The organism is Sterolibacterium denitrificans, from assembly GCF_900174485.1.
Classification (GTDB): domain Bacteria; phylum Pseudomonadota; class Gammaproteobacteria; order Burkholderiales; family Rhodocyclaceae; genus Sterolibacterium; species Sterolibacterium denitrificans.
The window spans coordinates 2075346-2131917 of record NZ_LT837803.1; the positions used below are offsets into that span (position 1 = coordinate 2075346).

Consider the following 56572-nt stretch of genomic DNA (forward strand, 5'->3'; position numbering starts at 1 on the left):
ACTAGGTCAATGAATGGATGGCGGCCCGGACTCGCCCAGCAACTTGCATCGGATCGTTCTCGCGGCGATTCTTGGCGGACTTTATTTCAACAAATTGCTTGGCAGCACCGGCAGCACGACGCTCGACGGCCGGCTGACGTCGTTGTAGATCGTGGTCACGCCGCCATTGGCCAGGGATTGCGACGGGTAGTTCCAGACGCCCTGCGCCTGGTTGCTGGAACTGATCGAGATGCGCAACTTGTGGCCCTGCTTGATGACGGCGGCGGCGGGGAAGATTTCGACCGGCACCTTGACGGCCTGGCCGGGCACCAGCAGTTGCTTCGAGGCGATCGTGTAAGGATGCCAGGGCTGGATCATCTCGCCGCGCAGGTAGCGCGAACGAGTGGTGTCGACGGCGCGGAAGGCGGCCGACATCAGGCCGTTGGTGATCGGCCGCGCCACGCCGTCGGCGCCGACGTCGTCGACGCGAACCGAGAGCGCCGCCTCGGTAGCGGTCGAAGACATCCAGATGTCGGCCTGGATCGGGCCGTTGATGTAGTAATCGGAAGTCATCGTGCCGGTCTCGTAGTTGAGCGCGCTCTGGGCCTTCTCGACGGTATCGCTTTCCCTGTACCAGTCGAACAGGGGCAAGACGAAACCGAGGCTCCATTGCAGCCAGCTTATGGATTTCTCGCTGCTGTCGCTGGGAATCAGCCAGCCGCGCAGCAGCGTCCCCGCGCGGTTGGCGCCGGATTTGACGACCGGCGCGGGCGGCTCGCGGAGGGTATGAACGGCCTCATTGCCCTCCGGCGCGCTCGTACTCAGGGTCATGTCGCCATGCAGATACAGACGTTGCGGCACGGCTTGCGGATGCGGCCAGTCGCTGGCGGTGAGGTAGCGCGGCAGGCCCGTCGCGCTGAGGCCGGCGACATACTGGGTGACGGTCGGCTGTTTCTCGGCCCCGCTGTCGATGTCCTTCAGGTATTTGTCGAACCATTGCAGCAGCAGGCCGGTCGCGGCCGGCGCGCCATTCTCGAGCGGGTTGTTGCTATTGAGCAGCGCCGCGAGGATCGACTCCGCGTGAGCGCCGGGCACGATCAGCATCTTGGCGGCGACGTTGCGCTTGAGCTGCTCGTAGAGCAGCGGCTCGTTGCGCTGGAAGATGTCGCTCGATGAACCGATGACGAAGGTCGGCACCTGAATGTTGCGCGCCTGTTCGATCGGCGAGCGGACGCTCCAGAAATCGCCGTCGTCGGTGGCGTAGCCGACCACGCCGCTCAGCGCATTGTCGATGAGCGGCAGGAGCACATCGTCGATGGCGGCGATATGCTCCTGCGTCGCGGCCCGGATCTGGTCGGCGTATTGCGGATACGTGGAAATCGCCAGGTCGTTGAACACGCTGAGGGCCTGCGTCAGCGGCAGCCAGTTGGAGATGAACCAGGCATTGAGCATGCCGCCGGTGCCGATGGTGTCGCGCCAGGGGTCGCCCATCGGGACGTTGACGAAAGCGGCCTTGATCGAGGGATGCTGCTGGGCCGCGGTGAACAGCGAACTGATGCCGAGATAGGAGGTGCCGGCAACGCCGATCTTGCCGTTCGACCAGGGCTGCTGGAGCACCCAATCGACGGCATCGGCGTAGGCGGCCTGTTCGAGCGGCCCGAACAGGTCCAGCTTGCCGTCGGAAACGCCCGAGCCGAGCGAATCCACCGTCACCGAAACGTAACCGCGGCGGATCATGAACTTGTCGGCGCCGCCGATACCCAGCGTGCTCGCCGGGGGCAGGAGCGAGGACAGCGCATTGCCGAGGTCGATACGATAGGCATTCTGGGTGAGGATGACCGGAAAGGTGTCGGCGATGGCATTGCCGTTTTCATCGGCCGGCAGCGCCACCAGCACCCCGAGCTTCTGGCCGGTGCGCGTGGTGATGAACTGCAGCGGCAGCTTGACGATGTTCGGATACTCGGCGGCGCGCGTGTAGTTGCGCCATTTCGCGGCGCCGTTGCTGGTGATGGCGGGGTTGTTCTGGCTGGTCAGGGCGCGGGTGCCGAGCGTCGTCGTCGCACCGCTCGAAGCGCCGGGACCCGGATAGGATGGCGCGACGACGCTGACGCTCGAACCGGCCGAGCCCGCCCCCGCGCCGCCGTCCGAATCGGAATCGCCATTACAGGCAGTCAGCAAACCAACGACTAAGCACGCCAATGCGCCGATACGCGCAACCCTGAGTTTTACACGCACGATATTCTCCTCCTGAAGGTTTTCCGTTTTTGCCTGCAGCGCGATTGCTCTGGCTCCGGCTACGGTTTATGGGTACAGGTGTGCGCCGTATGTTATCCGGGTTGCAGACAAAGTTCAAACCGATGTTTGAATCGTTTGTTTTGGCGGCACCCCCGCCAGATACGCAGGCATCGACAAGATGCTGCCGTTCGGCTTCGGAATTTGGAAGGAAAGGACGCCACCGACATGCATGGCGTCCACCTTCATTTCGTTTCACATGGGCAGCGGGAAGCCAGGCTCGACTCTCTGGCGGATTGCCTAAACCGTTCGTTCTAAGGCTGACGGATCTGGGTAGTGAATGTTCCGGCGTATCGGAAGACCTGCCCGAAAACTGGATGCGTCAGCCGAAAGTCCATGGCAAATCCGTTTCCTGGCAGGCCGCATTCAACGATGGTCGTGTGACCGAGGATCATCCATTCGGGGAGCCCGACCACAAAACGCCCCAGCTTCAATACGAAGCGCACGCCTTCGTAGCGCAGGTGGTTTCCCTCCACCCGAACCGCCATTTCCAACCCCATCACCGGATTCACGAACTCGATCAGGCGATTCCCCTCCGCAGCAATCCAATGGCTGTTGAAGGTGACTCGCTTCCCGTCCGGAAATTGCATTGTCCTCCGCCAATACTGGCAATCGGCTACGACATCCTTCTCGACTCGTGTCGGGATCTGTTTCCCGGAACGGGGAAGAAGTGCTCCGAATCGATGCAGCAGCCAGAGATACGGCTTCATCCAGACGGGGAACTCGATATCCATATGGCCAACATCGACGTTGGGGCCAAGCTGGTAATGCGCTTGCAGCGACGCAGGAAGCCGGGCCCAGCCGTCGTCGCCCAGCGCGCAGTGCATGAGACTTTTCATGATGAGACTCCCGGAATGTGCTTGAACACCATCAGCCCGATCCTCGTAGGTGCATTCGCCATCCATCAGGGCAGCCAGGCGGTCGAGCGCGGCCGGGCAATCGACGCGCGTCAGCGTCGACTGCCCGTAGGCTGCCTTCGCCGTTTCCGCGACCTCGACGGACAATTGCGGCCGCAAGCCGAGGGCCATCTGCACCAGCAGGAAAGCCAGACCGATGGCGATGGCGTAGAGGATGAAAAATAGCTTGCCTGGCAATTGCGCCTGCAGAATGCCCAGGAGCGACGGCATACCCAAGCGTATCGAACCCTATAGCTACCATATCGCCGATGCGCCGGAACGATTGGCCGATGGTTTCGACACGCTGACCCTACCCATCGTATAGGGGGGAAAGGTGGATACCCTCGACACAAGGCAAGCGGCGGACTTTCTGCGAATTCATCCGGTCACCCTGCACGGCAAGACGCGCAAGGGTGAAATACCCGGCGCGAAGATCGGCAGGCGTTGGGTCTATCTGCGGGTTGATCTGATAGCCTATGTACGCGCACAATATGCGCTGCGCGTGTCGCAGGGTGACAGACAGGAGAATTACGGATGTCACTTATCAGGCGCAAAAACTCTCCCAGTTGGTGGGTCAAATTCACCGTCATGGGAGAAACGGTATATCGCAGCAGTGGGACGGCCGACAGAGCGAAAGCGCAGGAGTATCACGACCGCCTGAAAGCCGAGATATGGGAAGTGAAGAGGCTGGGGCGCAAGCCTCGGCACAGTTGGAAGGAAGCGGCAGGCCGTTGGTTGGAAGAAACTTCCGAAAAGGCGACGCACAAAGAGGACGAGAAAAAGCTGCAATGGCTGCATCCGTTTCTCGGTAAGCTGATGCTCGATGAAATTACGCGTGACGTGATTGATCGGGTGACAGCGGCGAAGCTCAAGGAAGCGACGAAAGCCACGACCAATCGCTATTTGGCGCTGGTACGATCTATTCTGCGTCGCTCATGCGACGAATGGGAATGGCTCGAACGAGTGCCGAAGATTTCGCTCTTTAAGGAAACAGGAAGTCGCGAACGCTCGCTGACGTGGGAGCAGGCAAAACGGTTGCTGGACGAGCTGCCAGAGCATCAGCGCGAAGCTGTGCTGTTTGCGCTGGCAACGGGATTACGTCAGGGCAACGTCCTGAAGCTCGAATGGTCGCAGGTGAATCTTGAACTGCGTCATGCCTGGATTCCGGGCTGGCAGTCGAAGAACCGGCGCGCTATCTCGGTGCCGCTCAATGAAGTGGCATTGGGTGTGCTGCAACGGCAATTCGGCAAACATCCGGCGCGGGTTTTTACCTACGCTGGCAGACCACTCGAGACTGCCAACACAAAAGCTTGGCGTGCCGCACTCACGCGGGCGGGAATCGAGAATTTCCGCTGGCACGATCTGCGGCACACGTGGGCGACATGGCAGCGCCAGGCTGGAACGCCAACCCATGAATTGCAGCATCTTGGGGGCTGGCGAACCGGGGCGATGGTCGAACGCTATGCACATGTAGCGCCCGACCATTTGGCGAACGCGGCAGGACGGTTGGATGGCATGCTGGGGCAAGTTGCAAATTCGGTAGCAACCGCCACAAACAAAAACGGCCTGCATAACGCAAGCCGTTGATGTTTTTGGCTCCCCGACCTGGGCTCGAACCAGGGACCTACGGATTAACAGTCCGGCGCTCTACCGACTGAGCTATCGAGGAACAACGAAGCGCGCATTCTATTCATTGCGCTGTACTGCGTCAACATCTGCAGGCTGCATCACAGGCTCATTCAGCCTTTCACCACCGTGGCGATGGCGTCGGCGACGTAGTCGATGTTGCGCGTGTTCAGCGCGGCCAGGCAGATGCGGCCGGTGGAGACGGCGTAGATGCCGAACTCATCCTTCAGGCGCTCGACCTGGGCTGCGGTCAGGCCGGTGTAGGAAAACATGCCGCGCTGCTGGGTGATGAAGGAGAAGTCCTGCTGCACGCCGCGTTCCTGCAGCTTGGCGAGCAGGCTGGAACGCATGGCGCGGATGCGCTCGCGCATGCCGGCGAGTTCCTCGTCCCACTGCTGGCGCAGCGCCGGATCGTTGAGCACGGCGGCCACGACGGCGCCGCCGTGGGTCGGCGGATTCGAATAGTTGGTGCGGATGACGCGCTTGACCTGGCTCAGCACGCGCGCAGCCTCTTCCTTGCCGGCGGTGACGATGGACAGCGCGCCGACGCGCTCGCCATACAGCGAGAAGGATTTCGAGAACGAGCTGGAAACGAAGAAGGACAGGCCGGAATCGGCGAACAGCCGCGGCGCGACGGCATCGGCTTCGACGCCATCGGCAAAGCCCTGATACGCCATGTCGAGGAAAGGCACCAGACGGCGCGCGGCGCAGATGTCGACCAACTCACGCCACTGCGCCACGCCGAGATCGGCGCCGGTCGGGTTATGGCAGCAAGCGTGCAGGACGATGATCGCGCCAGCGGGCAACTCGCCGAGCCCGGCTTTCAGGGCGGCGAAATTCACGCCGCGCGTGGCCGCATCGTAATAGGGATAGGTTTCGACCGGGAAGCCCGCCGCTTCGAACAGGGCGCGGTGGTTTTCCCAGCTCGGATCGCTGATGTAGACCTTGCTGCCGGGCAGCAGACGCTTGAGATAGTCGGCACCGACCTTCAGCGCGCCGGTGCCGCCGAGCGCCTCGACGGTCAGCACGCGGCCGGCGGCGAGCAGTTGCGAATCCGCGCCGAACAGCAGCTTCTGCACGGCCTGGTTGTAAGCGGCCAGACCTTCGATCGGCTGATAGCCGCGCGCCGGCATGGCGGCCAGGCGCGCCTTTTCAGCCGCCTGCACCGCCCTCAGCAGCGGAATCTTGCCGTCATCATCGAAGAACACGCCCACCCCCAGATTCACCTTGTTGCTGCGGGTATCGGCGTTGTAGGCTTCGTTCAGGCCCAGGATGGGATCGCGCGGGGCCATTTCAACGGCGGCAAACAGTGCGGAAGGCGTCGGAGCAGTCATCGAGATTTTCCAGTTCTGACGCGCAGAGGCGTCTTGCGGGTTGAAAGACAAAAGGCGGCACATTTTACGCCGCCAGCGGGTTGGCTGGAATACTGGAACACGGCAAACGACAAAACCGCTGAAAATCCCGAGCCGAATCGCCCCGGTTGGGACGTATACTGGAGCGCTGGAACGCCGGACATCGGGCGCCGGGCATCGACGGATACCCTTCAGCCCCTACCGCCAACCTCGAACGCGCATGTTTGTTTCACGAAGAGAACCGTAACTTGGTACCCACCCTACTCAAAGATCTGGCAAACACGGGGTCGCCGCTCGGCATATCCTTTCTGGGATGCATCTTTTTCGTGGCAGCCACGGTGGTGGTCGTTTTGATCCGACGCGCCACACGGCGGCTCGAATCTCACCTGGTGGATATCACGGCCCTGCGTTTTGTCAGCGCCCTGGCGCAAGTCCTGACCTACCTGATGGGATTCGTGCTTTACGCCCACCTCGTTCCCGGATTGCGCTCCATCGGCACGGCCTTGCTCGCCGGCGTCAGCGTCGCCTCGGTGGTCATGGGGCTCGCCGCCCAGAGCACCCTCAGCAACCTCATCGCCGGCTTTTCGTTGGTCTTGTATCGTCCATTCAGCATTGGCGACACGATACGGCTCAACGCCCCAACGGGAGTGACCTCCGCCAGGGTCAAAAACATCTCTCTCGGATTTACCATCCTGCAGGATGACGACGGGCAGGAAATCATCGTTCCCAACAGCGTCATGATAGGAAGCACCATCGTAAGGCTGAGGCGGGCGCGCGATTGAATGCTTCGTCAAAGCGCAGAGTGAAGAGTGAAAAGTGAAGCGATGCCCCACGATGTCCAGACTTTTCCCGACAGCCCCTATCGTCTGCATCTGCCTTTCCAGCCGGCCGGCGATCAGCCGGCGGCCATTGCGCAACTGGTGGAAGGCATCAATGACGGCCTGATGTACCAGACTCTGCTCGGCGTGACCGGCTCGGGCAAGACCTTCACCATGGCCAACGTCATCGCCCGCACCGGACGGCCGGCCATCGTCATGGCGCCGAACAAGACGCTGGCCGCACAGCTCTACGCCGAGTTCCGAGAGTTCTTTCCGGAAAACGCCGTCGAGTACTTCGTCTCCTACTACGACTACTACCAGCCCGAGGCCTACGTGCCCTCGCGCGACCTGTTCATCGAGAAGGATTCGAGCATCAACGAACACATCGAGCAGATGCGCCTGTCGGCCACCAAGGCGCTGCTGGAGCGGCGCGACTGCGTGATCGTCGCCTCGGTGTCCTGCATCTACGGCATCGGCGATCCGGTCGATTATCACAGCATGATCCTGCACCTGCGCGAGGGCGAGAAGCAGTCGCAGCGCGACATCATCCGCCGCCTCACCGAGATGCAGTACGAGCGCAACGAGACGGATTTCCACCGCGGCATCTACCGCGTGCGCGGCGACGTGATCGACGTCTTCCCGGCGGAAAACGCCGAACAGGCGCTGCGCATCGAGTTGTTCGACGACGAGGTCGAATCGCTGACGCTGTTCGACCCGCTCACTGGCCATACGCGCCAGAAGCTCGGCCGCTTCACCGTCTACCCGGCCAGCCACTACGTCACGCCGCGCGCCACGGTGCTGCAGGCGATCGAACGCATCAAGGACGAACTGCGCAGCCGCATCGAATATTTCCAGCGCGAACAGAAACTCGTCGAATGCCAGCGCATCGAGACGCGCACCCGCTTCGATCTGGAAATGCTCGACCAGCTCGGCTTCTGCAAGGGCATCGAGAACTACTCGCGCCACCTCTCCGGCCGCCAGCCGGGCGAAGCGCCGCCCACGCTGATCGACTACCTGCCGCAGCAGGCGCTGATGTTCATCGACGAGAGCCACGTCACCGTGCCGCAGATCGGCGGCATGTACAAGGGCGACCGCGCGCGCAAGGAGAACCTCGTCGATTACGGCTTCCGCCTGCCCTCCGCGCTCGACAACCGGCCGCTGCGCTTCGACGAGTTCGAGCGCCTGATGCCGCAAACCATCTTCGTCTCGGCCACGCCCGCCGAATACGAGGAAAAGCACCAGGGCCAGGTCGTCGAACAGGTGGTGCGGCCGACCGGCCTGGTCGACCCGGTGCTCATCGTTCGCCCGGCGATGACCCAGGTCGACGATCTGCTCGGCGAAATCAAGCTGCGCATCGCCGCCGGCGAGCGCGTGCTGGTGACCACGCTGACCAAGCGCCTGGCCGAACAGCTCACCGAGTTCTTCGCCGACAACGGCATCAAGGCGCGCTACCTGCACTCCGACGTGGAAACGGTAGAACGGGTGGAAATCATCCGAGACCTGCGCCTCGGCGTGTTCGACGTGCTGATCGGCATCAACCTGCTGCGCGAGGGCCTCGACATCCCGGAAGTCTCGCTGGTCGCCATCCTCGACGCCGACAAGGAAGGCTTCCTGCGCTCGACCCGCTCGCTGATCCAGACCATCGGCCGCGCCGCCCGCCACATTCACGGCACCGCCATCCTCTACGCCGACCGCGTGACCGACTCGATGCGGCGCGCCATGGACGAGGCCGAGCGCCGCCGCGCCAAGCAGCTCGCTTTCAACGCCGCGCACGGCATCACGCCGCAGGGCGTGGTCAAACGCATCAAGGACATCATCGACGGCGTGTATGAGGCCGCCAACGAACCGCAGATGCTCAAGGCCGCGCAGCAGCAGGCACGCTACGAAGCGATGAACGAAAAGGAGCTGGCGCGCGAAATCAAGCGCCTGGAAAAAGCCATGCAGGAACATGCCAGAAACCTGGAATTCGAGCAAGCCGCCGCCGCCCGCGACGAGCTGTTCCGCCTGCGCCAGCTGGCGTTTGGCGCGGATGTGCACGGAGAGTAATGCCCTCATCCGGCCTTGCACCGTCATTCCCGCGCAGGCGGGAATCCGACCCAACTGGATCCCCGCCTACGCGGGGATAACTTATTCATAGCTGTCCCGCCCCGATTGTCCGCCCATGCTCGAAATCTTCGCTCCCACCCCGGAAAACCTCGGTCTCGAATCCATCGGCGCCTATGCCCAACGCGTCGAGGCGATGGGTTTCGACGGCCTGTTCGTGCCCGATGCCGTGCATGACGGCCTGCTGCTGGCCTGCCAGGCGCTGGCCGCCACGAAGCGGCTGCGCGTCGGAACCTCGGTGCTGGTGGCCCCGCCGCGCAGCCCGATGAACGTCGCGCTGGCGGCCTGGGACTTGCAGCGCATGTCGGGCGGACGCTTCGAGCTGGGGCTGGGCACGCAGATCCGCCAGAACATCGAGGAGCGCTATTCGGCGCGCTGGCTGCCGCCCGCCGCCGGCATGCGCGAATACATCGGCGCGCTGCGCGCCATCTTCCACAGCTTCCGCACGCGCGAGCCGCTGCACTTCGTCGGCGAGCATTACCGCTTCACGCGCCTGCAACCCTTCTTCAATCCCGGCCCGCTCGCGGTCGACATTGCCGATCCGCCCATCATGCTCGGTGCGGTCGGGCCGAAGATGCTGGAACTCGCCGGTGCCGCCGCCGATGGCCTGCACACCCATCCGACCAACACCTCGACGCGCTACCTGCGCGAAGCCATCGGGCCGCACCTCGCCGCCGGCCAGGCGCAGCGCAACCCGGCGCTCGGCCCATTCAAGGTCTGCGCCAACGAACTGGTCGCCAGCGGCCCCGACGACGCCGGCGTGGCGCGCGAGCGCGAACGCTTTCGCGGCATCCTGGCCTTCCTGTTCTCGACGCCGGCCTACTGGCCGAGCCTGGAGCTGTTCGGCTGGCACGAACTCGGCCCGCGATTGCAGCGCCTGACGCGCGAAAACCGCTGGCAGGAGATGGCCGACGCGCTGAGCGACACGGTGCTCGATGAATTCCTCGTCTGCGGCCGTTATGACGAGTTGCCGGAAGCCCTGCACGTGCGCTTTGCCGGTCTCGTCGACCGCATCACCCTGACGGTGACCGACGACACGACCCACGATGCGGCGCTGGCGGCGGCGCTACCGGCCATCCGGCAAGGCTGGCGGAACCGACACGGGCGGCGGCGCATCGAATAAAATGCGCGTTTCCCCGCAGCAGCCGCGATGGCCGCGCGCGGACACCGGTTTCAGGAACGCGACATGACCAAAATCCACCTGTTCGACTCCACCCTGCGCGACGGCGCGCAGGCGCAGGGAATTTCCTATTCCGTCGAAGACAAGCTGAAGATCGTCGCTGCGCTCGACAAGCTGGGCGTGAGTTACATCGAGGCCGGCAACCCCGGCTCGAATCCCAAGGACATGGAGTTCTTCAGACGCGTTGCCGAAATCGAGCTGAAACACGCCAGGATCATCGCCTTCGGCGCCACGCGCAAGGTCGGCAGCCAGGCGGCGCAGGACAAGAACCTGCAATCGCTGCTCGCTGCCGGCACCGACGCCCTGTGCATCTTCGGCAAGAGCTGGGATTACCAGGTCACCGACATCCTGCGCACCACGCTGGAAGAAAATCTGGCGATGATCGGCGACACCATCCGCCATCTCAAATCACACGGCAAGGAAGTGATTTTCGATGCCGAGCATTTCTTCGACGGCTACAAGGCCAATCCGGACTACTCGCTGCAGGTGCTGAAAGCCGCCGCCGAGGCCGGCGCGGATTGCCTGGTGCTGTGCGATACCAATGGCGGCAGCTTCCCGGGTGAAATCTATGCCATCACCCAGATGGTGCGCCAGGAAGTCAAGACGGCCATCGGCATCCATTGCCATAACGACTCGGAAATGGCCGTGGCCAATTCGATACTGGCGGTGCAGGCCGGCGCCAGCCACGTGCAGGGCACCATCAACGGCATCGGCGAGCGCTGCGGCAATGCCAACCTCTGCTCCATCCTGCCCAATCTGCAACTGAAACTGGGCTTCAGTTGCATCCCGGCCGAAAACATGGCGCAACTGACGGCGGTAGCGCGCTACGTCAGCGAGATCGCCAACGTCACTCACAACGAAAAAGCCCCTTATGTCGGCAACGACGCCTTTGCCCACAAAGGCGGCATGCACATCGACGCGGTGCACAAGAATCCGCTGTCCTACGAACACGTCCAACCCGAATCCGTCGGCAACACGCGTCATATCCTGATGTCCGAAGTCGCCGGGCGCAGCACCTTGCTGGCACGCATCAACGCCATCGATCCCACGCTGGGCAAGGACTCGCCGCAGACGCAGAAAGTGCTCGACCGCCTCAAGGAACTCGAACACGAAGGCTATCAGTTCGAGACGGCGGAAAGCTCCTTCGAACTGGTGGTGCGCAAGGAGCTGGGCAAATACCGGCCGTTCTTCGAGCGCAAGGATTTCAAGGTCATCGTGAATGAACCCTCGGCCAACGGCATCAACTCCTCGGCGATGATCAAAATTGCCGTCGGCCAGCAGGAGGAAATCACCGCTGCCGAAGGCGACGGCCCGGTCAACGCGCTCGACAAGGCCATGCGCAAGGCGCTGGAGCGCTTCTACCCGGCAATCGCCGAAATCAAGCTGACCGACTACAAGGTGCGCGTGCTCGATTCGGACAAGGCATCGGCGGCCAAGGTGCGGGTACTCATCGAAAGCTCGGACCATGAGACTTCCTGGACCACGATCGGTGTGTCCACCGACATCATCGACGCCTCATGGCGTGCATTAGTTGACGCCGTTGAATACAAACTGCTGCGCGACCAGGAAAAAGCCGTACAATGAATTCCGCTGAATCACCGTTCGTCCCGCAGCGATCCTGAGGACGCCGACACGATTCCATGGAGCATGGCTTATGCCGAACCCGCGCCGCCACTCACTTCAACTCCCGCTGCTGACGCATGCGGAAGTGGAGTTCCGCGGCATGAATTGCGGCGGCGTCCTGCGCGACGTCTCGTTGAGCGGCGCGCTGTTTGCCTTCGACCAGCCGCCTCACGACGCCACCTTCCTGCGCCCCTGCCGCCTGCACCTGCTGGGCGGCAATGGCGCGGGCACTCCCACGACGACTTTCAATGGCCTGGTCGTCCATGTTGCCGAGGACATGCTGGGCATCAAGTTCATCGCCGTCAGCGAGAAAGAGCGCCTCGCGCTGCTGCATCTGTTCGACCACCATCTCGTTGAACCCAGCCTGCTCGACCGCGATCTGCCCGCTCTGCTGAAGCATCTCGTCAGCCTCAAGGAAGGCACGGCCAAAAACGCCAGCTGAATGATGGCGACGATCGAACGGCCGGCGCCAGGCACGGCCTTGCCGTATGCGCGCGACGGTGGATTTTCGCAAGCGGTTTGCGCGGGCAATTTCCCGGAAATCATCGGCGTGCATCGTTCCGGTGCGCTCACGGCTTGCGGTTTGCGGTTAAGATAATGGCCTGTCTCCACTGCGCTCCAACGGCCGGCCAACCGCCATCCGTCCGTGCAGTCATCACCGCCGACACCCGATCATGAACGCCGAATCCTCCACCGCATCGATGAGCGCAGCGCAATCTGCCAACGCCGAGCCCGTGCAGAGCTGGATCACCGTGCTGCGTGAGCGCATGCGCGAACGCAAATTCGTTGCGCTCGGTCTCGCTCTGGCGGCCATCGGCGTCCTGCAGTTGCTGATACAGAGCATCCTTGAAATCAGCAGCGGCACTGCTCCGCCCGGTCTGAATCTGGCGCTCATCGGCGGTGCCGCCGGGTTCGCCGCCACGGCGCTGGGCGCCTTGCCGGCACTGGTACTGCGCGAACTGCCGCAGCGCGTTGAAGACAGCCTGCTGGGACTGGCCGCCGGCATGATGCTCGCCGCCAGCGCCTTTTCATTGCTGCTGCCGGGACTGGCGGCAGCCGAAAATCTCCTCGACAACAAACTGCTGGGCGCCAGCGTCGTGGTTTTCGGCATGGGCCTCGGCGTGCTGCTGATGCTGGGCCTGGACGCCTTCACGCCGCACGAGCACGACAAGACCGGCCCCTGCGGCCCCGGTTACGAGCGTTGCGGGCGCATCTGGCTGTTCGTCTTCGCCATTGCCCTGCACAACCTGCCGGAAGGCATGGCCATCGGCGTGAGCTTTTCCCAGGCAGACATGGCGGTCGGCCTGCCGCTGACCACCGCCATCGCCCTGCAGGACATTCCCGAAGGCCTGGCCGTTGCCCTGGCGATGCGCGGCGCCGGTTTCGGCGCGCCATTTGCGGTATTGATTGCCGTCCTCACCGGCCTACTCGAACCCCTGGGCGCCCTGCTCGGCATCGGCCTGTCCAGCGGCTTGCCGCTGGCCTATCCGACCGGCCTGGGCCTGGCCGCAGGCGCCATGCTGTTCGTCGTCTCGCATGAAGTCATTCCCGAAACCCATCGCAATGGCCACCAGACGCCCGCGACCCTGGGGTTGATGGCCGGCTTTGCACTGATGATGGTGCTTGACATGACGCTGGGTTAATTTCATTTTTTTTTCAACAGGAGAACCGCTATGGCAACCACGGCAAGCAAAAAGAATCCGACGAAAATCGACATCGGCATCAGCGCCGGCGATCGTGAAAAAATCGCCAAGGGCCTCTCTGCCCTGCTCGCCGACAGCTACACCTTGTATCTGATGACCCACAACTTCCACTGGAACGTCACCGGCCCCCAGTTCAACAGCCTGCACGAGATGTTCATGGCGCAATACACCGAGCAATGGAACGCGCTCGACACCATCGCCGAGCGCATCCGCGCCCTGGGTATCGCGGCACCCGGAACCTACAAGGAATTCGTCAAGCTGGCCTCGATCAAGGAAGTCGAAGGCGTGCCCAAGGCGCTGGACATGGTGCGCCATCTGGTTACCGCCCAGGAAGCCACCGCGCGTACCGCGCGCAAGCTGTTCCCAGTGCTCGAAGCCGCCAACGACCAGCCGACCGCCGATCTGCTGACGCAGCGCCTGGAAGTACACGAAAAGACGGCCTGGATGCTGCGCAGCCTGCTCGAAGACTGAGCTCTGAGTTTCCGCGCTTCCTCTCCCAAGCCCCGCCCTGCGGGGCTTGGTTTTTTCTGGCATGCCGCCGAGCGCTGTCAGATCAGCCGCACCAGTTGCTTGCCGAAGTTCTCGCCGCGCAAAAGACCGATCAGCGCGGCCGGCGCCTGCGCCAGCCCATCCACCACCGTTTCGCGATACTTGATCCGCCCTGCCGCAAAGTGTCGCGTCAGCTCCGCCAGCGCGGCCGGCCAGCGCTCCTGCAACTCGGTGACGATGAAACCCTGCATGCGGATGCGGTTGACGAGGATGGAGCTCAGATTGCGGATGGGATACGGCGCGCTGTTGTACTGGGAAATCATGCCGCACAGGGCAATGCGGGAAAACGCATTCATGCGGCCGAGCAGGATGTCGAAAACCTCGCCGCCCACATTCTCGAACAGGCAGTCGATGCGCGCCGGCGTGGCCGCCTTCAGCGCCGGCCAGAATTCGTCCGCGCCCATCCTGTAGTCGATGCAGTCATCGAAGCCCAGCGTCTCGACCACATAACGGCATTTCTCCGCGCCACCGGCGATACCCACCACCCGACAGCCATGCAGTTTCGCCAGTTGCCCGACGACGCTGCCAACGGCGCCGGCTGCCGCCGTCACCACCACCGTCTCGCCCGGTTGCGTCCGGCAGATGTCGAACAGCCCGATCCATGCCGTCACTCCCGGCATGCCCAGCACGCCGAGACTTGCCGACAGCGGTATCCCTGCATCATCCACCCGACGCAGACCGCTGCCGTCACTGAGCGCATATTCCTGCCAGCCCAGCCGCCCGACCACCTTGTCGCCGGGCCTGAAGCCGGGATGCTGCGAGACGATCACCTCGCCCGCCGTGCCGCCCAGCATCACCTCGCCCAGCGACTGCGGCGGCGCATAGGAACGCGCCTCGTTCATGCGGCCGCGCATGTAGGGATCGAGCGACAGCCAGTGATTGCGCACCAGCAGCTCGCCCTCGCCGGGTTCCGGCAGCGGCGTCTCGACGAGGCGGAAGTTTTCCTCCGACAGCCAGCCTTGCTGCGGCGGCCGGCTGACCAGGATCACCTGCCGATTCCGCCTCATGCGCCGATCACCACGCTCATGCCGCCATCGACGGCCAGGCACTGCCCGGTCACATGGCGCGACGCCGCCGAAGCCAGATACACCACCGCCCCCTGCAAATCCTCGTCGCCGCCCAAACGGCGCAACGGCGTCGCCGCAATCACCTGCGGCGCCGCGACGTCCAGCAGCCCCTGCGACATCTTCGTCGGAAAAAAGCCCGGACAAAGCGCATTCACGTTGATCCCCTGCGGCCCCCATTCGGCCGCCAGCGCGCGGGTAAAATTCACCACCGCCCCCTTGCTGGTGTTGTAGGCAATGGTCTGAATCCCGACCGGATTACCGCCGAGGCCGGCGATCGAGGCGATATTGATGATCTTTCCCGAGCGGCGCGGCAGCATCGTGCGCCGGCCGACTTCGCGCGTCAGAAAGAACAGCGCATCGACATTCAGGTTCATGACCTTGTGCCAGGCCGCGTCCGGATAGTCTTCCGCCGCGGCGCCCCAACTCGCCCCGGCGTTATTCACCAGGATATCGATCTGGCCGTAATGCGCCAGCACGGTATCGACCAGTGCCGGAATCGTCGCCGTCTCGCCGAGATTGCCGGCCACCGGCAGCACGTCCACACCTTGCCCGGCCAGCCGCGCGGCCGCCGCATGCAGCTCATCCGCCTTGCGCGCCACGATGGCCAGCCGCGCGCCCATCTCGCCGAGCGCGCCGGCCATCTGCAGGCCCAGCCCGCGCGAAGCGCCGGTCACCAGCGCCACCTTGCCGCTCAAATCAAACAAGTCCCTGACGCTCATGATTTTCCTTTCCCGTAGCAGACACCGAACCTGCAAATTTGCATTATCGCGCCAGACGAAACGCCGCAGAATTCATCACGCCCTCGACAGCGTATCGAGCACCTGGGGCGAAATCATCATGCTCAGATGCCCCATGGCCGGCAACTGACGATGCTCGGCGCCGGGCAGCATGGCATGGGAAACCGGCAGCACCATGTTGTCCTGCGAGGTGTAACAAGCGATGACCGGCACGCGCAGCGGCATGGCCTGGAAAAACGCGGCCAGTTCGGCCAGCCAGCCCGAGCCGGTTTTCATCTGCGCGGCGTTGCGCCCGATGGCCAGTTCAGCGGCTGCCGTGCCGCGATGCGGCGTGCCCAGGGTGATCAGCTTCGCCACATGCGCTTCCCCATAGCGCCGCAAATAGGCCAGGCAGGCCAGGCCGCCCATGCTGTGGCCGACCAGGGTCACCCGTTCGGCGCCCGTTTGCTCGCGCAGCCAGGCCACGCGGTGGGCAATCTGTTCGGCATAGCCGTCGATGTCGCCGTAGGGCGGCTCCAGCGTCAGCGTCGCCACGCTGCGCCCGGCGGCCTCCAGGCGCGGCTTGAGCCACCACCAGCAGCCACGGTTGCACAGATAGCCATGCACCAGCAGCAGCGGCGTTTCATGCGCCGCATCGCGCAGGCGTCGCGGCGCATCCCCGCGCATCAGCAGCGGCTCGCAGGCCGCGAAGAAGGTGACGGAAGAAAAGGCCAGGATTTCGCGCAGCAACTGCCGCAAATCCCGCCCGCTTGCCGGCACGGGCGTCCTGCTCCCGCCGGTCTCCTGCCGTTCATGGAAATGCGCGTACAGATAAGTCCAGGCCATGGGCCAGGCGCGGCCGAGCGATGCGAAAAACAGGGCGAGCAGCACGGCCGCCCCCGGCGACCAGCCGGACAGGCGCACGAGCGCAGCGATCAACCATCCATAGCCGAACAGCTCGAACAGCAGCAACAGCCGCAACCAGCCTCCCAGCATGGATGGAATCCGTTGCGCGCCGCCGTCTCGTTACACGCGCTCGAAGATGCCCGCTGCGCCCATGCCGGTGCCGATGCACATGGTCACCATGCCGTATTTCAGCTTGCGACGGCGCAGGCCATGCACCACCGTCGCCGAACGGATCGCGCCCGTCGCGCCGAGCGGGTGGCCCAGGGCGATCGCGCCGCCGAGCGGGTTGACCTTGGCCGGGTCGAGCTGCAGATCCTGCAACACCGCCAGCGACTGCGCGGCAAAGGCTTCGTTGAGCTCGATCCAGTCCAGTTGATCCTGGCTGATGCCCGCCGCCTGGCAGGCCAGCGGCACCGCCGCCGACGGGCCGATACCCATGATCTCGGGCGGCACGCCCTTCACGGCGAAGGAAACGAAGCGCGCCAGCGGCGTGAGGTTGAACTGTTTGAGGATCTTTTCGGAAACCAGCAGCAAGGCGCCCGCGCCGTCGGAAGTCTGCGAGCTGTTGCCCGCCGTGACGCTGCCCTTCGCCGCGAATACCGGCTTCAGTCTGGCCAGCGATTCCAGGCTGGTATCAGCGCGCGCGCCTTCGTCCTGGCTGCAGATCCGCGTGCTGATTTCGATCTCGCGCGTCAACAGATTCGGCGTGCGCTCGACGACTTCAACGGACGTCGTCTCGTCCTTGAACTCGCCGGCCTGCTGCGCAGCGATCGCCTTCTGGTGCGACTGCAGCGCAAATGCGTCCTGCGCCTCGCGGCTCACTTTCCACTGCGTCGCCACCTTCTCGGCGGTCAGCCCCATGCCGTAGGCCATGGTAACGTGCTCGTCCTTGAACACGTTCATGTTCATCGACGGATGATGGCCCATCATCGGCACCATCGACATCGACTCGACGCCGGCGGCGATCATCACATCGGCCTGGCCGACGCGGATGCGGTCGGCCGCCATCGCCACCGCCGTGAGGCCCGAGGCGCAATAGCGGTTCACCGTCACGCCGCCGACGGTATTCGGCAGACCGGCCAGCAGCGCGGCCATGCGCGCGACATTGAGCCCCTGCTCCGCCTCGGGAAAGGCGCAGCCGACGATGACGTCCTCGATCAGCTTGGGATCCAGCCCCGGCGCCTGCGCCACGACGGACTGCAGCGCGCGCACCAGCAGATCGTCCGGACGCACGTTGCGGAACATGCCGCGCGGCGCCTTGCCGATCGGCGTGCGGGTCGCGGCCACGATATAGGCATCCTGCAATTGCTTGGTCATATCTATTCTCCTGTTCGCGGGCCGAATCAGTTACGCACCGGCTTGCCGGTCTGCATCATGCCCATGATGCGCTCCTGGGTCTTGGGATGGTTGAGCAGCGTGACGAATGCCTTGCGTTCGAGATCGAGCAGCCATTGCTCATCGACCAGGCTGCCCGGCATCACGTCGCCGCCGCAGACGATTTCGGCAATCATCGAACCCAGCGTGTAATCGTGCTCGGAGATGAAACCGCCATCGCGCATGTTCACCAGTTGCGCCATGATGGTGGCGATGCCGTAACGCCCGGCAACCGGCACCTGGCGACGCAAGGGTGGGCGATAACCGGCGGCGTGCAGCGCGCGCGCTTCGCTCCTGGCGACGTTGAGCAGTTCGTAAGGATTGAAGACGATCACGTCATCGGCGGCGAGATACCCCATCTTCTGCGCCTCATAGGCCGACTTGGAGACGTTGGCCATCGCCGCATTGATGAAGTTGTCCTTGAGAAACTGCAGCAGGTCGTTGCCCTTGGCGTCCTTCGCCGCGCGCAGCGCCGCTTCCTTCAGGCCGCCGCCGGCAGGCACCAGGCCGACGCCGACCTCGACCAGGCCGATATAGGACTCCAGCGCCGCGACACGCTTCGCCGCATGCAGCAACAGCTCGCAACCGCCGCCCAGCGCCAGGCCGGAGACGGCCGCCACCACCGGCACCTGGGCATATTTCATGGCCAGATAGGCCTGCTGCAAGTCATGCACCACCGGCCCGATCGCCTCGACGCCGCCCGACATGAATAGCGGCAGCACCGCCTGCAGATCGGCTCCGGCAGAAAACGCCCCGCCGTCGGCCGCATCGGTATTCCAGATCACCAGACCCTGGTAATTGCGCTCGGCTTCGGCAATGGCCTTGTTGAGGCCGTCGATCACCGCCGGCCCGATCACGTGCATCTTGGTCTTGATCGACAGTACCAGCACCTCGTCATGCTGGTGCCAGATGCGCACGGCATCGTCCTCGAACACCGTGACGCCCGCCGTCTTCGCATCGGCCAGCGGCCCGCTCTCGCCCACCAGCGGCGCGCGGAAAGCCTGACGGCGATACACCGGCAGATCGTTGCGCGGCACGTTGCCCTGCCGCGCGGCCGACCAGGAACCCTCATTGCCATGCACGCCCGCGCGGCCATCGAATACCCAGGCGGGCAGCGGCGCGGCGCACAGCGCGCGGCCGGCGTCGATATCCTCCTTGACCCACTGGGCAACCTGCTGCCAGCCGGCCGACTGCCAGATTTCGAACGGGCCGGTCGTCCAGCCGTAGCCCCAGCGCATGGCGAAATCGATGTCGCGGGCGCTGTCGGCGATGCTTTCCAGATGCAGCGCGGCATAGTGGAAGGCATCGCGGAAGATCGCCCAGAGGAACTGCGCCTGCGGGTGATCGGAGGCACGCAGCGCGGCCATGCGCTTGGCCACGTCCTTTTCCTTGAGCAGCTTGACGACGCTCTCATCGCCCTTGGCCCCGCTGGCCACGTATTCGCCCGTGGCGAAGTCGAAGCGCTGGATTTCCTTGCCGGCCTTCCTGAAGAAACCCGCGCCGGTCTTCTGTCCCAGATTGCCTGCGGCGATCAGCTTTTCCAGCGCGGGCGGCGTGGCATAAACCGTCTGGAACGGATCATCCGGCAGGGATTCGCGCTGCGTCTTGATGACGTGCGCCACGGTGTCCAGACCGACGACGTCGGCGGTGCGGAAAGTGGCCGACTTGGCGCGTCCCAGCCGGGCGCCGGTGAGATCATCGACCACGTCACTGGTCAGGCCGAACTTTCCGGCTTCGTGAATGATGGCGAGGATGCCGAAGATGCCCACGCGATTGGCGATGAAATTCGGCGTGTCCTTGGCGCGCACCACGCCCTTGCCGAGCGTGGTGGTCATGAAGCCTTCGAGGCGGTCGAGGATATCCGGCTGCGTCGTCCGGGTCGGAATCAGTTCAACCAGCGGCATGTAGCGCGGCGGATTGAAGAAATGCACGCCGCAGAAACGCGCCTTCAGTTCATCGCTGAACCCCTCGGCCAGTTCGTTGATCGACAGGCCCGAGGTGTTGGTGGCGAAAATGGCGTGCGGCGCCAGATGCGGCGCGACCTTCCCGTAGAGATCGTGCTTCCAGTCCATGCGCTCGGCAATCGCCTCGATGACGATATCGCACTCCTGCAAGAGCGCCAGATGATCGTCGTAATTGGCGGCCTGGATCAGCGCCGCGTCGGCGGCATTGCCCAGCGGCGCGGGATTCAGCTTCTTGAGATTTTCGATGGCGCGCAGCACGATGCCGTCCTTCGGGCCTTCCTTGGCCGGCAGATCGAACAGCACCACCGGTACCCTGGCATTGACGCAATGCGCGGCGATCTGCGCGCCCATCACGCCGGCGCCCAGTACGGCCACTTTCCTGACGATGAAATTGCTCACGTTGGTCATCTCCTGTCAAAACAATTCGGCTTCGAGATCGATCAGGCAGGCCGCGCCCGAGCGCGCCTGGCGAATCAGCATGGCGGTTTCCGGCAGCAGGCGGGCGTAATAAAAACGTGCCGTCGCCAGCTTGGCCTTGTAGAAGGCATCGCCCGACCCCTGCTTTTCCAGCGCGATCTTCGCCATGCGCGCGAACAGCCAGGCATACACCAGATGCCCGGCAACGCGCAGATAGGGCACGGCGGCAGCGCCCGCTTCGTCCGGGTTCTGCATCGCCTTCATGCCCAGCTCCATGGTCAGCTTGGTGAGCTTGTCGCCCAGCTCGGCAAGCGGTTCGATGAATTCCTTCATCGACTCATCACCGGCATTCTCCGCAATGAAAGCCTGCACCCGCGCGCCGAACTTCTGCAGCTTGGCGCCACCGTCCATCAGTATCTTGCGCGCCAGCAGGTCGAGCGACTGGATGGTGTTGGTGCCTTCGTAGATCATGTTGATGCGCGCATCGCGCACGTACTGCTCCATGCCGTTTTCGGCGATGTAGCCATGGCCGCCGAACACCTGCAACGCCTCGGAGGTCGCCACCCAGCCGTTATCGGTGAGAAAGGCCTTGACGATGGGCGTGAGCAGCGCTAGCAGATCGGCCGCTTCCTCGCGGACCGCCGCATCTGGGTGCTTGGTTTCGAGGTCGGCCTGCAAGGAGACGAAAGTGGTGAAGGCACGCCCGCCTTCCGCATAGGCACGCGCCGTCAGCAGCATGCGGCGCACGTCGGGATGGACGATGATCGGATCGGCCGCCTGCTCCGGCGCCTTGGCGCCCGACAGGCTGCGCATCTGGATGCGCTCACGGGCATAGGCGACGGCATTCTGGTAGGCGACTTCGGTCAGGCCCAGCGATTGCAGGCCCACGCCCAGACGGGCTTCGTTCATCATCACGAACATCGCATTCAGGCCCTTGTGCGGCTCGCCGATGATCCAGCCGGTCGCGCCATCGAGATTCATCTGGCAGGTAGCGTTGCCGTGGATGCCCATCTTCTCCTCGATCGCGCCGCAGGAAATCGCATTGCGCGCGCCCGGATTGCCGTTGGCATCCGGCAGGAACTTCGGCACCAGGAACAGCGAGATACCGCGCGTGCCGGCCGGCGCGTCCGGCAGCCGCGCCAGCACCAGATGCACGATGTTGGCCGCCATGTCGTGCTCGCCGGCCGAAATGAAAATCTTCGCGCCGCTGATCCTGTACGAGCCATCCGCCTGCGGCTCGGCCTTGCTGCGCAGCAGGCCCAGATCGGTGCCGCAATGCGGCTCGGTCAGACACATCGTCCCCATCCACTCGCCGGCGATCAGTCTGGGCAGATAGAAAGCCTTCTGTTCGGGCGTGCCGTGCGCGCGCAGACAGGCATAGGCGCCGTGCGAGAGTCCCGGATACATGGTCCACGCCTGGTTTGCCGAATTGAGCATTTCCAGCATCACGCTGCTCATGACGTGCGGCAGGCCCTGGCCGCCAAATTCCGGATCGCAAGCCAGCGATGGCCAGCCGGCCTCGATGTACTGCTGGTAAGCCTCTTTGTAGCCCTTGGGCGTGGTGACGGCCTGCGTCGCCGGGTCGTAATGGCAGCCTTCGCGGTCACCGCTGTGGTTCAGCGGGAACAGCACCCTGCTGCAGAACTTGCCCATTTCCTCGACCACCTGATCGATGGTTTCGGCGTCGATATCGGCATGGGGCGGCAACTTGCGCAGTTCTGCCTCGACGTTCAGTAATTCATGCATGACGAATTGCAGGTCACGCAGGGGTGGGGTGTATTGAGCCATCGTCATCTCCTCGAAAACCGGTTGCCGTGAATGATCGTGCCGCCCGATCGGCGCTCAGGCCGGCTGTTTTTCCCGCTTGCCGGCAGGCTTGGGCGGCAATTCCGCCAGCGGCGCGCGCAGACCGCCAATGAGAAAAGCCACCAGCCGCGCGTGCAGGGCGCTGCTGTCGCTGTCGTCGAGGCCACCCAGCACGTTCAGGGCATCGGCCCCGGACGTGGCATAGGACATGGCCCCCAGCATGAAATGAAAGCGCCAGAGAATTTCCTCCTCCGGCACGTCGGGCAGGGCGTGAAACAGCGCCGTCTTGAAACGCGGCACGGCCACCGCATACTCGCGCACCAGAAACTCCCGGATGGCAGGTGCCGGTGCGGTATAGGTGCGTCCGAGCAAGCGCATGAAATTGTTGCCGCCTCCTTCCTTGTCGGCCGCCATGCGGAGCGACACGCCGAAGAAGGCTTCGAGTATCTGACGCGGCCGCAGCGCCGCGCCACCGGCGGCGGCCTCCAGTTGGTCGAGTTCCCGCAGGCATTGCTCGTTGAGCCAGCCCAGGCGCTGGCGGAAGATCTCTTCGATGAGCTGATCCTTGGAACCGAAGTGGTAATTGACAGCCGCCAGATTCACCCCGGCCTTGCCGGTTATCTGGCGCAGCGTCGTGGCCTCGAAGCCATGCTCGATGAACAGCAGTTCAGCGGCACGCAGGATGCGGTTACGGGTATCGGGTTCGGACATGGCAGGCAAACGGTTGTTTGAAACAGAACTTGATTTAAGCAAAACAACCTTGCCGGGTCAAGCAGATTTCAACGATTGGCTGGGCAAGCCCTGGAACCATCAGTTGCCCACGACCTGCGGTGGCTTGCCGGTGCGCAGGCCAGCACTCAAACGCGGCAAATGATCCCCTGCCACAGGCGCCCGCCCAGGCTGGTCGCATTCAGCAAGCCATACACGCCGAAGCCCAGCACCAGCAGCCCCGAAACCACCCGCACCAGTTTCGCCCGACTGAAGGCGCGTAGACGCTGCAGCAGCAGGCCGGCCAACAGCAGGTTGGGCAGCGTACCCAGGCCGAAAGCCAGCATCAAACCAGCACCGCGCAAGGCGCTGCCCGACATCAGGGCCGTGGTCAGCGCACTGTAGACCATGCCGCAGGGCAGAAAGCCCCAGAGCATGCCCAGCGGCAGCGCCTGGCTCACCCGGCGGGCCGGCAGGAAACGCCGCGACAGCGGTTGTATCCTCAGCCAGATGCGCTGGCCGGCACGTTCGAGAAATTGCAGGGATTGATTCAGCCCGAGCAGATACAGGCCGAGGGCGACCAGCATCAGATTGGCCGCGACATACAGCGTCATCTGCATCGGCAGCAGATGCTCGAACAGCAAGCCCAGGCTGCCCACCGCGCCCAGCGCCGCGCCGGCCAGGCTGTAGCTGGAGATGCGGCCGAGGTTGTAGGCAAGATGCAGCGGCAGATTGGCCAGTGCCGCCCGCATCGGCCGCCCGCCGGCGGATGCTGCCCCGGCCGCGCCGGGCATCTGCATACTCAGGGCGCCGACGATGCCGCCGCACATGGCGATGCAATGCGTGCCGCCCAGGAAGCCGACCAGGAACAGGGCGATGAAACCGGTATCGGGCATCGGCATCTCCGAAAATCCGCTGCGCGCCAGCCGGCTCGGCCGGCTCAGATCACCTTGGAATACCGCGCGCCTTCCTGCGGACGGCGCAGGTAGCGGTCGAAAGCCATGGCAATCACCCGCACCAGCATGCGCCCGGAGAGATGTACGCGCAACTGGCGCTCGCCGATGCTCAGCAGACCGGCGGCTTCCATCTCGCCCAGGGCGGCCAATTCCTCGGCGAAATAGGACTTGAAGTCGATCTGATGCGCCAGTTCGATGGCCGCGATGTCGAGCTCGAAATGACACATCAACTGCTGAATGATGGAACGGCGCAGCAGGTCGTCCGCATTCAGCTCGATGCCGCGCATCACCGGCAGCACGCCCTGGTCGAGCAGGTCGTAATACTCGTCCAGCGTCTTCACGTTCTGGCCGTAGCTGGGCCCGCACTTGCTGATCGCAGAAATGCCGAAGGCCAGCAGATCGGCCTCGGCATGCGTCGAATACCCCTGGAAGTTACGATGCAGGCGCCCCTGGTTCTGGGCGACGGTCAGCTCGTCATCGGGCTTGGCGAAGTGATCCATGCCGATGAAGACATAGCCAGCCTCGGCCAAACGGCGGATGGCCAGTTGCAGGATTTCCAGCTTGGCATCGGGACTCGGCAGATCGGCCTCGTTGATGCGCCGCTGCGGCTTCACCAGATGCGGCAGATGGGCATAGTTGTAGATCGACAGGCGATCCGGATCCAGCCCGATCACCTCATCCAGCGTACGGTTGAAACTTTCCACGCTCTGGAAGGGCAGGCCGTAGATCAGATCCACGCTCACCGACTTGAACTGATTGCATCGCGCCGCCTCGATGACCAGGCGGGTTTCCTCCAGGCTCTGGATGCGGTTAACCGCCTTTTGCACTACCGGATCGAAATCCTGCACGCCCAGGCTCATGCGGTTGAAACCGAGTTCGCCCAGCAGTTGCACGGTTGCTTCATCCACCTTGCGGGGATCCACTTCGATGGAATATTCGCCATCCGGCAGCAGGCGGAAATGCTCGCGCGTCATGTCCATGAGCAGGCGCATTTCCTCGTGCGACAGGAAAGTCGGCGTGCCGCCGCCCCAGTGCAACTGCACCACGTCATGCTCGCCCTCCAGCAGGGAAGCCTGCAGGGCAAGCTCCTTGCCGAGATATTTCAGATATTTGGCCGAGCGCCCATGATCCTTGGTGATGATCTTGTTGCAGGCGCAGTAGTAGCAGATGGTATTGCAGAACGGAATGTGGAAGTACAGCGACAGCGGCTTGCTGACGCCGGCCACCGTGCGGCTGCCCAGCCATTTTTTGTAGCTGTCGGGACCGAAATCATTGGTAAAGCGGTCGGCCGTCGGATAAGAGGTATATCGCGGCCCGCTGACATCGAAACGCCGGATGATCCGTTCGTCGAAAATGGCCGCGATGCCCGACTCATGCTGTACTGCGCTCATAACTCTCCGTGCCCATCAAAATGATCGGCCACCCGCAAGCGGCGAAGTGGCAAATCCAGAACCCGCTAGCCTACCATAGCGGCCATCCACTCACCCGCTCAAGCTGCCCACGGCGAGAAAAAGCCCAGCGGATTCCGCGTCATGGCCACGGCAACGATATAGGCGAACGTCAGCACCGCCAGCAACCCGCAGACAACGCGCAGCGTCTTGCCGCGGCCGGCCTTCAGCGTCAGGGAACCGAGGATGATGTAGGCGATCAGGCCGAGTACCTTGGCCGTCAGCCAGGGTTCAACGAAGGGATATTGCTCGCTCATCACCACCAGCACGACGGCCGCGGTAAACAGCAGCGTATCGACGACATGCGGCGCGATGCGCAGCCAGCGCGCCTGCAGCCAGGGCGAATCGCGCAGCATCAGGATGCCGCGCAGTAAAAATCCCAGCCCGCTCAGAATGACGCAGGCGATATGCAGATGCTTGAAAGCGATATACACGTTTCCTCCTTCAGCTTCGGTGAAGCCGTCACGCCACGCTCATGAATCCACGGACGGCCCTGCCCGTCCGTGGGATGAAAAATTCATGCTATGGTTTCGCCTCACAGGAAATCCCCATGCCCACCGAAAAACCCGAAACCCGCGATATTACGCAGATCCTCGCGCGCCTGCCGCTCTTCGTCGAGCTTGCCCCGGAACAGATCGCCCACATCACCGCAAACACACGCGAAAAACGCCTGCAAAAAGGCGAAATGCTCTTCCACAAGGGCGATATGCCGCGCGGCTTCTACCTGGTCGTCTTCGGCCAGATAAAACTGGCTTTCCCCTCCAGCCAGGGCAACGAAAAAGTCATCAACATCCTCGGCCCGCACCAGAGTTTCGGCGAAGCGGCGATGTTCATGGACTGCCCCTACCCCGTCTTTGCCGAATCGCTCTCCGACACGCTGCTGCTGCACATTGCCCGCAATGCGGTCATCGACCTGCTCGAACAGGATCCCTCCTTCGCCCGCCGCATGCTGGCCGGGCTGTCGATGCGCCTGCACGCGCTGGTGCAGGATGTCGAATCCTATTCACTGCGCTCGACCACCCAGCGCGTCATCGGCTTCCTGCTCCAGCAGGGCAAGGAAGAAGCCCATGGCGAGACGGAAATCACCATCGCCCTGACCACCTCGAAACAGGTCATCGCCTCGCGCCTCAGCCTGACGCCGGAAACGCTCTCGCGCGTCTTCCACGACCTTTCGAACTCCGGGCTGATTACCGTGCATGGCAAGCAGATCACGATCCACGACATGCGCCGCCTGCGTCAATTCGAGCTGTGAACGACGGCGTGAGCGGCGGCATGTTCGCGGCGGAAATCCACATAGAGCCGTAGCGCCCGCAACAGATTCCACTCCAGCCAGGCGAAGGACAGCACCAGCGCCCAACCCGCCGCGGTTGCGAATGCCGGCCGGACCACGGCGAGCAGCAGCAGCGCCAGCGCCAGCAGATAGGCAGCCCACTGGCCGCGCATCATGCGCTCCGGAATCATCTGCTTCATGTTGGGCGGCAGCGTCCTGAGATGCTCGAGCTTCTGCAGATGCAGCCAGATCATGAACGGCACGATCTTGTAGAGCATGCCGCTGATCACCGAGACGAAGACGCCATGCAGGGCCAGCGCGCCCAGCCACACCAGGCTGCGCGGATGCCTTGCCAGATCCGGCAGGACAAGCAGAGCCAGCCATGACAGCAGGATCGCCAGCAGGGCCAGCATGGCGCTGCGCCAGAACAGGAAAGTCGGATCGACGATCCGCCGTCGGCGGTTCTTCTGCAGCCACAGCGTGACCAGCGCATAGGCCGCCGCAAGCGTCAGCCCCAGCAGCGTGATGCCCTTGGCCAGGCCGTCGAGGGTTAGGGACTTGCCAAAAAACTGCAATCCCGACCAGACCAGCAGCACGGCCAGCAGGGCCAACGGCAACCAGCGGCTGACCTGCGCCGGATACGCCGGCGTCAGGAGAAACATCGGCACCACCATGTAGGACACGGCCATGACCAGCAGCAAGGCCCAGCCGCCCAATCCCCAGGCGGCATGCGCATTGACCAGCCGAGGCAACGACCAGCCGGTCAGCTCGATGAAGCGCCCCTGCCATCCCAGCATGCTGACCAGCAGCAGCCCGAACAGCAGCGTCATGGCAAGGCCGAACAGGGACAGACGCAAGGTCCGCACCGTCACGCCCGTCGCCGGCGTTTTCAGCAATGCCATGCCGACAGCGGCGATGAACAGGCCGAGACCCAGGGCAAACAGCAGGCCGGCCAGCGGAAACAGCCAGAGCCAGGACTGCGCGGCGAGAAATGCCGTGACCAGTGTCATGGCGGCCAGAACGAGCAGCGGATGCACCACATTGGCGAGCAGCGCGGGACGCCAGACGTTGCTGCCGGTCGCCACCGGCACGAACTGCAGCAGTGCGCCGCACATGGCCTGCAGCATGAAGCCGACGGAAAACAGATGCGTCAGCGCAAGAACGGAGGGATTCCAGCGCGATGCCAGCGCCTCGCCGCCCTGCACCGCCAGCAGCAAGCCGGCAGCGACGCCAAACAGCGGCGCCAGCAGAAAAAAACGGAAGGGCACCGAAATCGGCGGCGCCTGTTCAAACGACAGATTCGCGCGCATCGCCCCAATGCCCTCAGGCTTTGCTGATGCGGATCTCGTTATCGCCGTTGGCTTTGAACTCGGCCACGTAACGATAGCCGTTGCGCCTGAGTATCGAATACAGCGGATGCGGCTCGCAGTGCAGCAACAGGAGCAACTCCTGCCCCGGCTGCAGCGTATCCAGCGCCGCGAGCGTCAGCTCCAGGGGCTCCGGCGGCTGCAGATTACGGCCGTCGATGACCAGCGGATCGAGTGCCATGGCTCATCGACCCGCGGCAGCCAGGCGCTGCCGCAATTCACCGGCCAGCGCATCGACCTGCCCCGCCAGCGCCTGATCGCACATCGGATAGAGGATGTTTTCCTCCTTCATGTTGTGCTGCTGCATCAGGATCAGCAAGGTCTCGGCCGCGCCGGCAAAGGCATCGGCATCCTGCGCCGCCAGGGCCGCATCCATTTGCCCGGCGAGTTCGCGCATCTGTCCGTGCTCCATGCGCATCACCCGGGTCGGCCCTTCGCGCATCCCCGTGGCCTCCTCGAAGGCCGGGAACAGCAAGGCTTCCTCGGCATCCAGATGCGCCAGCAGTTCCGCGACGAAGCGCGTCTGGGATGCCGCGCAAGCCGGCCAGTCACCTTGCTGCGCGGCTTCTTCGGCGGCGGAAAAAAGCTCGTCGCAATGCTTGTGATGCGGCGGGAGGATTTCACGAATGTCCGGCATGCTTGCCTCGAAGATATGAGAATCGGCCAGCTATTTTATGACATCGCTCCAGACATGCCTTGACTGCGGTCAAGCGGCCCCGGCGGCTCCGGCCACGCCAAGCCCGCGCCAGGCATGGAGGAGATGCAATGCAACCCGGAATGAAACTCAGGTTTCCCGCACGTATTCCCCGGGCGCATCGCCAAGCGCGGGATACTCGCGGGTCGTCGTCGGCCCGGCCTTGACCAGCTTGCCGGCCTGGGGCTTGAGCCAGGCCATCCAGTCTTCCCACCACGATCCCTGCCGATGCTCGGCACGCTCATGCCAGCTTTCGGGGGTATCGTGGCGCTCCGCAGTCCCCACCCAATATTCGCGCTTCGGCGGATTGACCGGCGGATTGACGATCCCCAGGATGTGCCCGGAGCTGGACAGCACATTGCGCTTCGACCCGCAGACGAAATTGTTGACCCGGAAGGTCTGCCGCCAGGGTGCAATATGATCGTCGGCCGCACCCACGGAATAGACCGGCTGCTTGATCCGCTCGAGATCGATTGCCTCGCCGGCGATGGTCAGCGCATCTTTCTTGATGAGATTGTTGTTGAGATAGAACTCGCGCAAATACCACTGGTGCATGTCAGCCGGCATGCGCGTCGCATCCATGTTCCAGTACAGCACGTCGAAAGGCGGCGGCGTCTCGCCATATAGATAGCCATGCACCACATAGTGCCAGATCAGGCTATTGGAACGCAGCAAGCGGAAAGCGGTGGCCATTTCCTGGCCTTCGAGAAACCCCTTGGCCTGCATGTTCTTCGACAGCCACTGTATGGTGCTTTCATCGAGGAAAATCTCGATATCGCCCGGCTTGTGGTAATCGACCAGCGCCGTCAGCAGGGTCACGCTGGAAACCGGCATTTCACGCGCCGAATAGCGCCGGTTGGCCCAGGCCATGTAGGTCGTCAGCGCTGCCCCGCCGATGCAGTAGCCGACCGCATTGACCTGCTTCGCGCCGCTGATCTCGCGGGCGACGTGGATGATCTTGTCGATACCCTCGCTCAGATAATCATCGAAACTCACCTCGCTCATCGTCTGATCGGGATTCTTCCAACTGGTGATGAACACGCTGAAGCCCTGATCGAGCAGATACTTCACCATGCTCTTGGCCGGCGTCATGTCGAGGATGTAGTGCTTGTTGATCCAGGCCGTCACGATGACCAGCGGCTTTTCGAAGTTCTTTTCGACCGTCGGCGTGTAATGGATCACCTCCAGCAGGCGATTGCGGAAAACCACCTTGCCCGGCGTCGTCGCCAGATTCTTGCCGACGGTGAAATGGCTCGGGTCGGTCATGCGCACCGTGCCGGCCTTGAGATCATCGAGCATGATCTCGAGACCGCGCGCAAGACTCTGTCCGTTGCTCTCGATGGCTTTGCGCTGGGCCACCGGATTGGACCAGAAGAAATTGGTCGGCGCCATGGCATTCAGCCATTCGCGCCACCAGAACGCCGCCTTGCGCCGCTCCCTGCTCGACAGCCCCGGCGTTTCATGCAGCATGTCCAACGTCTGGCGCGTAAACAACAGATACCACTGCCGGAGAATTCCCCAGGTTGCGATATCGCGCCATTCCGGATCGCTGAAGCGCTGATCGTCGGCATGCGGCCGGACGACATCCTCCGCCTGCATTCCCAAGGCGCGCTGCCAAGTATGCCACTGCAAGGTAAGCACGTCCGTCGAAAAGCGGCTCAGGGACTCGGCCAGCTCCTGGGGATGCAGCCACCAGGCCATCTGGGCATGCACCAGCGGCGCCATCATGCCGATCGGATCGATCCGGCTCTCGACCGCATCATGCACCGCCTGCCAGGCATCTTTCGGTGTCATGGGAGTGCTTTTTTGTACCGTGCTATCGGAAAGGCTCATGATGCGGATGGCTCCAGGAAAGAAGACGGTGCGGCCAGGCCGGCAGAATCATTCCTGCTGCCGGCCACTTCCCTTCATGGCCGAAATCCATCTGCCTGAAATGGGAAAGGGGATGATTATAATCGCTTGCCCATACCACATCGCGATGAGGTGCGTCATGTTCAAGCATATCCTGGTACCAACCGATGGCTCGGAACTATCCACCGTTGCCGTTCGGCACGCTGTGAACTTTGCCCGGGAGACCGGCGCAAAAATCACTTTCTTCTATGCCAAACCGGACTACCCCATCAGCTTCTACGGCGAAGGCGCCCTGATCGACCCGACGACACCGGAAAAGTTCGCCGAAATGGCCGATGCGCAGGCGCAGACCATCCTGGCAGCCGCAGCGGCAGAGGCGCAGCGCGCCGGCGTCCCCTGCGACAGCGTCAGCCATATCAATGACATCGCCTACGCGGCCATCATCGAGGCCGCAATCACGGCCGGCTGCGATCTGATTTTCATGGCCTCGCACGGTCGCCGCGGCATCAGCAGCCTGCTGCTCGGCAGTGAAACCCAGAAAGTGCTGACCCATTCGAAAATTCCGGTTCTCGTCTGGCGCTGAACGAACTGAACGGGCCGAGTGTACTGAATGCACCGAGTACACGCCGGCCACGATAATTGCTTTAATTGCTCCACCTTGCCGGACGGACTTTATCCATCCTGTTTTTTTGCATTTTTTTATTTATACTGGGCAAAAAATTATTGGCCAGTACAGTTGCCGCCCCGTCTGGGCATTGCACAACTGGCGATATATACTGCAGCGGCCAAGTGACCATGCCGGACAAGACGGCTTGAGTTCACTGGTTCGCTGCAAAAATGAAAATTGGGAGGGGGATTCAATTGACCGGGCTACCGCTTACACGACGGCTACGCTGCATCCCCGAGGTGCGTCCCGCATTCCGCATTTCCTGCATTCCACGTTCGATGCCCCGCACCCGCGCCGTTTCGCACGCTGCACTCTCCCTGCCAATGAGCAACGCCACCCAACCAGCCGCACCGCTCATCCTCGCATCCCGCCCCTCGCGCGGCCGCTGCCCGCGCGGCGCCATGGTGCGCACCATGCGAATACCCAATACATGCAATGGGTCGCCACATGAATCAAAATCACTGCATGTCACGTCGATGGCAAGAACCCCGGAACATCGGAACCTCGAAATCCCGGAAACCAACGGCCGATGAAAAACATAGGAGAAGCAAATTGAAAACAGGATTTCTGAAGCTATTACCGGCGATCGTCATGTCGCTGGCGCCCTTGCTGGCCAACGCACAGATGGCATATAACGCCGCGACCTTCGACTCGGACGAATCCGCTCCCGCCCTGGAAAGCGCCAGCACCCGGCTTCAGTCGGCGCAATTCCTCAAAGGCGACATTACGGCGCCGGATACGGCCTATCCCCGGCTCCCGGGCGCCGCCGCCCGGCCTGTTTCGGACACCGCCGAAACAGCAAACGAACCGGAACCGGAAGCGGCATACGACCCGATGCCGGAGCCAGCACCCGAGCCGATGCCGGAACCGGAACCAGCGCCAGCCCCCATGCCCGAGCCCTCACCCGAACCATCGCCTGAACCGGTTGCCACGGCAAGCGTCCCATCCGCCCCACCCACCCCATCCACTCCATCCGCCTACGAAACCCCAAGCAGCAACTACGGCTACAACAACACCTACGGCGGCGCGAACGCGCGCCCAGGTCTGGACAGCCAGTCCCATTGGCAGATTCGCAATGGCGAACGGCTCTCCGACATCTTTGCCCGCTGGGCCTCAAGCATAGGCTGGCAGACGACCTGGGAACCCGAAGACCTGGTCGCGCTTGCCGACCTGGAACTCGACGACAGCTTTACCGGCGCCATCACCAAGGTCGTCGATGCCCTCAACCGGAACGGTGCGAACGTACAGGCACAGTTCTACGCGGCCAACCGCATGTTGCGAATCATGGCGAGGAAGTAAGACGATGCGACCCACTGCAAAAACCACACTCATCCCTCTGCTGCTGATTTCGCTGCTGGTTACCGCCGGGTGCGCCAGCAAGCGCGTGGCGCCGATGCAGAAGAACGTCAACGCCACGAACGAGGAAATCAACAAATACCTTCAGGAAATCAATCGCAGCAATGCCGGGGCGAAGGCCGCCGTGGATAATCCGGAAGGCATCTGGCTGCCCGTCCGCAAGCTCCGCGACAACGAGCTCCAGGTTTCCGGCCACCGCGCAACCAGCCGACGCTTTTCGGTCAATCGCGAATTCCGCACCATCCAGGACGTTGCCGAGCGCGTCACCCTGCTCATGGGCGTCCCGGTCACGGTCGCTCCGGAGGCGCTGCCTTCCGCGCAAGCCGGCCAGACTGGCGCAACCGCGAATACGGCCACGGCCGCGCAGCCCAGCCTGCCGGGCATGACGCCGGCATTCGGCTACGCCATGGCCAGCAGCGGCCAGCATGGCATCCCCATCAGCTACGACGGCCCACTCTCCGGCTTTCTCGATGTTGCCGCAGCCCGCTTCGGCCTGAGCTGGGAGTGGCTGGGCGACGGCATCCGCTTCTATCGCTACACCACCCGCACCTTCCGTCTGGCCGCGCTGCCGGGTGAAACCATCCTGCAGAACATGGTCTCCAACACCACGGGAGGCTCCTCCTCCGGCGGAGGCGGCAGTGGCGGCAGCGACAGCGCCTCCTCCGAGACCAAGCAGAAAACCCAGGTCGACTCCAAGCTGTCCGTCTGGTCGGCCGTCGAGGACTCGATCAAGGGCATGCTCTCCGATAAAGGCACCGTGACCGTGACCGCGGCCACGGGCACCGTGACCGTGACCGACCGGCCGGAAATCGTCTCGCAGGTCGGCAAGTACATCGAGTCGCAAAATGCTTCCTTGAGCAAGCAGGTCGTGGTCAATGTCCGGGTCCTCTCCGTGGAGCTGAGCAATGGCGAGCAATACGGCATCAACTGGGGCCTGGCCTACCAGTCGATGTCGGGCAACCTCGGCTTCAAGTTCTCCAACAACTTCGTCGACGCCGCCAGTGCCGGCGGTTCCAATCTGGCGCTGAACGTGCTGACGACGGCAGGCCAGGCGACGAATTCCGACATCCAATCCTGGGCCGGCTCGCAAGCGCTGATCAATGCCCTGTCGAGTCAGGGGCATGTTTCCCAGATCACCTCGGCTTCGCTGACCACCCTCAACAACCAGTCGGCGCCCTTGCAGGTCGGCCGGCAGACGACCTACCTCGCCTCATCGACCACCACGGTCACCCAGGGCGCGGGATCGACGACCACGCTGCAGCCCGGCATGCTGACCACCGGCTTCTCGATGACCATCGTGCCGCACATCCTGGATCGCGGCCGGCTGATGCTCCAGTATGCGGTCGATATCTCCTCGCTGCTGCGCATGTACACGGTCAACTCGAACAACTCCAGCATCCAGGCGCCGGATGTCGATACCCGCAACTTCCTGCAGCGCGTCATGCTCAACAGCGGCGATACGCTGGTCATGACGGGGTTTGAGCAAAACACGACCAATGCCACGACCGAAGGCATGGGCAAGGCCAGCAATCCCATGCTGGGCGGTGGCGTCAATGGCAAGCGCAATCGCAGCGTGCTGGTCATCCTGATTCAACCCATCGTGGCGGACTGATTGATGGCCACTGAGCGAACTGCGCCCGGTCTGACAGGAGCAGGCTTCCAGACCTTCGAGTTTGGAAGGCGTACCTTCGTTTCCGGCTTGTTCTGGCAGCCGCTGCCCGGCGCGACTGCCCGGTTGCGCATGGTCGAGCTGCAGAAAATGGCGGAAGAGCAAGGTTTCGACCTTGCCGTCCTGCGTACCTCGGGCATCCCCCAGGCAGGCTTCGGCACGCAACTGGACGGCCTCAAGCCAGGCATGCTGTCTGTCGCCGCAATGATCTCGAAGTCGCTGGAAGTGGCCAACCGGGATCGCAGCTTTCTCTGCGCCATGGAAGTGCCGGGCAAGAAATGGCTGTACGTCGCGCAGCGCGAAGGCGTGCTGTTGCACGATGGCGACCTGCTCGGCAGCGAGGACTTCATTCGCAGCCGCATGATGACCGACCTGTCGCTGGCCGACTGGCAAACGGTCTTTGCCCCGGCGCAGTGGGGCATTCCCCATGGCATCGAGCGCCAGTTCGAAGAACTGCTGCCCAAAAAAGGCGACAAATACAGCTTCAAGAAATGGTGGGAAATCCGCCTGATCCGCAACATCTGGCTGGATCTGATCCGCAACAATCCGAAACTGCACGCCCTCCTGATCGCCCTGGCGCTCATCTTCGGCGGTTACCAGCTGTGGGAACACTATCGCGCCACGAAAGAACTGGAAGCGCTCGAACGGAAGGAAGCGGCCGAACAGGCGGCACGCGAGCTCGCCGCTGCCGAACAGCCGTGGAAAAAACAGCCGCCGGCCGCGCAGTTTCTGGCAGCCTGCAATACCGCGCTGGGCCAGGTCAAGACCTTCTGGCCGGGAAACTGGACGCCATCCACGAGCGTTTGCGCTGAAGGAAAGCTCACCATGTCCTGGTCACGCCAGGAGACCGGACGCATCGAGCATCTGCTTGCCCTGCAGCCGGATGCGGAAATATCGCCGGACGGCAATCGCGCAACGCTGACCATACCGCTCGAACTGCCCCCCGGCACGAACGAAGTCCTGCCCAAGGCACGTGAAAAGCTGCTGGACATGCTCGACTTCTCGCAGCGCTACGGCATCGGACTCTCGGTCAGTGACACCACCGGCAAATCGGCCGTTCTCGGTCAACCCAACCTGTCTGACGGCAGTTGGAAAACCTTGGAGTGGACGATAGGAGACATGCTGCTTGCACCTGACACGATCCTCCCGGTGCTTGACGGCCCCGGTTTGCGGATCAGCAAAATCACATTGACATTCAGCGAGGGCATGATGAAATGGACCATGGAGGGAATGCAATATGTACAGCCATAAGAAAATCGCGCTGGCCTTGATCGCCACCGCCGGTATCGCCGCGGCAATGCCGGCTTTCGCCCAGCAGAGCATTCCCGAGCAGTTGCAGCAGATCAACGAATCCATCGCCCTGCTCAACGCCAAGCGGCAGGAGCTCGAACTGCGCGCGCAGATCGTCGCCAAACAGGGTGAAATCGATCAGCTCACCAATAGCGGCATGAGCAACATGGACAGGCTGCGCCAGCCCGTCGTGCAGTCCATCGAAGGCGCCGACGGCAAAATGGTGGCCACGTTGATCTTTGGCAGCGGCCAGCAGCAGACCGTCAAACAGGGCGACCGGATTCCCGGCGGCTGGACGGTTTCCAAGATCGGCGTCGATGCCGTGCATATCACCCGTGGCGGAGAAAAGGCGCGTCTCAGCTATGGTTACGAACCCCCGCAGTCACCCGCCCAGATGATGCCGGTACCTCCGCTCACCCCCAGAGGACAATGAATCCATGGAAGTCCCACCCAGCACCGAGCAAAACAAACAGGGCGTTCCGCTGACGGGGGTAAACGGAAAGTTTGCCGTTGACGCCTCGTTGCGCGAAAAGCTCTGCCTGCTCGACGATGGCCGTCTGCTGATTTCCAAGTCGCACATCTTCGACCCGACGGTCAATGCCTTCATCGGCCGTCTCAAGCGACTCAAGGTGCCGCACCACATCCTGCAAGTGGACATGCGGGTCATTGCCAACATGTACGAGGAAGCGCAGCCCATGCGGCTCAGCACTTCATTCTCGGAAATGCAGGACATGGCCAAGGGGTTGTTCCGCAAGGCGACGCGTCTGCGCGCTTCGGACATTCACATCCGGGTCGATAGCTGGCACAAGACGCAAATCTACTTCCGCATCCAGAACGATCTGGAATTCATCGAGGAACACCCCTACGAAACCGGCGACAAGCTGTGCACGGCGATCTACCAGTCGATGGCCGACATCGGCGACTCCACCTTCGAACCGCTGTCGCGCCAGGACGCACGCATTTCCGATCGCACCAAGCTGCCGGAAGGAATCGACGGCATCCGGATTGCAACGAGTCCGAAGACCGGCGGCTTCATCTTCGTCATGCGTCTGCTCTACAACGACACGACGGAAGCACAGGACTTGCGCTCGCTGGGCTTCAGCGGCGAGCAGTCGGACAACATCGAGCTGATGAAGCAGTGCCCGACCGGCATCATCGTCATCGGCGGACCGACCGGCAGCGGCAAATCGACCACCCTGCAACGGGTGCTATCGACCATCATCCGTGAAGAAGCCGGCAAGAAACACGTCATCACGGTCGAGGATCCGCCGGAATACCCGATTCTCGGCGCCATACAGACGCCGGTGACCAATGCGCAGACCGAAGAGGAGCGCTCCCGAGCCTTCCAGGCGGCCATCAAATCGGCCATGCGCCTCGATCCGGACGTCATCATGATCGGTGAAATCCGCGACACGCCTTCCGCACGGCTGGCCGTGCAGGCGGCGATGACCGGCCACCAGGTATGGACCACGGTACATGCCAACAATGCCCTGGCCATTCTCGACCGGCTGATCGACCTGGGCGTGGCGGTCGAGCTGCTCGCCGATTCCTCGATCATCACCGGACTGATCTGCCAGCGTCTGCTGAAAGTTCTCTGTCCCGACTGCAAAGTGCCGATCAACACGGTGCTCGATCGCTACTCCCCGGCCGATCTGCAACGCATCATGAGCGTGGCCGAACTGGAAAAAGTCCATGTCATCGGCAGCGGCTGCGAGAACTGCCGCAATACCGGCATCGTCGGCCGCACCGTCGTGGCCGAGACCGTGGTTCCGGACGACAAACTGCTTTTCCTCATCCGCCAGCGCGACAAACCTGCCGCCCTGACCTACTGGCGCAACGAACTGCGCGGTCTGACCATGAAAGATCATGCCCTGGTGAAAATCATCCAGGGCTCGGTCGATCCGTTCCAGGTGGAAATGGTCGTCGGCCGCCTGACCAAGAGTGATGACTCCCTGCATCACTTCGCCTGACGCTGAATGAAAGCGCGCAGATGAACGGCACCACTTTCCAGAATATCGAAGCCGCCTTCGGCAAGTTCTGGTTCAAGCACGTCGACCATGCGACCCGGCGTCGCCTGTGGCTCAAGCTGGCCAAGCTGATCGGCAACGGCGTGCAGATCCTCCAGGCCGTCGACTCGATCAAGGACCGGCGCATCGCCGCCGGCGGCAAGGGCGAACCGGAAAGCATCGCGCTGGAAGCCTGGTCGACTGCCATGCGCAACGGCGCGCGTCTCTCCAAGGCCATGGAAGACTGGGTCACCACCGAGGAGATGATGCTGATCTCGGCCGGGGAACAGTCGGGCACGCTCGAAACCGCGCTGCTTTCCGCCGCCCGCGTCATGGACGCGCGCCGGCGCATCACCGGCGCCGTCTATGCGGGTCTCGCCTATCCCTTCGTTCTGGTACTGATGGCGATCGGCGTGCTGTTCCTGTTCGGCTTCAAGATCGTTCCGGCCTTCACCGCCGTACTCCATGGCGCCGAATGGCGCGGCATGGCAAAAATCATGATCGTCATCAGCAATCTCGCTCATGATTGGCTATGGCTCATCCTGCCGCTCATTGCCGCGCTGGTCGCGGTGTTTTTCATCACCTTGCCGCGCTTCGACGGGCCGTTGCGCATCCGGCTCGACCGCTACCCTCCCTACAGCATCTATCGCGTCATGCAGGGCAGCACCTGGCTGATTGCCCTGTCCGCCATGGTCGAAGCCGGGCTGCGCATCGAAGTCGCGCTCGAGCAGCTCGCCGAAAATGCCGGGCCGTGGCTGCAGCGGCGCATCACCACCTGTCTGGCCGGCATGCGTTCCGGCCACAACATGGGCGATGCCTTGCTGCGCGCCGGCTATGAATTTCCGGATCGGGAAATCATCGAGGATCTTGGCGTGTATTCTTCGCTCTCGGGATTCGAAGAAGCACTCTCCATGCTCGGACGGGAATGGCTGGACGAATCGATCATACAGATCGAATCCCGCATGAAAATAATCTTCGGCGTCTCACTGCTCATGGTCGGGTTGCTCATCGCTTTCCTGGTCACTGGCATGATCGCCATGGAACTACAGATGTCCGAAGTGATGCAGCAAATGACAGCGCAGTAACTTTCTTCATTGGGATCGACTTTCCCTTGTTTTACTCAACACACAACAGGAGCACCTTCATGAGCAAGCAACTGAAAACGGGCATGGCTGGAATCAGGCAACAACTCGGCATGACCCTGATGGAAATCATCGCCGCGCTGGCAATCATTGCCGCGGTCATCGTCGGCGCGCTATCGCTGTTCAACAGCGCCCAGTCGAGCAATCAGGCCGTGACCATGCTCAAGGACATCATCGCCATCCGCTCGGCGGTACAACAGCTCTACCTCGGTCAGGGTGGTTATGCCAACGCCGCAGGCGCCATCAATACCCAATTGAACGACGCCAGGAAGGCCCCATCCGACCTGATCTGGCAGGCGGGTACTACCAACTTCCGCACACCCTGGGGCGGTACACTGGACGTGGGTGCTACGGCAAACAACGCGCCCAACTTCACCATCACCCTGACGGCAGTTCCGCCGGAAATCTGTTCACAACTGGTCACCAATGCCTCGACTGGCTGGTCGCAGACTACTGTCGGTGGCACAGTCGTAGGCTCGATCGTTGGCAATGCAACGCCCTATCCAGTAACACCGGCCCGTGCCAACAACGCATGCGGCACGGCAGCGGCGGGTGTAAACGTCGTGTTCACCACAGCCAACTAACCCAGGCGACAAGCCCGAATCGAGTAAATCGAGTCCCGGCCTGAGGGTTGCGTGCGGCCCTCAGGCCGGCTTGGGAATGGTCTGCCAGTTTCTGCTTGCTTCCAGTCATTTCCAAGCCGAATCGAACAAGGCCGGATCATTGCTGGCCCCGGCATTGCCCAATCCAGCGGACATCATCTACCCATGGCCAAGTTGAGCGAGCTCGAATTCTTTGCCATCTACCTCGGTGAGGCAGAGAACTTCTTTGCCGGGATACCGCAAACCATCGACCCTCACCCCGCGCCGCCGGAATATGCCGAAGCACTGGCACAACTGCGCGCGAAATGCGAAGCCATCTTCGAATCGACGCAGCGCAACGAATTCACCGTGCGCGACGACGGCATCTCCTACCGGGTCTCGATGCTGGTCAGCATCACCGAAACCATTTACGTCCTGCGCCGCTTTCCGCCCAAGGTGCCGGACATCCATACCCTGGGCATCCATCCACGCCACGTCGAACGCCTGATGACGCCCAACATCACCGGCCTGGTCGTGGTGGCCGGCGCCTTCGGCCAGGGCAAGACCACCACGGCCTCCTGCCTGATGACCGCGCGCCTGGCCAAATATGGCGGCGTGGGCATCACCGTCGAGGATCCGCCGGAAATGCCGCTGGAAGGCCATCATGGCCACGGCATCTGCTATCAGACCTGGGTCGAACAGGGCGGCTTCGGCAACGAAATCCGCAAGGCGGCGCGCTGGTCGCCTTCCATCATTTTTCTCGGTGAAATCCGCGACGGCGAATCGGCGGCCGAAGCCCTGCGCGCCTCGATCAACGGCCGCCTGGTGATCTGCACGACGCATGCCGGCAACGTCACCATGGCCATCGAACGCATCTATTCCCTGGCCAATGCCGCCGCCGGCAACTCGGAAGACGTCGCCAACCTGCTCGCCAACGGCCTGACCGCGGTACTGCATCAACGCCTCGAAGCCGATGCCAGCGGCGCCAAGCGCCCCAAAATCCAGTTTCTCTGGATCGGCGAAAACGACGGCCGCGAACATGGCAAGGGCGTGCGCAACACCATCCGCCAGCGGCGCTTTGACCAAATCGAAAATGATGTCATGCTGCAACTCAACCAGATGATCATGATGAAAGGCAAACTCGGCTGATGTATCCGCTGGCGTTGGTCACTCTCGGTGCAGCACTCGTCGCCCTCTGGCTGGCCTGGATCCAGCCGGACGACATGCAGCGCTTCAGCGATACGCGCGCAACCGCCCATGCCGCCAATTTCTGGGCCTATCGCCAGGCCCTGGTGGCCTACCAGAATGCGCATTTCCAGGATGCCAACGGCTACATCGACTACGGCGCCCTGTCCGGCAACCAACCGCCCGGCTCCCCGGCCAATGCGCTGGCGGGCCTGCTCCCCCCCGGCTTCGTCATGATGCAGTCCGCCACCAACACCGAGTGCACGCACAACAGCAATCCCCGCGAACTCTGGTCCCACTGGTTTGCCGGCGGCCGGCTGTATACCTTCAGTTGCCTGCCGGTCGAAGCGCTGCCCGGCGGCATCGTCACCGCCATCGCCAACGACCACGGGCGCAGCCTGATGATCGGCATCCGTCAAGGCGACCGGATCAAGACCCTCTACGAACTCAACATTCCGCCCTACACGGTCACCGGCACTTTCTTTCCGGATTTTCCGCCACAAATTCCTGAAGGCGCCTTTGTTGTCATCGGCAATTGAGCAAATGCCCACGATCCAGAATATGCCGCCACGCAAACCGTCGCCGCCATACAAGAGCAGGCGCGGCCAGACGGGGTTCGCCCTGCTGGAAATCCTGATTTCCGTGGTTCTGCTCGGCTTCATCATCACGGGCGCGGCGTTCATGGTCGACAATCATCTGGAAAAGGTCCGCACGGCAGCCACGGCCCAGCAGATGCAGATCTTCGCCAAGGCGACGCAGGCCTTCATCAAGGACAACTACGCCTATCTGACCACGGGCGGCAATGGCATCGTGCCGGCCACGAGCACGGTACCTTCGGTCATTACGGTAGACATCCTGAAAAACACGCCCAATCCGGAAAGCGGCCAGTCGTCCGCAACACGCTACCTACCCACCGGCTTCCAGGAAAAAAACGGCTACCAGCAAACCCTCTGCGCGCTGATCTTGCGGCCCAATCCCACTGCCAACGAGCTGTATGCCCTGGTCGTTACCGAAGGCGGAGAGTCCATCAACGACGTCGATCTGAGCCTGCTTGCCGCCTCGCTGGGCGCGGCCGGTGGCGGCATCTATGCAAAGAATCCCAGCCGCGCCAAGGGCACCCTGGGCAAATGGGAGTTCGATCTGAATACGGATCCCGTCGGCCGGAATTTCAGGAATGTCCAGACCAGTTGCACAGGCAATCCCGTCAATCTCACGCCCGGCCACCCCCTGATGGCACTGTGGTTTTCCGAAGACCCCGCGTCGGCTTTTCTCCACCGCAACGAAGTGGCGGGACACCCTGAACTCAACACCATGCAAACGGATGTGCGCTTCAAGGATGACTTCATCGATGAATTCGACCAGAACAATCCCGTATTCTTTGGTGGCGCCACGGCCCAGTTGATCATCGAACGGGTCGTGGGCGAAGAGTGCAACAAGTATCCGACGGCGGGTTCGCCCGTCAATCCCCAGACGGGAAAAAAGGAAGTTCCGCTGGGCACCATGGCACGCACGGAAGACGGCGAAGTCCTGTTCTGCCAGGAGGATGCCGTCAGGAAAAAGAACTACTGGGTCAGAAATATTTCGGCGGGGCGATGGGAGTTTGAGTTGATCAGACCGCAAAGCCTGGGCCTGAACCGCAAAAAATTCGTCGGCATGGGCTATCTCGTCGATAAGGATCACTTCAGCGGTACCCTGCACTGCTCCCCCAATGAAAATAGCGCATTTGTCTGCGGCAGCGCGGGCAACGTCGATTGCCGGCCGGAGTCTTTCTCGAAAGCCTTCCTCTGGAATGGAGAGGCCATCCTGTCTACGACCTGGATTCCTCCGACGAATCCGCTGAATCCTGTCCAATGGACGCCCAAATGGCAACAGGAACAACAGCAGATAAGATGCACCTGGTACTACGCCCGAGGCGCGGATTGCTCTGTTGGTTCCGGCCCATCCTGCTACACGGATCAACATCGGGTTGATGTCGTCAATCTGAAAGTAGAAAATCCAATACGCAGGAAGTGGTAACGTACAACGTAACGTATCGCCATCGACCGCAACAGAACAAAGGAAGCTCAGCCAAGATGCGCCAGAACCATCGTTCCAATCAAACAGGGATCGCACTGCTGGAAGTGCTGGTCTCCCTGTTCCTGCTTGGCATCATCATCACGGGTGCGGTTTCCATGGTCGACAATCATCTGGAAAAAACCCGCACGGCGGCCACCGTCCAGCAGATGCAGATCTTTGCCAAGGGCGTGAAGGATTTCGTCAAGGACAACTACACTCACCTGGTCAAGGGTGGCGGCACGCTGATACCGGCCAGCGCCACCCAGCCCGCGGTACTGACGGTAGCCACGCTGCAGAACACGCCCAACCCCATCACCGGCCAAGTCTCGGCCACCCGCTACCTGCCCATCGGCTTTCAGGACAAGAACAGTTACCAGCAGACCCTCTGCGCGCTGGTGCTGCAGCCCAAGCCCAACGAACTCTATACCCTGATCGTGACGGAAAGCCTCGATGCAGGCGCGAAAGCCATCAATGACATCGACCTGAGCCTGCTGGCGGCATCATTGGGCGCGGCGGGTGGCGGGATCTATGCAAAGGATGAAAACCTCGCCAAAGGCACCCTGGGCAAATGGGAGTTCAACCTGACGACGGATCAGGTTGGCAGATATTTCAAGAATGCGCAGACCAATTGCGCCGGCCAGGCCAGGCCGATCAAGCTTGAAAAAGGCCACCCCCTGATGGCGCTATGGTTTGCCGAAGATACCTCCTCGGCCTTCCTGTACCGCGATGAAGTACCGGGACATCCCGAGCTCAACACCATGCAGACGGATCTCAAGTTCAAGGACGACGTTTTCGACAAGACGAATCCGAACAATCCGAAGTTCGTCAGCGGCGGCGCTTCGCTACAGTTGCAGCTCGTACGCAAAATCGGCGAGAAATGCGACGATACGCCCACGGCAGGCTCCCCGACAAACTCACTGACCGGGAAAAAGGAAGTGCCCGTAGGCACCCTGGCCCGCACGGCAAAGGGCGACATCATCGCCTGTCAGAACATGGGTACGGAACGCATCTGGACCGGCCCCATCACCATCAGCCGCTGGAAATTCAAACTGACAAGGCCCGCCGGCCGGGAAGGCCAGGCGACCGAATGGTTCAGGGGCACGGGCTATTTCATCGACAGCAACCATTTCAGCGGCCTGCTGCATTGCGATCCGGATGTCAGCAACGATTTCGCCTGCGGCAGCGCCGGCAACATCGATTGCAGCATCGCCCCGAATCAGCCGGACTGCGCCTGGTACTACGGCAGGGGATACGTCAAAACCGAAACGGTCGTCATCACCGTCTATGAACCTTGGGACATCTTCAAACTTTTCCCGCAGAACTATACGATCAGCACACCCGTCACCAAAAAGCACATGGTGGATGTCGTCAATCTGCAAGTGGTCGATACGCCGCAACTGGACGAACCCAAGCAGATCTGGTGAGGTGCATGGACGCGATGCAGCACCGCTGCATCGTAGCATCGCCACATCGACGGCGGCGCATCGTGAAATCCGCTTACTCGTTCACTCGCCCTGCGCCAGCAATGGCTTGAGCACCACCAGCTTCAGGTGCTCCTGCCCGACGGGAGACAGGGTGAATTGCCGATAGCTGACCAGCCCGCGCCGGGGATGCCTGAAGCTACGCTCTCCGCCCTGCCGCTCCAGCACGTCGTGCAGTTTCCAGTAGCGGGCAAATTCCGATTCCGGGCTGCTCTGCTGCAATTCCGCGATCAGCCGCTGCAAGCCGGGTTCTTCCAGACGGCCGCGGCAATCGGCGCGAAACTCGGCGCAAATCCGCCGGGCGCGGGATTCCCAATCGACCACCAGTTGCCTGGCCTGCGGATCGAGAAAAACGAAGCGCAGCAAATTCGGCAGGGGAAGCGCGCCGGGCGTGACCTGATCCAGCCAGCCGGTGAATAACGCCGCCGCCAGCGGATTCCAGGCCAGCACGTCCCAATAACGCCCCAGAATGTAGGCCGGCATGCGGAACTCAGCGAGCAGCTCGATCAAGGCCTCCGGCGCGCTGTCATTCTCATCCGCGCGCTCCACTCCATGCGGATCGCTGCGCCCGGCCATGTCGAACAGGTAGCTGCGTTCCGGCCCGGTCAGGCGCAAGGCCTGGGCGAGGCGTTCCAGCACTTCGTGCGAAACCTGCACGTCGCGTCCCTGCTCGATCCAGGTGTACCAGGTCGGGCTGATGCCCGCCAGTTGCGCCACTTCCTCGCGCCGCAAACCGGGCGTGCGGCGCCGGCTGCCCGCTGGAAACCCGAAAGCTTCCGGCGCGCAGCGCTGCCGCAGCGCGCACAAAAACTCACCCAGTTCCTTGCGCCGCGTATCCATGTATTTTCTCCATGATCACGTTTCCTGTTAGTCAATATACCAGTATAAATACTAGTCTTGTTCCGGTATCCTGACGGTAATAACATCCGTAACACTGCTGCCGGAAAGCAAACCAACGCAAGCAAGCTGCGGCCGCCAGTGTCGTGTTGCACGCTGATTGATATATAAAGAATCACACATTTGTCGTCCCCGCGCAGGCGGGGACCCAGGTACGTACTGGATTCCCGCCTGCGCGGGAATGACGAAGCCGATATTCATATATTCCGTCAGGAATGCAGCATTGCACTAGATACAACAGATACCTGCCTTCAACCACAACCCACCCGTTCCAGACCCCTGAATGCGAACGGGCCTGCACAGAAGAGGAGCCCGCCATGGCCGGCAAAACCCTTTATGACAAGCTCTGGGATGCCCACGTCGTGCACACCGAAGACGATGGCACCAGCCTGCTCTACATCGACCGCCATCTGATCCACGAAGTCACCAGCCCGCAGGCTTTCGAAGGCCTGCGCCTGAGCGGCCGCAAACCCTGGCGCAATCATTCCATCGTCGCCAATCCCGACCACAACACGCCCACCGACCACTGGGAGCGCGGCATCGAAGATCCCGTCGCCCGCCTGCAGGTGGACACGCTGGACAGCAACATCAAGGAATTCGGCGCCCTCATCTACTTCCCGTTCAAGCACCGGAATCAGGGCATCCTCCACGTCGTCGGCCCGGAAAATGGCGCCACCCTACCTGGCATGACCATCGTCTGCGGCGACAGCCATACCTCCACCCACGGCGCGTTTGCCGCGCTGGCCCACGGCATCGGCACCTCCGAAGTCGAGCACGTGATGGCCACGCAAACCCTGGTGGCGAAGAAATCCAAAAGCATGCTGGTCAAGGTCGACGGCAAGCTGGGGCGCGGCGTGACCGCCAAGGATGTGGCCCTGGCCATCATCGGCAGGATCGGCACCGCCGGCGGCACGGGCTATGTCATCGAATACGGCGGCGAAGTGATCCGCAGCCTCTCGCTCGAAGGACGCATGACCATCTGCAACATGACCATCGAAGGTGGCGCGCGCGCCGGCATCGTGGCGGCGGATGAAAAAACCATTGCCTACATGAAGGACAAGCCTTTCGCGCCCAAGGGAGCGGACTGGGACAAGGCCGTCGCCCACTGGCAGACCCTGCACAGCGATGCCGACGCGCAATTCGACGCCGTGGTGGAGCTGAATGGCGCGGAGATCATGCCGCAAGTCACCTGGGGCACTTCGCCCGAGCAGGTGCTGCCGGTCAGCGGCAAAGTGCCGAACCCGGCCAGCGAAGCCGATCCGGTGAAGCGCGCCGGCATCGAGCGCGCCCTGCAATACATGGGCCTGACCGCCGATACGCCGATCGAGGCGATCCAGATCGACAAGGTGTTCATCGGCTCGTGCACCAACTCGCGCATCGAGGATTTGCGCGCCGCAGCCAGGATCGTCAGGGATCAGGGCGGCAAAATCGCCAGCAACATCACCCAGGCGCTGGTCGTGCCCGGCTCCGGCCAGGTCAAACGCCAGGCCGAAGCCGAAGGCCTGGACCGGATTTTCATCGACGCCGGTTTTGAGTGGCGCGAGCCGGGCTGCTCGATGTGCCTGGCGATGAACAACGACCGCCTGAAGCCGGGCGAGCGCTGCGCCTCGACCTCCAACCGCAACTTCGAAGGTCGCCAGGGCCCGGGCGGGCGCACCCATCTGGTGAGTCCGGAAATGGCGGCTGCGGCCGCGCTTGCCGGTCATTTCGTCGATGTCCGCAACCAGATTCAAGGAGAGACACTGTGAAAGCCTTCAAACACACGAACGGCCTGGTCGCGCCGCTGGATCGCGCCAACGTCGATACCGACGCCATCATCCCCAAGCAGTTTCTGAAATCCATCAAGCGCTCCGGTTTCGGCCCGTATCTGTTCGACGAATGGCGCTATCTGGACTACGGCGATGTCGGCATGGATTGCAGCAAGCGGCCATTGAACCCGGATTTCAGCCTCAACCAGCCGCGCTACCAGGGCGCGCAGGTACTGCTCGCCCGCGACAACTTCGGTTGCGGCTCCAGCCGCGAACACGCGCCCTGGGCGATCGAGGATTACGGTTTCCAGGTGATCATCGCACCGTCGTTTGCCGACATCTTCTTCAACAACTGCTTCAAGAACGGCCTGCTGCCCATCGTCGCCCCGAGCGAAATCGTCGACAAGCTGTTCCAGGAATGCGCCGCCAACGAAGGCTACAGGCTGGAAGTGGATCTGCCCAGCCAGACGGTGAAAAGTCCGCTCGGCTGGTCCTTCCAGTTCGACATCACGCCGCACCGCAAGCACTGCCTGTTGAACGGCCTGGATGAAATCGGCCTGACCTTGCAGCATGCCGACAAGATTCGCGCTTTCGAGGAAAAACACCAGGCTGCCCAGCCCTGGCTGTTTGCCTGACTCAAAAACTCACAAACTTACAGACAAGGATCGACATGAAAATCGCAGTTCTGCCGGGCGACGGCATCGGCCCGGAAATCATCACGCAGGCCTTGCGCGTGCTCGATGTCTTCAAGAGCGAAGGCATGAAAATCGAAATCGAGGAAGCCCTCCTCGGCGGCGGCGCGGTGGATGCCACCGGCTCGCCCTACCCTGAAGCCACGCAGAAAATCGCCCGCGCGGCCGACGCCGTGCTGCTCGGCGCCGTCGGCGGCCCGCAGTGGGACAACCTGCCCCGCCCGCAACGCCCGGAGCGCGGCCTGCTGGGCATCCGCAAGGATCTCAACCTGTTCGCCAACCTGCGCCCGGCCGTGCTGTATGCGGAACTGGCCAACGCCTCGTCGCTGAAACCCGAGATCGTCGCCGGTCTGGACATCATGATCGTGCGCGAGCTCACCGGCGACATCTACTTCGGCGAACCGCGCGGCATCACGACGGAAAACGGCAAGCGCGTGGGCCGCAACACCATGATCTACGACGAGGACGAAATCCGCCGCATCGGTCGCGTGGCCTTCCAGGCCGCCCAGCGCCGCAACAAAAAGCTGTGCTCGGTCGACAAGATGAACGTGCTGGAAACCACCCAGTTGTGGCGCGACGTGATGAACGAGCTGGCGCCGGAATATCCGGACGTCGAACTCAGCCACATGCTGGTCGACAACGCCGCCATGCAGCTGGTGCGCAATCCCAAGCAGTTCGACGTGATGGTCACCGGCAACATCTTCGGCGACATCCTTTCCGACGAAGCCTCGATGCTCACCGGCTCGATCGGCATGCTGCCCTCGGCCTCGCTGGACGAGAACAACAAGGGCATGTACGAGCCTTGCCACGGCTCGGCGCCGGACATCGCCGGCAAGAACCTCGCCAATCCGCTGGCCACCATCCTCTCGGCGGCGATGATGCTGCGCTACAGCTTCAATGACGAAGCCTCAGCCACGCGCATCGAGACGGCGGTGAAGAAAGTGCTCGCCGCCGGCTATCGCACCGGCGACATTTTCGAGCCGGGCACCCAGAAGGTCTCCTGCTCGGAGATGGGAGATCAAGTCGTGGCAGCGCTGGCGGCACTGTAAGTTACGGCGCAGTGTATGGCTCCATGATCCCATGGCCATGACTGCGTAACGGCAAACCGGGCCGTCCCTGGCTTCTGCTTCGGGCGGCCCGGTTTCATTCGGCTTCAGATGAATTCCGGCTCGGTAAATTCCAGCTCGGTATCAGGCCCATCCAGAATTTCGTCTGCGGACTCTCGAGGCGCCTGTTGCTCCTGTTCATTCTGTTGCTCTTGTTCCCCTTGTTCCGTTCCCGGCACATCCTCATCCTCACCCACGGCCTGTTCAACGTCTGCCTCAACTTCCGCCTCATTCGCAGGCGTTTCTCCGGCCTCGGTTTCTCCAGCCTCGTTTTCATCCAGACTCCCGCTCGGCGCCGGCAATTCATCCGCAGCCGGCTCGGGAGGCGCGCTTTCATCAGCCCCATCCATCTCCATCTGAATGAAAATTCGCGGCTTTTGTTCGGTTTGTTCGGTTTGTTCGGTTTGTTCGGTTTGTTCGGTTTGTTCGGTTTGTTCGGTTTGTTCGGTTTGATCGCGCAGGCGACCCGCTTGCGCGTCACGCGCCATCGCCTGCTGCAGCAATTTGGCGATCTCCAGATTCTGCGCCGCCCGCGCAATGTCCAGCGCCGTCTGCTGCTGGCGATCGAGCAGGCTCGCATCGGCATGCCGTGCCAGCAGCAAACTGACGGCCTCCAGGTGGCCATTGCGGCTGGCAATCATCAAGGCCGTGGCGCCGTTGGCTGCCCGGGCATCGACCGCCGCGCCGTGATCGAGCAGGAAACGCATCACCGCAACGTGGCCGTTGAAAGCCGCATAGGCCAGCGGCGTCCAGCCGCCACCGGGCGGATCGATCCGGGCACCGGCAGCCACCAGTTTTTCGACGATGCCCGGATGCCCGTTGAGCGCAGCCAGCATCAGCGCCGTATCGCCATACTTGTTTCGTTTCGACAGGTTGGCGCGATTTTGCAGCAGATAATCGAGGATTTCCTCCTCGCCATTGCGGGCAGCCAGCATCAACAGCGTATTGCCGGCACGGTCCGAGGTATTGACATCCATGCCGCGCTGCAGCAACTGCATGACCTCGGCCACGTCGCTCTGCTCCATGGCCTGCAGCAGGTCGTCATAAACGCCTGCCTGGACCGTCGCCGACATCAGTAACAGCGTAACGCAGCCCGCCGACAAAGCCTGCCGCAAGGCCGAAGCGAAGCTCATGCCTCGCCTCGCCTGGCGCCGGCAAACAAACGGAAGAAATTCTCCGTCGTCGCCGCCGCAATCGTTTCCACGCTGGTATCGCGCAAGCGGGCCAACTCCTCGGCCACATGCACCACATACGCCGGCTCGTTGAGCTCGCCGCGATGCGGCACCGGTGCCAGATAGGGCGCATCCGTCTCGATCAGCAGGCGCTCCTGCGGCACCATCCGGGCGACCTCCTTCAGCGCCTTGGCGTTCTTGAAGGTGACGATGCCCGAAAACGAGATGTGGAAACCCAGCGCCAGCGCTTCCTCGGCCACCGCCTGCGACTCGGTGAAACAGTGCATCACCCCGCCCACCGCCTCAGCGCCCTCCTCGCGCATCAGGCGCAGGGTGTCCTCGGCAGCCGCGCGGGTGTGGATGATCAGCGGCTTGCCGGCTGCGCGCGCCGCGCGGATATGGGTACGAAAACGCTCGCGCTGCCATTCCAGATCGCCCTGCAGGCGGTAGTAGTCCAGCCCGGTCTCGCCGATCGCCACCACCTTGGGATCGCGCGCCAGCTCGACCAGCGTCGCCACCGTTGGCTCGCATGCCGGCTCGGCGGTTTCCGTATCCGGATGCACGCCGACCGCCGCGAACAGGTTGTCCCGGCGCCGCACCAATTCCAGCAAGGCGGGAAAGCGTTCCAGCGTAACGCCCGCGCACAGGGCATGGCCGACCCGGTTACCCGCCATATGCGCCATGATCTGCTCGAATTGCGCTGCCAGTTCGGGGAAATCCAGGTGGCAATGCGAGTCTACAAAAACAGGATTCACTTTAATGATAATTCCCAATAGTATGTTTTAATTGCTGTTCTAATTAGAAAGAATAGTCAGCAATGTACGTCCCACAGGGACTACCTTTGGCCATCCCACGGGGACTTTCTTTGGTCGTCATTCCCGCGAAAGCGGGAATCCAGTATGTCAATGGATCCCCGCTTTCGCGGGGATGACGGCCTCTTCGCATGAAATTATTCCGGACAGTAGTACGCTTTCGCGGGAATGACGAGAACCTATGTGTAGTTCTGCTGACGTTCATTGCTAATCAGGATTGTTGTATGTTTCAATTGTTTTTTACTGACAGAGACCGTAGATAGCGGGCCGCCATGTCCTCGAGGAACAACTGCGTATTCAGCGGATGACGGGCGACCGCCCGGATGCGCCGCAAATCCCTGTCGCAGCCCAGCAAGGCCGTTGCATTGCTGCGTTTCGTCAGCGCCTCCAGCCTGTCGCGCCAGGCCGGCTCCAGGTGATAACGCAGGCTGCCCGCCAGCGCCACCTGCGTCAGATCCATCACCCATTTCTGCACGATATCAACCAGTTGCGGCAAATCGAACGTGCTGTCCGCCTTGAGCAGTTCGCCCCATTTCGCCGCCATGGACACCGGATCCACCGGGCCATCCTGCGTAAGCAGTAACGGCTCCAGCGCCTTGCGATAGTTCGTCAGCACCGCCTGCTGCGCCCAATCACGCGCCAGCAGGGGCGCGCCGCCGGTAAGCTGCAGCAGGCTCCCGACGTCCTCGACCCCTTCGGCTTGCAACCAGCTTGCCGCCAGCGCCGGGGTCGGGCGGCCAAAAACCACGATGCGGCAGCGGCTGCGTATCGTAGGCAAGAGCTTGCGCCAGGAGTCGGAAACCAATATGAAACATATGGATGCTGGAGGTTCTTCAAGTATCTTCAGAAGTGCATTCGCTGCTGCCGGATTCATGGCCTCAGCCGGATTCAGAATAACGACGCGCCGTCCGTGGCGGTGGCTGCCAATGAAAACAAAGTCAGCCAGGCCGCGAATCTGGTCGATGCGTATCGGCCCGGATGCCACCCGCGCAGTCTTGGGCTTCGCCTTCTTCGCGCCGCTTGCCGCAGATGCCTCCTGCTCCCCCTCGTCCATGCCGGCTTCCTCCGCCGCCTCGGGCTGCACCAGACGAAAATCCGGATGATTGCCCGTCGCCAGCCAGTTGCAGGAACTGCAGCAGCCACAGGCCAGCGCGCCCGCCTCGCCCTGGGCAAGCGGCGCCTCGCAGAGCAGGCGTGCCGCCATGGCCATGGCGAACGCCTGCTTGCCCAGCCCGGCCGGCCCGGCCAGCAGCAGCGCATGCGGCAGCTTGTCCGGCGCGGACATGAGCTGCTCCCAAAGCTTGGTCTGCCACGGAAAAATGTTCATGAACAAATAGTTGAAACGGTTTTCTCAAGTGTTTTCGTGATTTCATCGAGCGGCAAGGCCGCGTCGATGCGAACGATCCGCCGGGGAAACTGCCCGGCCCGCTGCAAATAGGCTTGGCGCACGCGCTCGAAGAATTCGCCCTGCTCCTGCTCGAAACGATCCAGCGCATGGCCTGTCGCCGCCAGGCGCGCGCGGGAAATCTCGACCGGCACATCGAAAAGCAAGGTCAGATCCGGCTGAAACCCGCCCTGCACCCAGGTTTCCAGCGTCTCCAGCCGCGCCGGTGGCAGGCCGCGCCCGCCCCCCTGATAAGCGAAACTGGCATCGGTGAAGCGGTCGGAAACCACCCAGTCGCCGCGTTCCAGCGCGGGCAGAATCACCTTGTCGAGATGCTCGCGACGGGCGGCAAACATCAGCAGCGCCTCGGTTTCCAGATGCATGGGCTGACTCAGCAGCAGACCGCGCAGCGTCTCACCCAGCGGCGTGCCGCCGGGCTCGCGGGTGGCCACCACCTGCTTGCCGCACGCCCGCAGGTGGTCGATCAGCCAGGCATGGTGGGTGCTCTTGCCCGCTCCGTCGACCCCTTCCAGGGTAATGAACTTGCCTCTCACCGCCGGTTTTCCCTTTCCTTGCGTCTTTGGTACTGCGTCACGGCCCGGTTGTGCTCGCCGAGATTGCGCGAAAACGCGCTGGAGCCATCGCCACGCGCGACGAAATACAGCTTGTCGCTGTGCGCCGGCTGCAGGGCCGCCTGCAAGGCCGCCTGCCCCGGCATGGCAATCGGCGTCGGCGGCAGGCCGGGACGCCGATAGGTATTGTACGGGGTATCCGTCTGCAGATCGCGCTTGCGCAGGTTGCCGTCGAACTTCTCGCCCATGCCGTAGATGACGGTCGGATCGGTCTGCAAGGCCATGCCGATACGCAGGCGATTCACGAAAACGGAAGCCACCAGCGGACGATCCTCGGCCAGTCCCGTCTCCTTTTCGACGATGGACGCCAGGATCAGCGCTTCGTAAGGCGTTTTCAGCGGCAAACCGGGCGCGCGCGCTTCCCAGGCCTGGGCCAGCCGCTGCTGCATCGCCCGGTAGGCGCGCCTGAGCAGTTCGGCATCGCTCGACCGCTTGGTAAATAGATAGGTATCGGGAAAGAACAGGCCTTCGGGATGTTTTTCCTCCGCGCCGATCAGCGCCAGAATTTCCGCATCGCTCAGTCCAGCCGTATCGTGCCGCAGTTCCGGGTGCGCATCGAGGATCGCGCGCAACTGGCGGAAGGTCATGCCCTCGACGAACAGCAGCGCTCCCTGGCTGACATCGCCCCGGGTCAGCTTGTCGAGCAGTTGCCAGGGCGTAACGCCGGCCTCGACCTCGTAACTGCCGGCCTGAATCGCTCCGGCCTTGCCCAGCAGACGCGCCAGCACGGTGAATTGCCAGGGCGAGAAGCCCATGCCCTCATCCACCAGCCGCTGCGACACGGCACGCAGGCCGTACCCGGCGGGAATCGTGAAATCCAGCGGTTTTTCCGCGCCGACCGGATTATTCAGAACAACCGGCGTCAGCGCGAACCAGACCAGCCAACCGGCGGCAAGACTGGCCAGCAGCAGCGCCGCAAAAACAAGGCGTTTGAGAAATCGCATGAAGTTCAGGCAGGATGCGGGTTTTCAAAAGCGGAGGCGGTCGCGGAAGCACTGCGCCTCATGCCATCGCCCGCAGGCGGTCGGGATATAATGAGCCGTTGATTTTAGCGGAGAAACCCCAGCATGAACCCGCAATGGCAAGACTTCCTGACGCAACAGGGCCTCGCTCCGGATCACCTGGATTTCGGCCAGCCCCTGGCCGAGTTGCAAAGCGCCCAATCCGCTTCCATCCTGGTGCCGCTGACCGATCTCGGGCTGATCCGGGCCAGCGGCGCGGATGCGGCTTCCTTCCTCCACAACCTGCTGACCAACGACATCGAAGCCCTGGCCGCCAACGGCGCCAATCGCAGCGGCCTGTGCACCCCAAAAGGGCGGCTGCTGGCCACTTTCCTGGCCTGGCGCGACGAGGACGACCTGCTGCTGGCGCTGGCCGACGACCTGCATGCCGGCATCCTGAAGAAACTCTCGATGTACGTGCTGCGCGCCAAGGTGAAGCTCTCCGATGCCAGCGACGAACGGATCATCCTCGGTCTGGCCGGCCCCCAGGCCGAGCAGGCCCTGGCCGCGCTTGCGCCCTTGCCGGCGACGAACATGCAGACCAACCGCTTCGAACAGGGCCGCATCATCCGCATCGGCGAGCAACGCTACTGGCTGGTTGCCGAAGCTGCTGCGGCGCCGGCGCTCTGGCAGCAACTGGCCGGCCATGCGCGGCCGGCCGGCCTGAATGCCTGGCGCTGGCTGGAAATCGCCGCCGGCATTCCGCAGATCAGCGCCGCCACCCGGGAGGAGTTCACCCCGCAAATGGTCAACTATGAATTGATCGGCGGCGTCAGCTTCAAGAAAGGCTGCTACCCCGGCCAGGAAATCGTCGCTCGCACCCAGTATCTCGGCAAGGTCAAGCGCCGCATGTACCGCGCCCACGTCGCCAACGCGACCGGCGCCATGCCGGCTGCGGGAACCCCCGTCTTCGCCGCGGATGACGGCAATCCCGCTCCCCAGCTCTGCGGCATGGTGGTCAACGCCGCCGCCTCGCCGCAGGGCGGACACGATGTCCTCGCCGTCCTCCAGAGCGCCAGCGCCGATGCCGGCCAGTTGCATCTGGGCAGCGGCGACGGTCCGCTGCTCGTCACCGCCCCGCTGCCCTACGCGCTGGGCTGAAGCCGCCTCCGTCTAGAACACACAGAATGGGAACGCCATGTGCCTGATCCTCCTGGCCTGGCAGGCACATCCGGAATACCCGCTGATCGTTGCGGCCAATCGCGACGAATTCTTCGATCGGCCGACCGCCAGCGCGCAATTCTGGCCGGGAAACCCGGCACTGCTGGCCGGCCGCGATCTGCTCGCCGGCGGCACCTGGCTGGGCATCACCCGCAACGGGCGTTTTGCCGCCCTGACCAACTACCGGGAAGTCAAGGAGCGGCCCAGCCCGCCGCCGGCGCTGTCGCGCGGCCGGCTGGTCAGCGATTTTCTCCAGGACAGCGGCAGCGCGCCCGCCTATCTGGCCGCCCTGGCCGCGCACGCCGATGATTATCAAGCCTTCAACCTGATCTGCGGCAGCCTGGCCGACGGCCTCTGGTACTACTCGAATCGCGATCAAAACGGCGGCTTTTCCGCCGTCAAGCCCGCCAAGGCGCTGGGCCCCGGCATCTACGGCCTCAGCAACAACCTGCTCGATACGCCCTGGCCCAAGGTCGCCCAAGGCAAATCGGCGCTGGCGCGAGCGCTCGCCACCCTGCCGCGGGAAGCGCCGCTCTTCGAGTTACTGCGTGACGATCACACCCATGCTGACGACCAGCTGCCACGCACCGGCATCAGCCTCGAATGGGAACGCGCACTCTCCGCCGCCTTCATCCGCGCGCCGCATTACGGCACGCGCAGCTCGACCGTGCTGCTTTGCGATCGCCGGCAGGTCATCAGCTTCGACGAACAGAGTTATCGGCCGGATGGTGCTACGGGTACGGCGGAAACGGCGGGCATGCCGCCTGCGGTCAGTCAGCGCAGCCGCTTCCGTTTCAGGCTGGACACGGACGCCTGCTGAAACTTACAACCCACGCCGCATCAACACGTGCGGCGAGCCGGTCTCCATGAACGGCTCGCCCTCGGCGACAAAGCCGAAACGCCGGTAAAACGCCTGGGCATCCGCCCGCGCGTGCAGGCGCACCTGCCGCATCCCCGCCTGGCTCGCCTGCTCCAGCAGACGCCGCAACAGACTGCCGCCCACGCCCTGCCCGCGCCAGGCCGGCAGAACGGCGATGCGGCCCATGCGTCCACTGCCTCCGCTGCGATCCTTACCTCGACCGGCAGCCTCATCAGCCAGCAACCGTCCCGTGCCGATGGCATTCCCTGCCGCATCCACGGCCACCACGTGGCGGCAAAGCGGATCGGAATCGAATTCATCCCACTCCAGCGCCGGCGCGATCCCTTTCTCGCCGATGAACACCCGTTCCCGCACCACCCGCGCACCGGCCCGCAGCGCCGGCCAATCACCGCCGACGACGCGATATTCGGCAATCTCCACCGGGGTATAGAGCGGCACCCGATCGAACAGCTCAATGATGTCGCGGTTGCGCATGCGCACGCAGCCGATCGAGCCCGGCACACCCATCGGCGCATCATCCGGACAGCCGTGCAGGTAAATGTAGCGGCGCATGGTATCGATGCTGCCCAGCCGGTTCCGCCCTGGCTCGCAGCCGGACAGCCAGAGTATGCGCGCCAGGATCCAGTCGCGGCCAGGCGCTTGCGCCGCCAATTCCGGCGTCCACAGCTCCCCGGTCGGACGGCGCCGCACGAACACCGTATTCGGCGCGCAACCTGCGCCGATCCTGGCGCGGATCAAATGCCTGCCGCGCGGCGTGCAATGGCTGCCGGAAAGTTCGCCGGCGCCATTCCGGGCCGTTGATACGGCGTAACGCCGCAGTAACAGGCCGCTATCGTCGAAAAGCTCCAGCGTCTGCGCGGGCAGGCTGATGAAAATTTCCATCTCAGACCACCTCTGTCCGCTGCCGCCGCGCAGCAAAAAACGACGACAACAAGCTGCCGCACTCCGCCGCCAGCACCCCGCCGACCACTTCGGCATGATGGTTGAGCC

Annotated in this window: 55 protein-coding genes, 1 tRNA gene and 1 pseudogene (2 of these 57 only partly in view); 29 read left to right on the forward strand and 28 right to left on the reverse strand. The window is 62.8% G+C overall.

Translation table 11 applies throughout. The features are described 5' to 3' along the window. Nucleotides 1-13 carry the final stretch of an AraC family transcriptional regulator gene (locus SDENCHOL_RS09370; protein WP_154716987.1) on the forward strand. 1016 nt of this gene lie to the left of the window's left edge, so only the last 13 of its 1029 coding nucleotides appear in the window; the start codon falls outside the window, past its left edge; the stop codon is at nt 11-13. Nucleotides 14-81: 68 nt separating this feature from the next. On the opposite strand, the gene SDENCHOL_RS09375 is transcribed toward SDENCHOL_RS09370, so the two are convergent. From SDENCHOL_RS09375 to SDENCHOL_RS09380, 3 genes are all read right to left on the reverse strand, one after another. Next, nucleotides 82-2214 (reverse strand): CocE/NonD family hydrolase, encoded by a 2133-nt coding sequence (locus SDENCHOL_RS09375; RefSeq protein ID WP_154716988.1) that lies wholly within the window; start codon nt 2212-2214, stop codon nt 82-84. A gap of 114 nt (nt 2215-2328) precedes the next feature. Further along, the gene (locus tag SDENCHOL_RS14640; RefSeq protein WP_269458636.1) at nt 2329-2460 is read right to left on the reverse strand and encodes a hypothetical protein; all 132 of its coding nucleotides are present in this window, start codon (nt 2458-2460) and stop codon (nt 2329-2331) included. Nucleotides 2461-2525: 65 nt separating this feature from the next. Beyond that, on the reverse strand, nt 2526-3398 hold the full coding sequence (locus tag SDENCHOL_RS09380) for a DUF4166 domain-containing protein (RefSeq protein WP_197706891.1): 873 nt from the start codon (nt 3396-3398) through the stop codon (nt 2526-2528). Nucleotides 3399-3501: 103 nt separating this feature from the next. On the opposite strand from SDENCHOL_RS09380, the gene SDENCHOL_RS14720 reads away from it, so the two are divergent. Next, entirely contained in the window at nt 3502-3828 is a 327-nt protein-coding gene (locus SDENCHOL_RS14720) for a helix-turn-helix domain-containing protein (RefSeq protein WP_154716989.1), read from the forward strand. Further along, nucleotides 3756-4754 (forward strand): tyrosine-type recombinase/integrase, encoded by a 999-nt coding sequence (locus SDENCHOL_RS09390; protein ID WP_420031039.1) that lies wholly within the window; start codon nt 3756-3758, stop codon nt 4752-4754. The genes SDENCHOL_RS14720 and SDENCHOL_RS09390 overlap by 73 nt, the downstream gene beginning before the upstream one ends. 6 nt (nt 4755-4760) lie before the next feature. Here the strand turns inward: SDENCHOL_RS09390 and SDENCHOL_RS09395 are convergent. Next, nucleotides 4761-4836: transfer RNA gene (locus tag SDENCHOL_RS09395), tRNA-Asn, on the reverse strand. A gap of 70 nt (nt 4837-4906) precedes the next feature. After that, complete coding sequence (locus SDENCHOL_RS09400; protein ID WP_154716991.1) at nt 4907-6127, reverse strand: amino acid aminotransferase; 1221 nt, start codon at nt 6125-6127, stop codon at nt 4907-4909. A 146-nt stretch (nt 6128-6273) separates the two neighbouring features. Between SDENCHOL_RS09400 and SDENCHOL_RS09405 the strand changes: the two genes are divergently transcribed. The 7 genes from SDENCHOL_RS09405 (at nt 6274) to SDENCHOL_RS09435 (ending at nt 14043) form a co-directional block, all read left to right on the forward strand. Then, nucleotides 6274-6927: a mechanosensitive ion channel domain-containing protein gene (locus SDENCHOL_RS09405; RefSeq protein ID WP_154716992.1), complete on the forward strand. Its 654-nt coding sequence runs from the start codon at nt 6274-6276 to the stop codon at nt 6925-6927. Between the two features lie 42 nt (nt 6928-6969). Continuing rightward, entirely contained in the window at nt 6970-9009 is a 2040-nt protein-coding gene (gene uvrB, locus SDENCHOL_RS09410; protein ID WP_154716993.1) for an excinuclease ABC subunit UvrB, read from the forward strand. 115 nt (nt 9010-9124) lie between these two features. After that, the gene (locus SDENCHOL_RS09415; protein ID WP_154716994.1) at nt 9125-10189 is read left to right on the forward strand and encodes a TIGR03617 family F420-dependent LLM class oxidoreductase; all 1065 of its coding nucleotides are present in this window, start codon (nt 9125-9127) and stop codon (nt 10187-10189) included. A gap of 63 nt (nt 10190-10252) precedes the next feature. Beyond that, nucleotides 10253-11830 (forward strand): citramalate synthase, encoded by a 1578-nt coding sequence (gene cimA / locus SDENCHOL_RS09420; RefSeq protein ID WP_154716995.1) that lies wholly within the window; start codon nt 10253-10255, stop codon nt 11828-11830. A 70-nt stretch (nt 11831-11900) separates the two neighbouring features. Further along, a complete protein-coding gene (locus tag SDENCHOL_RS09425; RefSeq protein WP_154716996.1) occupies nt 11901-12311 on the forward strand; it encodes a PilZ domain-containing protein in 411 nt (136 codons plus the stop codon). A 232-nt stretch (nt 12312-12543) separates the two neighbouring features. Further along, the gene (locus SDENCHOL_RS09430; protein ID WP_197706892.1) at nt 12544-13512 is read left to right on the forward strand and encodes a ZIP family metal transporter; all 969 of its coding nucleotides are present in this window, start codon (nt 12544-12546) and stop codon (nt 13510-13512) included. Between the two features lie 30 nt (nt 13513-13542). Beyond that, nucleotides 13543-14043 (forward strand): Dps family protein, encoded by a 501-nt coding sequence (locus SDENCHOL_RS09435; protein WP_154716997.1) that lies wholly within the window; start codon nt 13543-13545, stop codon nt 14041-14043. Nucleotides 14044-14120: 77 nt separating this feature from the next. Here SDENCHOL_RS09435 and SDENCHOL_RS09440 read toward each other — a convergent pair whose 3' ends face one another. The 7 genes from SDENCHOL_RS09440 to SDENCHOL_RS09470 form a co-directional block, all read right to left on the reverse strand. Next, nucleotides 14121-15128 carry an NADP-dependent oxidoreductase gene (locus tag SDENCHOL_RS09440; protein WP_154716998.1) on the reverse strand — a complete coding sequence of 336 codons (1008 nt, stop codon included), beginning with the start codon at nt 15126-15128 and terminating at the stop codon, nt 14121-14123. Further along, entirely contained in the window at nt 15125-15907 is a 783-nt protein-coding gene (locus SDENCHOL_RS09445; protein ID WP_154716999.1) for an SDR family oxidoreductase, read from the reverse strand. Before SDENCHOL_RS09445 ends, SDENCHOL_RS09440 begins: the two co-directional genes overlap by 4 nt. Before the next feature lie 75 nt (nt 15908-15982). Then, nucleotides 15983-16900, reverse strand: coding sequence for a lipase family alpha/beta hydrolase (locus SDENCHOL_RS09450; protein WP_154717000.1), 918 nt, complete (start codon nt 16898-16900; stop codon nt 15983-15985). Nucleotides 16901-16930: 30 nt separating this feature from the next. Further along, the gene (locus SDENCHOL_RS09455) at nt 16931-18127 is read right to left on the reverse strand and encodes an acetyl-CoA C-acyltransferase (protein WP_154717001.1); all 1197 of its coding nucleotides are present in this window, start codon (nt 18125-18127) and stop codon (nt 16931-16933) included. Nucleotides 18128-18153: 26 nt separating this feature from the next. Then, on the reverse strand, nt 18154-20556 hold the full coding sequence (locus tag SDENCHOL_RS09460; RefSeq protein ID WP_231912960.1) for a 3-hydroxyacyl-CoA dehydrogenase/enoyl-CoA hydratase family protein: 2403 nt from the start codon (nt 20554-20556) through the stop codon (nt 18154-18156). A gap of 6 nt (nt 20557-20562) precedes the next feature. Then, a complete protein-coding gene (locus tag SDENCHOL_RS09465) occupies nt 20563-22353 on the reverse strand; it encodes an acyl-CoA dehydrogenase C-terminal domain-containing protein (protein WP_154717003.1) in 1791 nt (596 codons plus the stop codon). A gap of 54 nt (nt 22354-22407) precedes the next feature. Then, the gene (locus SDENCHOL_RS09470; protein WP_154717004.1) at nt 22408-23082 is read right to left on the reverse strand and encodes a TetR/AcrR family transcriptional regulator; all 675 of its coding nucleotides are present in this window, start codon (nt 23080-23082) and stop codon (nt 22408-22410) included. Between SDENCHOL_RS09470 and SDENCHOL_RS09475 the strand changes: the two genes are divergently transcribed. After that, the gene (locus tag SDENCHOL_RS09475; protein WP_154717005.1) at nt 23081-23245 is read left to right on the forward strand and encodes a hypothetical protein; all 165 of its coding nucleotides are present in this window, start codon (nt 23081-23083) and stop codon (nt 23243-23245) included. The genes SDENCHOL_RS09470 and SDENCHOL_RS09475 overlap by 2 nt on opposite strands. On the opposite strand, the gene SDENCHOL_RS09480 is transcribed toward SDENCHOL_RS09475, so the two are convergent. From SDENCHOL_RS09480 to SDENCHOL_RS09490, 3 genes are all read right to left on the reverse strand, one after another. Then, on the reverse strand, nt 23229-23975 hold the full coding sequence (locus SDENCHOL_RS09480; protein WP_154717006.1) for a sulfite exporter TauE/SafE family protein: 747 nt from the start codon (nt 23973-23975) through the stop codon (nt 23229-23231). The genes SDENCHOL_RS09475 and SDENCHOL_RS09480 overlap by 17 nt on opposite strands. A 44-nt stretch (nt 23976-24019) precedes the next feature. Next, nucleotides 24020-25426 carry an oxygen-independent coproporphyrinogen III oxidase gene (gene hemN, locus SDENCHOL_RS09485; protein ID WP_154717007.1) on the reverse strand — a complete coding sequence of 469 codons (1407 nt, stop codon included), beginning with the start codon at nt 25424-25426 and terminating at the stop codon, nt 24020-24022. Nucleotides 25427-25524: 98 nt separating this feature from the next. After that, complete coding sequence (locus tag SDENCHOL_RS09490; protein WP_154717008.1) at nt 25525-25917, reverse strand: SirB2 family protein; 393 nt, start codon at nt 25915-25917, stop codon at nt 25525-25527. 116 nt (nt 25918-26033) lie between these two features. On the opposite strand from SDENCHOL_RS09490, the gene SDENCHOL_RS09495 reads away from it, so the two are divergent. Further along, nucleotides 26034-26735 (forward strand): Crp/Fnr family transcriptional regulator, encoded by a 702-nt coding sequence (locus SDENCHOL_RS09495; RefSeq protein WP_154717009.1) that lies wholly within the window; start codon nt 26034-26036, stop codon nt 26733-26735. Here SDENCHOL_RS09495 and SDENCHOL_RS09500 read toward each other — a convergent pair. From SDENCHOL_RS09500 to SDENCHOL_RS09515, 4 genes are all read right to left on the reverse strand, one after another. Further along, nucleotides 26720-28063: a hypothetical protein gene (locus SDENCHOL_RS09500; protein ID WP_154717010.1), complete on the reverse strand. Its 1344-nt coding sequence runs from the start codon at nt 28061-28063 to the stop codon at nt 26720-26722. The two genes, SDENCHOL_RS09495 and SDENCHOL_RS09500, sit on opposite strands and share 16 nt — an antisense overlap. Before the next feature lie 13 nt (nt 28064-28076). After that, on the reverse strand, nt 28077-28301 hold the full coding sequence (locus SDENCHOL_RS09505) for a DUF2249 domain-containing protein (protein ID WP_154717011.1): 225 nt from the start codon (nt 28299-28301) through the stop codon (nt 28077-28079). 3 nt (nt 28302-28304) lie between these two features. Next, entirely contained in the window at nt 28305-28757 is a 453-nt protein-coding gene (locus SDENCHOL_RS09510) for a hemerythrin domain-containing protein (protein ID WP_154717012.1), read from the reverse strand. 147 nt (nt 28758-28904) lie between these two features. After that, nucleotides 28905-30608, reverse strand: coding sequence for a PHA/PHB synthase family protein (locus tag SDENCHOL_RS09515; RefSeq protein ID WP_231912961.1), 1704 nt, complete (start codon nt 30606-30608; stop codon nt 28905-28907). A gap of 196 nt (nt 30609-30804) precedes the next feature. Between SDENCHOL_RS09515 and SDENCHOL_RS09520 the strand changes: the two genes are divergently transcribed. From SDENCHOL_RS09520 to pilV (SDENCHOL_RS09575), 12 genes are all read left to right on the forward strand, one after another. Beyond that, nucleotides 30805-31248 carry a universal stress protein gene (locus tag SDENCHOL_RS09520; protein WP_154717013.1) on the forward strand — a complete coding sequence of 148 codons (444 nt, stop codon included), beginning with the start codon at nt 30805-30807 and terminating at the stop codon, nt 31246-31248. A gap of 531 nt (nt 31249-31779) precedes the next feature. Beyond that, a complete protein-coding gene (locus tag SDENCHOL_RS14225; RefSeq protein ID WP_231912962.1) occupies nt 31780-32631 on the forward strand; it encodes a toxin co-regulated pilus biosynthesis Q family protein in 852 nt (283 codons plus the stop codon). Between the two features lie 4 nt (nt 32632-32635). Then, complete coding sequence (locus SDENCHOL_RS09530) at nt 32636-34300, forward strand: PilN family type IVB pilus formation outer membrane protein (protein WP_172955051.1); 1665 nt, start codon at nt 32636-32638, stop codon at nt 34298-34300. A 3-nt stretch (nt 34301-34303) separates the two neighbouring features. After that, complete coding sequence (gene pilO2, locus SDENCHOL_RS09535) at nt 34304-35608, forward strand: type 4b pilus protein PilO2 (protein WP_154717015.1); 1305 nt, start codon at nt 34304-34306, stop codon at nt 35606-35608. Next, entirely contained in the window at nt 35595-36080 is a 486-nt protein-coding gene (gene pilP, locus SDENCHOL_RS09540) for a type IV pilus biogenesis protein PilP (protein WP_154717016.1), read from the forward strand. The genes pilO2 and pilP overlap by 14 nt, the downstream gene beginning before the upstream one ends. Before the next feature lie 4 nt (nt 36081-36084). After that, nucleotides 36085-37617: a GspE/PulE family protein gene (locus SDENCHOL_RS09545; protein WP_154717017.1), complete on the forward strand. Its 1533-nt coding sequence runs from the start codon at nt 36085-36087 to the stop codon at nt 37615-37617. 20 nt (nt 37618-37637) lie between these two features. After that, nucleotides 37638-38738: a type II secretion system F family protein gene (locus SDENCHOL_RS09550; RefSeq protein WP_154717018.1), complete on the forward strand. Its 1101-nt coding sequence runs from the start codon at nt 37638-37640 to the stop codon at nt 38736-38738. Between the two features lie 59 nt (nt 38739-38797). Beyond that, a complete protein-coding gene (locus tag SDENCHOL_RS09555; RefSeq protein WP_154717019.1) occupies nt 38798-39379 on the forward strand; it encodes a type 4 pilus major pilin in 582 nt (193 codons plus the stop codon). Nucleotides 39380-39562: 183 nt separating this feature from the next. Beyond that, entirely contained in the window at nt 39563-40525 is a 963-nt protein-coding gene (locus SDENCHOL_RS09560; protein ID WP_154717020.1) for an ATPase, T2SS/T4P/T4SS family, read from the forward strand. After that, complete coding sequence (locus tag SDENCHOL_RS09565) at nt 40525-41100, forward strand: hypothetical protein (protein WP_154717021.1); 576 nt, start codon at nt 40525-40527, stop codon at nt 41098-41100. Before SDENCHOL_RS09560 ends, SDENCHOL_RS09565 begins: the two co-directional genes overlap by 1 nt. Before the next feature lie 4 nt (nt 41101-41104). Then, nucleotides 41105-42577, forward strand: coding sequence for a shufflon system plasmid conjugative transfer pilus tip adhesin PilV (gene pilV, locus SDENCHOL_RS09570; RefSeq protein WP_154717022.1), 1473 nt, complete (start codon nt 41105-41107; stop codon nt 42575-42577). Nucleotides 42578-42633: 56 nt separating this feature from the next. After that, nucleotides 42634-44040: a shufflon system plasmid conjugative transfer pilus tip adhesin PilV gene (gene pilV, locus SDENCHOL_RS09575; protein ID WP_154717023.1), complete on the forward strand. Its 1407-nt coding sequence runs from the start codon at nt 42634-42636 to the stop codon at nt 44038-44040. Nucleotides 44041-44121: 81 nt separating this feature from the next. Here the strand turns inward: pilV (SDENCHOL_RS09575) and SDENCHOL_RS09580 are convergent, their stop codons facing one another. Then, complete coding sequence (locus SDENCHOL_RS09580) at nt 44122-44937, reverse strand: helix-turn-helix transcriptional regulator (protein WP_154717024.1); 816 nt, start codon at nt 44935-44937, stop codon at nt 44122-44124. A gap of 374 nt (nt 44938-45311) precedes the next feature. Here SDENCHOL_RS09580 and leuC point away from each other — a divergent pair, with 374 nt between their 5' ends. From leuC to leuB, 3 genes are read left to right on the forward strand one after another with little or no spacing between them, the layout of a single operon-like run. After that, a complete protein-coding gene (leuC, locus tag SDENCHOL_RS09585; protein ID WP_154717025.1) occupies nt 45312-46742 on the forward strand; it encodes a 3-isopropylmalate dehydratase large subunit in 1431 nt (476 codons plus the stop codon). Next, on the forward strand, nt 46739-47377 hold the full coding sequence (gene leuD / locus SDENCHOL_RS09590; RefSeq protein WP_154717026.1) for a 3-isopropylmalate dehydratase small subunit: 639 nt from the start codon (nt 46739-46741) through the stop codon (nt 47375-47377). The genes leuC and leuD overlap by 4 nt, the downstream gene beginning before the upstream one ends. Before the next feature lie 35 nt (nt 47378-47412). Beyond that, nucleotides 47413-48483 carry a 3-isopropylmalate dehydrogenase gene (leuB, locus tag SDENCHOL_RS09595; protein ID WP_154717027.1) on the forward strand — a complete coding sequence of 357 codons (1071 nt, stop codon included), beginning with the start codon at nt 47413-47415 and terminating at the stop codon, nt 48481-48483. Nucleotides 48484-48587: 104 nt separating this feature from the next. Here the strand turns inward: leuB and SDENCHOL_RS09600 are convergent, their stop codons facing one another. The 5 genes from SDENCHOL_RS09600 to mltG form a co-directional block, all read right to left on the reverse strand. Next, entirely contained in the window at nt 48588-49673 is a 1086-nt protein-coding gene (locus SDENCHOL_RS09600) for an ankyrin repeat domain-containing protein (RefSeq protein ID WP_154717028.1), read from the reverse strand. Then, nucleotides 49670-50467, reverse strand: coding sequence for a TatD family hydrolase (locus SDENCHOL_RS09605; RefSeq protein ID WP_420031040.1), 798 nt, complete (start codon nt 50465-50467; stop codon nt 49670-49672). Before SDENCHOL_RS09605 ends, SDENCHOL_RS09600 begins: the two co-directional genes overlap by 4 nt. Nucleotides 50468-50753: 286 nt before the next feature. Beyond that, nucleotides 50754-51809, reverse strand: a complete 1056-nt coding sequence (gene holB / locus SDENCHOL_RS09610; RefSeq protein ID WP_172955052.1) for a DNA polymerase III subunit delta' — start codon at nt 51807-51809, stop codon at nt 50754-50756. Nucleotides 51810-51847: 38 nt separating this feature from the next. Beyond that, nucleotides 51848-52462, reverse strand: a complete 615-nt coding sequence (gene tmk, locus SDENCHOL_RS09615) for a dTMP kinase (RefSeq protein ID WP_154717030.1) — start codon at nt 52460-52462, stop codon at nt 51848-51850. Continuing rightward, the gene (gene mltG, locus SDENCHOL_RS09620) at nt 52459-53484 is read right to left on the reverse strand and encodes an endolytic transglycosylase MltG (RefSeq protein ID WP_154717031.1); all 1026 of its coding nucleotides are present in this window, start codon (nt 53482-53484) and stop codon (nt 52459-52461) included. Before mltG ends, tmk begins: the two co-directional genes overlap by 4 nt. Nucleotides 53485-53607: 123 nt before the next feature. Between mltG and SDENCHOL_RS09625 the strand changes: the two genes are divergently transcribed. Then, nucleotides 53608-54642 carry a YgfZ/GcvT domain-containing protein gene (locus tag SDENCHOL_RS09625; RefSeq protein ID WP_154717032.1) on the forward strand — a complete coding sequence of 345 codons (1035 nt, stop codon included), beginning with the start codon at nt 53608-53610 and terminating at the stop codon, nt 54640-54642. 37 nt (nt 54643-54679) lie between these two features. Then, on the forward strand, nt 54680-55522 hold the full coding sequence (locus tag SDENCHOL_RS09630) for an NRDE family protein (protein WP_154717033.1): 843 nt from the start codon (nt 54680-54682) through the stop codon (nt 55520-55522). 3 nt (nt 55523-55525) lie between these two features. Here SDENCHOL_RS09630 and SDENCHOL_RS14230 read toward each other — a convergent pair whose 3' ends face one another. The 3 genes and pseudogenes from SDENCHOL_RS14230 to tadA all read right to left on the reverse strand — a co-directional run. Further along, nucleotides 55526-56002 (reverse strand): GNAT family N-acetyltransferase, encoded by a 477-nt coding sequence (locus SDENCHOL_RS14230; protein ID WP_231913030.1) that lies wholly within the window; start codon nt 56000-56002, stop codon nt 55526-55528. Then, nucleotides 55988-56464, reverse strand: a pseudogene (locus tag SDENCHOL_RS14505) (L,D-transpeptidase family protein); the annotation flags it as partial. The gene SDENCHOL_RS14230 and the pseudogene SDENCHOL_RS14505, both read right to left, overlap by 15 nt. A gap of 1 nt (nt 56465) precedes the next feature. Further along, a protein-coding gene (gene tadA / locus SDENCHOL_RS09640) for a tRNA adenosine(34) deaminase TadA (protein WP_269458638.1) crosses the window boundary here: on the reverse strand, nt 56466-56572 show its end. 376 nt of this gene lie beyond the right edge of the window; 107 of the gene's 483 nt are visible here — the last part of the coding sequence; the start codon falls outside the window, past its right edge; it ends in the stop codon at nt 56466-56468.

Coding starts and splice junctions, on each gene's coding strand:
- SDENCHOL_RS09500 (WP_154717010.1), bottom strand. CDS start 28,063: ATGCGCGCGAATCTGTCGTTTGAACAGGCGCCGCCGATTTCGGTGCCC.
- SDENCHOL_RS09430 (WP_197706892.1), top strand. CDS start 12,544: ATGAACGCCGAATCCTCCACCGCATCGATGAGCGCAGCGCAATCTGCC.
- SDENCHOL_RS09460 (WP_231912960.1), bottom strand. CDS start 20,556: ATGACCAACGTGAGCAATTTCATCGTCAGGAAAGTGGCCGTACTGGGC.
- SDENCHOL_RS09435 (WP_154716997.1), top strand. CDS start 13,543: ATGGCAACCACGGCAAGCAAAAAGAATCCGACGAAAATCGACATCGGC.
- uvrB (WP_154716993.1), top strand. CDS start 6,970: ATGCCCCACGATGTCCAGACTTTTCCCGACAGCCCCTATCGTCTGCAT.
- SDENCHOL_RS09600 (WP_154717028.1), bottom strand. CDS start 49,673: ATGAGCTTCGCTTCGGCCTTGCGGCAGGCTTTGTCGGCGGGCTGCGTT.
- SDENCHOL_RS09390 (WP_420031039.1), top strand. CDS start 3,756: ATGGGAGAAACGGTATATCGCAGCAGTGGGACGGCCGACAGAGCGAAA.
- SDENCHOL_RS09560 (WP_154717020.1), top strand. CDS start 39,563: ATGGCCAAGTTGAGCGAGCTCGAATTCTTTGCCATCTACCTCGGTGAG.
- cimA (WP_154716995.1), top strand. CDS start 10,253: ATGACCAAAATCCACCTGTTCGACTCCACCCTGCGCGACGGCGCGCAG.
- SDENCHOL_RS09415 (WP_154716994.1), top strand. CDS start 9,125: ATGCTCGAAATCTTCGCTCCCACCCCGGAAAACCTCGGTCTCGAATCC.
- SDENCHOL_RS09545 (WP_154717017.1), top strand. CDS start 36,085: ATGGAAGTCCCACCCAGCACCGAGCAAAACAAACAGGGCGTTCCGCTG.
- SDENCHOL_RS09475 (WP_154717005.1), top strand. CDS start 23,081: ATGGCAGGCAAACGGTTGTTTGAAACAGAACTTGATTTAAGCAAAACA.
- SDENCHOL_RS09625 (WP_154717032.1), top strand. CDS start 53,608: ATGAACCCGCAATGGCAAGACTTCCTGACGCAACAGGGCCTCGCTCCG.
- SDENCHOL_RS14640 (WP_269458636.1), bottom strand. CDS start 2,460: ATGAAGGTGGACGCCATGCATGTCGGTGGCGTCCTTTCCTTCCAAATT.
- SDENCHOL_RS09465 (WP_154717003.1), bottom strand. CDS start 22,353: ATGGCTCAATACACCCCACCCCTGCGTGACCTGCAATTCGTCATGCAT.
- pilV (WP_154717023.1), top strand. CDS start 42,634: ATGCGCCAGAACCATCGTTCCAATCAAACAGGGATCGCACTGCTGGAA.
- SDENCHOL_RS09425 (WP_154716996.1), top strand. CDS start 11,901: ATGCCGAACCCGCGCCGCCACTCACTTCAACTCCCGCTGCTGACGCAT.
- leuC (WP_154717025.1), top strand. CDS start 45,312: ATGGCCGGCAAAACCCTTTATGACAAGCTCTGGGATGCCCACGTCGTG.
- SDENCHOL_RS09505 (WP_154717011.1), bottom strand. CDS start 28,301: ATGGCACTCGATCCGCTGGTCATCGACGGCCGTAATCTGCAGCCGCCG.
- SDENCHOL_RS09550 (WP_154717018.1), top strand. CDS start 37,638: ATGAACGGCACCACTTTCCAGAATATCGAAGCCGCCTTCGGCAAGTTC.
- SDENCHOL_RS09520 (WP_154717013.1), top strand. CDS start 30,805: ATGTTCAAGCATATCCTGGTACCAACCGATGGCTCGGAACTATCCACC.
- SDENCHOL_RS09450 (WP_154717000.1), bottom strand. CDS start 16,900: ATGCTGGGAGGCTGGTTGCGGCTGTTGCTGCTGTTCGAGCTGTTCGGC.
- SDENCHOL_RS09470 (WP_154717004.1), bottom strand. CDS start 23,082: ATGTCCGAACCCGATACCCGTAACCGCATCCTGCGTGCCGCTGAACTG.
- leuB (WP_154717027.1), top strand. CDS start 47,413: ATGAAAATCGCAGTTCTGCCGGGCGACGGCATCGGCCCGGAAATCATC.
- SDENCHOL_RS09380 (WP_197706891.1), bottom strand. CDS start 3,398: ATGCCGTCGCTCCTGGGCATTCTGCAGGCGCAATTGCCAGGCAAGCTA.
- holB (WP_172955052.1), bottom strand. CDS start 51,809: ATGTCCGCGCCGGACAAGCTGCCGCATGCGCTGCTGCTGGCCGGGCCG.
- SDENCHOL_RS09580 (WP_154717024.1), bottom strand. CDS start 44,937: ATGGATACGCGGCGCAAGGAACTGGGTGAGTTTTTGTGCGCGCTGCGG.
- SDENCHOL_RS09630 (WP_154717033.1), top strand. CDS start 54,680: ATGTGCCTGATCCTCCTGGCCTGGCAGGCACATCCGGAATACCCGCTG.
- SDENCHOL_RS09565 (WP_154717021.1), top strand. CDS start 40,525: ATGTATCCGCTGGCGTTGGTCACTCTCGGTGCAGCACTCGTCGCCCTC.
- SDENCHOL_RS14225 (WP_231912962.1), top strand. CDS start 31,780: ATGAATCAAAATCACTGCATGTCACGTCGATGGCAAGAACCCCGGAAC.
- SDENCHOL_RS09400 (WP_154716991.1), bottom strand. CDS start 6,127: ATGACTGCTCCGACGCCTTCCGCACTGTTTGCCGCCGTTGAAATGGCC.
- pilO2 (WP_154717015.1), top strand. CDS start 34,304: ATGGCCACTGAGCGAACTGCGCCCGGTCTGACAGGAGCAGGCTTCCAG.
- pilV (WP_154717022.1), top strand. CDS start 41,105: ATGCCCACGATCCAGAATATGCCGCCACGCAAACCGTCGCCGCCATAC.
- SDENCHOL_RS09510 (WP_154717012.1), bottom strand. CDS start 28,757: ATGCCGGACATTCGTGAAATCCTCCCGCCGCATCACAAGCATTGCGAC.
- SDENCHOL_RS09445 (WP_154716999.1), bottom strand. CDS start 15,907: ATGAGCGTCAGGGACTTGTTTGATTTGAGCGGCAAGGTGGCGCTGGTG.
- mltG (WP_154717031.1), bottom strand. CDS start 53,484: ATGCGATTTCTCAAACGCCTTGTTTTTGCGGCGCTGCTGCTGGCCAGT.
- SDENCHOL_RS09440 (WP_154716998.1), bottom strand. CDS start 15,128: ATGAGGCGGAATCGGCAGGTGATCCTGGTCAGCCGGCCGCCGCAGCAA.
- SDENCHOL_RS09495 (WP_154717009.1), top strand. CDS start 26,034: ATGCCCACCGAAAAACCCGAAACCCGCGATATTACGCAGATCCTCGCG.
- SDENCHOL_RS09455 (WP_154717001.1), bottom strand. CDS start 18,127: ATGACCAAGCAATTGCAGGATGCCTATATCGTGGCCGCGACCCGCACG.
- SDENCHOL_RS09555 (WP_154717019.1), top strand. CDS start 38,798: ATGAGCAAGCAACTGAAAACGGGCATGGCTGGAATCAGGCAACAACTC.
- pilP (WP_154717016.1), top strand. CDS start 35,595: ATGTACAGCCATAAGAAAATCGCGCTGGCCTTGATCGCCACCGCCGGT.
- hemN (WP_154717007.1), bottom strand. CDS start 25,426: ATGAGCGCAGTACAGCATGAGTCGGGCATCGCGGCCATTTTCGACGAA.
- SDENCHOL_RS09515 (WP_231912961.1), bottom strand. CDS start 30,608: ATGACACCGAAAGATGCCTGGCAGGCGGTGCATGATGCGGTCGAGAGC.
- SDENCHOL_RS09530 (WP_172955051.1), top strand. CDS start 32,636: ATGCGACCCACTGCAAAAACCACACTCATCCCTCTGCTGCTGATTTCG.
- SDENCHOL_RS09480 (WP_154717006.1), bottom strand. CDS start 23,975: ATGCCCGATACCGGTTTCATCGCCCTGTTCCTGGTCGGCTTCCTGGGC.